A 57,671-nucleotide genomic window follows, 5' to 3' on the forward strand; every position below is an offset into this window, starting at 1 on the left:
ACCGGCCTCGATCGACATGTTGCAGATGGTCATGCGGCCCTCCATCGAGAGCGCCCGGATCGCCGACCCGCGGTACTCGAGCACGTAGCCCTGCCCGCCGCCGGTGCCGATCTTCGCGATGACCGCCAGGATGATGTCCTTCGCCGTGACCCCGGGACGCAGGGTGCCCTCGACCGTGATCGCCATCGTCTTGAAGGGCTTGAGCGGCAGGGTCTGCGTGGCGAGGACGTGCTCGACCTCGGAGGTGCCGATGCCGAACGCCATCGCGCCGAACGCGCCGTGGGTGCTCGTGTGCGAGTCGCCGCAGACGACCGTGATGCCGGGCATGGTCAGGCCGAGCTGCGGGCCGACCACGTGGACGATGCCCTGCTCCTCGTCGCCCAGCGAGTGCAGGCGGACCCCGAACTCCGCGCAGTTGCGGCGCAGGGTCTCGATCTGGGTGCGGCTCGTCGGGTCGGCGATCGGGCGGTCGATCGCGAGGGTCGGCGTGTTGTGGTCCTCGGTCGCGATCGTCAGGTCGAGGCGTCGGACCGGGCGGCCGGCCTGGCGCAGCCCGTCGAAGGCCTGCGGACTCGTGACCTCGTGCACGAGGTGGAGGTCGATGTAGAGGAGGTCCGGGTTCCCGTCCTCGCCCTTGACCACGACGTGGTCGTCCCACACCTTCTCGGCGAGCGTCTTTCCCATCGGCCCGGCCCTTCCTCGTCGACGTCCGTCGCGGCGTCCGCCGCTCGGTGGGGCGAGTGTAGCAGCTTGGTATACCAACGCGCGTCGGGCGGGAGGCGCGGTGTCGGGCCGCCACGCGCGCCGGGCCGGTGGGTGGCGGACGGGAGGCGCGGGTCGGCCGCGCCGCGCGCCTCCCGGCCCGGTGGGTGGCGGACGGGAGGCGTGGGTCGGCCCCGCCGCGCGCCTCCGGGCCCGGCCCACTGGGCCGTCCGTCGCGTCGCGCGGTTGCTCCCGCGCAGCGGGGAGCACGTCGCACCACGTCGTTGCGTGGCGCGACGTGCTCCCGGTGGTGCGAGAGCCCGTCGGGCGACACCTGTCGCGGTGGGATGATGGACGCGACATGACGACGCCTGCGCACTCGACCCGGACCACCAACCTCGAGGGCGCAGCCCGTGCCGCGATCGCCGGCGGCGTGCCCCTCGCACTGCTCATCGCGCTCGGGATGCCCGGGTACGCGGCCTTCGCGATGTTCGCCGGGTTCACCGCGATCTTCGGGGCGACCGAGCCCTACCGGCAGCGCATGGTGACGACGGGTGTCGCGGGTGCCCTGCAGGCGGCGTGCATGGCGGCGGGCTTGGCGGTGTCGCTGTCGGGCGGCGCGCTCTGGCTGCAGGCGGTCGGACTCGTGGTCGTCCTCGTGGTCGCGATCGGCACCCTGAGCACGCTGCAGACGATCCCCGCGCAGCCGATCTTCCCGGTGTTCGCGTTCTGCGTCTCGGCGCTCGTGCCGGTCCGCCCCGCCGACCTGCCGCTCGTCGCGACGATCATCGTCTGCTCGGTCGCCTGGGCGTGGCTCGTCGCGATGTCGGGCGCGGTGGTCCGGCTCGTGCTGCACCCTCGCGCGCCGCACGTGTTCCGGCCGATCGCGCCGCGCAAGCACCGGACCACCGCCGTGCTGCGGACGGCGGCGCTGTGGGAGACCGTCGCGCTCAACGTCGTCGGGGCGCTCGTCGCCGGGGCGCTCGCCGAGGCGGTCGCCGGCCTCGGGCACCCCTACTGGGCGGTGATCGCGGTGGTGTCGACCCTCCCGGCGATCCGGCAGCGGCACACCGTCGCGCGCGCGGCCCAGCGTGTCGTCAGCACGGTCGGCGGGACCGTGGTGGCCGTCGGCATCCTGCTGCTCGAGCCCTCGGCCTGGTGGATCGTCGTGATCGCGGTCGTCGGGCAGTTCTTCGCGGAGATCTTCGTCGCGCGGCACTACGCCGTGACGCTGCTGTTCCTCACGCCGCTCGCGCTCGCGGTGTCGTGGCTGAGCCTGCCGGAGGCGCCGGAGCTGCTCGCGCTCGACCGGATCGCGCAGACGACGCTCGGTGCGGTCGTGAGCGTGGCGCTGCTCGTCGTCGGGCGTGCGGTGGAGCGGCGGCGGGGCCGGGCGCTCGGTGCGACGAGCGCGATCCGCACGGTCTGACGCGGCGCGCCGCGTCGGGACACGGTCTGACGGGGTGCGGCGGCGGCGGTGCGGCGGTGGTGCGGCGCGCCGCACCACCGCGAGCACGTCGCGCCGCGGGATCACGTGGCGCGACGTGACCCGCGTTGTGCGGGCGCACGTCGCACCAGCGGGTGTCAGTCGCGCGGGGCGATGTTCCAGGAGTCGATCACCGGGCGGCCGTGCTCGTAGCCGAGCGAGCTGATCGTCGCGGTGCCGAGCTTGAGCACGGCGCCGTCCTGCGGGGCGAGCCGGATCCAGGCGGCACCGAGTGCGCGGAGCACGTGCCCGTGGGCGACCACGATCGCGTCGTCGCCCTCGGCGAGCACCGGACGGACGCGGTTCAGGACCCGCTCGACGCGGACGCGGACCTCGGCGGCGTTCTCCCCCGGGGTGTCACCGGCGGGCACGCCGTCGGTCCAGAGGTCCCACGGCCCGTGCCGCTGCACCTTGATCTGCGGGGTGGTGAGGCCCTCGTACGCGCCGTAGTCCCACTCGTACAGGTCCTCGTCGAGCTCGGGGTCGACGCCGACGAGCCGTGCGGTCTCGCGGGCGCGCTGCAGCGGGCTGGACAGGGCGAGCGCGAACTCCCGGTCGGCGAGGTACCGGCCCGCGCGTTCCGCCTGCTCGACGCCGTGGTCGGTGAGCGGGATGTCGGTGCGGCCGGTGTGCTGACCGCTCTTCGACCACTCCGTCTCTCCGTGGCGGACGAGGACGAGTTCGCCGGGGCGTTCCGAGGTCATGTGTTCCTTCCGAGGGTGAGGCCGAGCGCGGCGGCGCCGACCGAGACGACGAGCATCCCGAGGCCGTACAGCACGGCGGCACCGGTCCTCCCGGACCGGAACAGCTGGACGGTCTCGGTGCTCGCCGTCGAGAACGTCGTGTAGCCCCCCATCATGCCCGTCCCGAGGACGGCGACCGCGGAGGGGCCGAGCGTCCCGGCCTCGCCGAGCCCGGTGACGACGCCGAGGACGAACGACCCGGTCACGTTGATGACGAGGGTGCCGAGCGGGAACCAGGCGGCGGCGGTCCGGGCGGTGCGGCCCTTCACGGCGCCGTCGAGCCAGAACCGCAGCGCGGCCCCGACCCCACCGCCGAGGGAGACCAGCAGGAGGGCGAGCGGGGTCATCGCGGCCCCGCCGTCCGGGCACGCGCCGCCCCGCGGCGGCCGGCGAGCCAGGCACCGAGGGCAGCGGCGAGGAGCCCGGCGACCACCGAGAGGAGCGCGTACCCGCTGCCCGCACCCCACCGGCCGACGTCGAGCAGTCGCGCGGTGTCGTCCGCGAGCGTGGAGTAGGTCGTGAAGCCCCCGAGGACGCCGGTGCCGACGAACAGGCGCACGGTCCGGCGCCGTCCCTCGTCGGGCCCGCGCAGTGCGAGCGTCCCGAGCAGCACGCCCAGGCAGAACGCCCCGACGACGTTGATCGCGAAGACCGTCCAGCTGATGCCGTCGACCGCGGGGAACGCCGCGGCGAGCGCCGCCCGGACGCCGGTGCCGATCGCGCCGCCGAGTGCGACGAGGCCGAGGAACCGCCAGCTGCGGTGCGGTGGGCGGAGGGTGTCGGTGGTCACCCCGCCAGCCTGACACAGCGGGTCCGCCGGGTCGGCTGCCACCGCCCGGCGGGCCCGCTCGGTGTACGGACCCTCAGCGTGCGATCGGGTTCGGCATCCGCCCGACGCGCACGAGCGACTCGGTCTGCGCGGACAGGTCGACCATCTGCAGGGTGTTCCGGAGCTGGAGCCGGTTCAGGCAGGAGTGCTCGAAGTCCGGCGCGCGCAGGTCGATCGCACGCGTGCGTCCCGCCGCCGCGTCGTCCACGCACGCCCCGACGAGCCGCCAGAACGCCGCCGCCGGCAGCACCCCGTCCTCGTCGAGGATCGCCGCGAGGTAGCGGAGCACGCCGTCGAACACGTCGGTGTGGACGCCGAGTGCGGCCTCGGCGTCGTCGACCGGGTGCACGATCCGCTCGGTGCCGGCCGGGACGGGGACGTCGCCGACGACCACGACCTCCTCGCCGATGTCCTTCACGAACGCGCGGGAGACCACGCCGCCGCGCAGCACGAGCACGAGGTTCTCGCCGTGCGGCATGAACAGCAGCTCGTGCTCGGTGAGGCAGTGCACGACGGGGCGGAGGTAGGCGTCGAGGTACCGCCGCACCCAGGTCGCGGCGTCGAGCCCGGACCGCGCGACGAGTGCGGCGGCGACCGACCGTCCCCGCGCGTCGCGGTGCAGGAGGGCGGCCATGGTGATCGGCCGCTCCCCCGGCGTCAGGCGCGGCACGGGGCTCTCGCGCCAGAGCGCGGCGAGCATCTTCCGCTGCGGGGACGCGACGTCCACCCGGTGGTACGCGTCGCCGGTGTACCCGACGGCGGCGTGCTCGCGGAGCACCCCGAACCCGGCGGCGACGAGCACCGGGTCCGTCGCGACCAGGCCTGCCACCCAGTCGTTCACCGCCGGGGTGCTCCGCATGTACGCGGGCGACATCCCGCGCAGGAAGCCCATGTTCTGCACGGCGAGCGCCGTCTTCACGTACGAGCGGTCCGGGTGGGTGCGGTTGAACGCGGTGCGGATCGACTGCTGCGGCTGGTGCTCGTCCGGGCCCTCGCCGAGGTCGACGAGGTCCTGCCGCCCGAGGTCCGGCGCGAACGTCACGGCGATCCGGTGCTGCCACTGCCACGGGTGCACCGGGATCCAGGTGTACGCGTCGGGGTCGAGACCGCGGCGCTCCAGGGTCGCGCGGAACCCGGCCACGGTGGCGGGGTCGAGCTCGGCGGCCCAGTGCTCCGGTTCCGTCCGGTCCGCGGCGAGCGCCAGGTGCGTGTGCTCCCGTCGGGCAGCGAGCCACCGGTAGCGGAACCGGCCGCCGGACTCCGGCGCGTACGCCCGGTACTCGTCGAGGCCGAAGCCGATCCGCCCGTTCGCGGCGACGAAGGCCGGGTGTCCCTCGGTCATCGCGGCCTCGGCGTCCTGGAACGCGGCGACGACGTCGCCGTCGGACCGCCCCCGCGCGAGCTGCGCGGCGGAGGGGCCGCCCCGCCGGTGCTTGGCTGCGGCGCTCGCGAGCGTCGACGCGACCTCCTCGAGGTACGTGCCGAGCAGCTCGTCGGGGATGCCGAGCACCTCGTGCAGGGCGAGCACGAAGGCCTGCGCGTCGAGCGGCAGCGTCTCGGCCGCGGCACCCGCCCCCGCTCGGGTCCGGGTGAGGGACGCCTCGTCGAGCACCCAGTGCTCGAGGGCGTGCACCCGCGCCCGGAACCGGTACGTCGAGTCCCCCGCGTCGAGCAACCACGCGTCGCCGTCGGCCCGCGGGGTGACGAGCCGCTCGTGCGTGAACTCCGCGATCGCCTTCGCGACGAGGTGCCGCTCGGCGGGCTCGAGGTGCTCCGGCCGGAGGTGCGCGGCGGGCCCGTCGTCGTCCGGGGTGCCGATCCGGTCGGTGTCGAGCACCGAGAGCAGCGCGCGTTTCCCGTCGACGTCGACCACGCGGAGCGCACGGAACCCGACCTCGGCGTTCTTGCGCTGCACCGCCGTGTTCCGCACGTCCGGTTCCACGACGACCCGGCGGGCGCCGAGGGCGTCACGGCAGTGCTCGACGACCGCCCGCATCACCCGGCTCGTGAGCCCGTGCACGCGCCCGTCGACGGGTGGTGGGGCGACGAGCAGGTGCATGCCGACGTCCCCCGGCTCGGCGTCCCACACGTCGGTCAGCAGCACGGCCGACGGGTCGTAGGTCTCCGCGTAGGCGATCGGTGCGTCGTCCGACCGGACGATCCACCCGGCCTGCGCCGGGTCCTCCTGCACGGCGCGGAGGGACGCGCGGACCGCGTCGACGTCGCGGTCGGTCATCCCCCACCAGGAGGACGCCGGGTCCGCGAGCCACGCGTGCACGAGTGCGGCGTCCCGTCCCGGGTCCACCGGCACGACGGACGGGAGGCCCGTGGCCGCGTCCGCCGGTGCGGCCGTCGTCCCCGGGGCGCTCACGCTGACACCCCCGTGTGCTGCCCGGCGCGGGCACCGGCGGCGCTCGCCGCCGTCGGTTCGTCCGCCGTCGGGTCGTCCGTGGCCGGGCCGGCCGCCGTCGGGTCGTCCGTGGCCGGGCCGGCCGCCGTCGCGGGCGGTGCGTCCGGGGCCGGCCCCGTCGGGTCGGGAGCCGGCCGCCCACCGGGCAGGCCGAACTCCTGGAAGGCGATCCGTTCCTCCAGGCCGTACACGGCGCGCCCCGTGACGGACCGGATGATCGACGCGTTCCGCCACGCGCCCATCCCGAGATCGGGTGCGGTCAGGCCGTGCGTGTGCTCCTCCGCGTTCTGCACCCAGATGCGGCCGCCGAGGGTGTCGACGTGCAGGTCGCGGGCCACCGCGAGCCGACCGCGCTCGTCCCGGGCGACGAGGTGCTCGACGGGGGCGAGGAAGTCGGGCGTGCGCGGCCGGTACCCGGTCGCGAGGACGAGGCGAGCGACCTCGTGCTCGGCCTCGGTGCCGAGCTGCGCGTGCCGGAGCGTCAGGCGGAACCGGTCGCGGTCGGGCATCCAGGTGGCGGCGACGACGCTCGTGTCGGTGCGGAGCGTCGTGGGGACGGGACCGGTCGCGCTGGTGCGGTAGAGCGTGTCGTAGATCGTGTCGACGAGGTCGGCGCTGATGCCCTTGTACAGGCCGCGCTGCTCGCGACCGAGACGGTCCCGGACGGGTCCGGGCAGCCCGTGGAAGTGGTCGGTGTACTCCGGGCTCGTCATCTCGAGCGTGAGCTTGGTGTCCTCCATCGGGAAGAACCGCGGCGAGCGGGTGATCCAGTCGAGGCGGTACCCGCCGTCGCGGATGCCCTCGAGGAGGTCGCGGTACACCTCGGCGGCGGACTGCCCGCTGCCGACGACGGCGATCGAGTCGGCGCGACGGAGGTCCTCGCGCGCGGGGAGGTAGCCCGCGGAGTGCACCACCGGGCCGTCCAGACCGCGGAGGGCCTCGGGGACGGCGGGCTCGGTGCCGATGCCGGTGACGACGTGCCGGGCACGGTAGGTCTCGGGTCCGTCCGGGGTCTCGGCGTGCACCGTGAACAGGTCGGTGTCCGGGTCGTGCTCGACCGCCACGACCCGGCGGCCCCAGCGGAGGGTGTCGAGCTGCTCGGCGGCCCACCGGCAGTAGGCGTCGTACTCGCGGCGCAGGGGGTGGAAGTCCTCGCGGATGTAGAACGGGTAGAGCCTCCCGGTGGCCTTGAGCCAGGCGAGGAACGACCAGCGCGAGGTCGGGTCGGCCATCGTCACGAGGTCCGCCAGGAAGGGCACCTGGATCGTGGCGTCGTCGAGCATCATGCCGTGGTGCCAGGCGAAGCCGTCGGCTTGGTCGAGGAACACCGCGTCGAGGTCGTCGATCGGGTCGGTCAGGCACGCGAGCCCGAGGTTGAACGGGCCGATGCCGACGCCGACGAGGTCGTGGACGGGTGTGCCGGTCGTCGTACGGCTGGTGGTGCTGGTGCTGGTGCTGGTGCTGGTGCTGGTGCTTGTGCTTGTGCTTGTGCTGGAGGTCATCGGGTCGCTCCCGTCGTCTCGGTGGTGTGCGCGGCGCGCTCGCCGCGGTCGGCGTGCGTCCGCCCGGCGTGCAGTCGCGCGGCGTGCAGTCGCTCGGCGGTCGCCACGACGTGGTCGAGTGCCGCGACGACCTGCTCGACGCTCGTGGCGGGGTTGAGCAGCGTGAGCTTGTCGCACGGTCGGCCGTCGACGACGGTCTTCGCGACGAGCGCCCGCCCCTCGGCGAGCAGCGCGGCGCGGAGCGGAGCGACGAGGGCGTCCGCCTCGGCGTCGGACACGCCCTCCGGCTGCCACCGGAACAGCACCGTGCTGAGCTGCGTCGGTGCGACGAGCACCAGGTCCGGGTGCCGTCGCACGTGCTCGTGCACCTGCTCGGCGACGTCGATCACGGTGTCGAACGCCCGCCCGATCGCCGCGGCGCCGCTCGCCCGGAGCGTCGCCCAGAGCTTCAGCGCGTCGAAGCGCCGCGTGGTCTGCAGCGACTTGTCGACCTGGTTCGGCTCGTCGGCGTCCTCGGGGTTGAGGTAGTCGGCGTGCCAGGCCGCGCGACGGAGGTCCGCCGGGTCCCGCACGAGCAACGCGCTCGAGGACACCGGTTGGAAGAACGACTTGTGGAAGTCGGCGGTCACGCTCCGTGCGCGCTCGATACCGTCGAGCAGGTGTCGGCGCGTCGGGGACACGAGCAGGCCGCACCCGTAGGCGGCGTCGACGTGCAGCCAGACGTCCTCGAGGTCGCAGACGTCGGCGATCGGCCCGAGCGGGTCGATGCAGCCGCGGTCGGTGGTGCCGGCGGTGGCGACGACCGCCGTCGGCACCCGACCCTCGCGTCGGACGGCGGCGATCGCGTGTGCCAGGGCGTCGGGCTGCATCCGTCCCGCGCCGTCGGTGGCGACGTCGACGACGGCCCGTTCGGGCAGGCCGAGCACCATCGCGGACTTGCGGACGCTGAAGTGGCTCGAGGCGGTGGCGAACACGACGAGGTCGTCGAGCGCCGGTCCGCCCTGCGGTGCGGTCGCGGTCGCCGCCTGCCTGGCCAGCAGCAGCGCGTGCAGGTTCGACTGCGACCCTCCGGAGGTGAAGACGCCGTCCCCGGCGGGGAACCCGATCGTCTCGGTCGCCCACCGGACGACGCGCCGCTCGATCTCGGTGCCGATGCGCGACTGGTCCCAGGTGTCGACGGAGGGGTTCACGGCGGCGAGCACGGCCTCGGCGGCGACCGCGGGCAGGGCCACCGGACAGTTGAGGTGGGCGAGGTACCCCGGTTGGTGGAACCAGACGGCCTCGGCGCTGAAGAGTCGGTCGACCTCCGCGACGGCGGCGTCGGCGGTCCCGAGCGGGACGTCCAGGTCGACGGCGTCGACACGGTCCCGCAGCGTCGCCGCCGGGGTGTCGGTCGTGGGGGTCCCGACGGTGGCGAAGCGCTCGGCGGTGCGGGTGACGGCGTCGACGACGACCTCCCGGTAGCGCTCGGCGGTGCCGGCGTCGAGGATCTCGAGCAGTGATGACGTGGTGCTGTTCACATTAGGTGAGGCTAACCTAACTGCCCTGCTCGCGGTACCTCGGACGGGGGGGAAGAACGATCGGTCCACGCGGGATGTCCCCCGGCGCGGCTACGCTCGGGGTCGTGTCCAGCGCCCCGCACTCCGCGACCGTGGCGGTCATCGGGGCCGGTCAGGCGGGGTTGTCGGCCGCGCACCACCTGCTCCAGCGCGGGTTCACGCCGGTCACCGGCGAGGGTGAGGACGAGGGCGACCCGACCGGCTCCGGCCGCACCGTGGTCGTGCTCGACGCCGACCGGCAGCCCGGCGGAGCCTGGCAGCACCGCTGGGCGTCCCTGCGGATGCGCACCGTGAACGGGATCTTCGACCTGCCGGGCATGCCGCTGCCCCCGATCGACCCCGAGGAGCCGAGCCGCACCGCCGTGCCGCGCTACTTCGCCGCGTACGAACAGCACGAGCACCTGCCCGTGCTCCGCCCCGTCCGGGTGACGGCCGTGCGCTCGCTCGAGGGGGACGAGGAGCGGACCCACACCGGCACGCCGACCGATCCCGGGGAGCCGACCAGCCCCGACGCCGCGGTCGTCCGCGCCGACCCGGGCGCCACGCCCCCGATGCCCCCACTCCTGGTCGAGACCGACCACGGCGACTGGAGGGTGCGCGCGGTCGTCAACGCCACCGGCACCTGGAACACCCCGATCGTGCCGCGGGTCCCCGGTGCCGAGGACTTCCTCGGCGAGCAGCTGCACAGCCGCGACTACGTCGACGCCGAGCGCTTCCGCGGCCGTCGCGTCGCGGTCGTCGGTGGCGGCATCTCGGCGGTGCAGCTCCTCGAGGAGATCAGCCGCGTCACCGACACGGTCTGGTACACCCGCCGCGAGCCGGTGTTCCTGTCCGGGGCGTTCGTGCACGAGACCGACGGCGTCGACGTCGAGCGCCGGGTCGCCGCGGACGTCGCTGCCGGGCGGCCCCCGGGCAGCATCGTGTCGTACACCGGGCTGCTCTGGACCGAGTACGCCCGAGCCGCCCGTGACCGCGGCGTCCTCGAGCGCCGACCGATGTTCACCGCGATGCGCCCGCACGGGGTCGTCGAGGAGGACGGCTCGTCCACCTCTGTCGACGTCGTCCTGTGGGCGACCGGGTACCGCGCCGACCTCGACCACCTCGCGCCGCTCGGCCTGCGCGGGCCGCTCGGCGGCATCCCGATGGTCGGCACCCGGGTCGCCGCCGACCCCCGCGTGCACCTGATCGGGTACGGGCCGTCGCAGTCGACGATCGGCGCGAACCGCGCGGGACGCGCGGCCGCCCGCGAGGTCGCGCGGTTCCTCGGGGAGGCGCCCGTCCCGTCGTCGACGTGACCACGGCCGGACGGGAGGCGCGGGGCGGGCCCGCCCCGCGCCTCCCGTCCGGCGTCCGCGCGCCGCGCGCCGCGCGTCAGACCGTCATCGTGAGCGGCGGCAGCGGTCCGTCGGTGTCCGCCACCTGCGTCATGCGCGCCGCGAGCCTGCGGAGCGGCGTCGACAGCAGGACCGCGTCCGCGACCCACCGGGCGGCCAGGCCGACCCGGCTGCGCGGGTAGGCGAACCGGACCGAGCCGTCCGGGATGCCCTGGACCGCGTCGACGAGCGGGCGCATCCAGTCGTCGAACGCCGCGAGGGCCCGGTCGAGCGCTGCGCGGTCGAGGTGTCCCGGTCCGTCCGGAGCGGCGCCCTCCACGGCGTCGGCGAGCGAGGCCGCGAGCACGTACCCGCTCGTCAGCGCGAGCGAGGCTCCCCCGCCGCCCATCGGCGTGACGCACCACGCGGGTCCCCGATCACCGCGACACGTCCGCGGCGCCAGGACGGCATCCGGATCTGCGTGAGCTGGTCGACGTACAGGTCCTCGGTGTCGGCGAAGGCGTCGAGCACGCGCGCGGTCTCCCAGCCGACGCCCTCGTACCGGCGGGTGAGCGCCGCGACGACGTCCAGACGGTCCTTGCCGACCAGGTCGTCGCGTCCGGCGTAGGCGAGGACGGCCCGGGTCGTTCCGTACGGGTCCGGGCGGAGGTGCACCTGACGCCCGCCGACGGCCGTGTACCAGCGCCAGCGGTCGTCGTCGGAGGCAGTGCGTGGGATCGTGCCGAACGCCATGGTCGCGCCGAGGTCGCGCGGGTCCACGTCATCCGGGCTCGTCGACCGCCTCGAGGCGGCCGGGCACGTCACACGACATCGTGAGAGCACCGACCGACGCCGGGTCACGCTCCGCACGACCGAGGCCGCCCAGCGGGCGAACGCGGCGTTCCTCGGGTTCGCCGGGCGGGAGATCGCCGGGTCGCTCCGTGCGGCACCGTCGGAGGAGACCCGGGCAGCGCTGGCCTTCCTCGACCGGATGACCGCGGCGGCGACCACGGCGCGCGGCTGGCCCGGCGCGCGCGGACGGGCGGCTGAGCGCAGCGCGCCCGGGCGCCCTTCGCGCGCCGGGCCCCTGGATAGAGCAGGAACTGTCGGGTCGCGCCCGGCCATCCGACGTCGACTGCTCCATCCGCCGAGCCACGGCCGGGTGCGGGCGCTGAGCGGAGAGCGACGCCCGCCCCTGGATGGAGCAGGAACTGTCGGGTCGGGCCCGGCCATCCGACGTCGACTGCTCCATCCGCGGGGCGGCGGCCGCGCGCGGGTACGGGTGTGCGTGCGTGCGGGCCCGGGCCCGGGCCCGGGCCCGGAACGACGAAACCCCCGGCGAGCGGGAGCTCGTCGGGGGTGTCGGTGTGGTGACCCCAGCGGGATTCGAACCCGCGTTACCGCCGTGAGAGGGCGACGTACTAGGCCGCTGTACGATGGGGCCGTGGTTCCGTCGAGACGGAGCACACGTGTTGTCGGACTCGGAGGAAAGCCACCGTGGTGACCCCAGCGGGATTCGAACCCGCGTTACCGCCGTGAGAGGGCGACGTACTAGGCCGCTGTACGATGGGGCCGTTCCGACAACCCGATAAGTATGGCACAGCAGCAGCAGACTGCCAAAACGGGGCGTGTCGCCCGGGTGTGCCGCGCTCGAGGTGCGCCGCGGGGCGGACGCGGGGCGTGCCTCCAGGCCGTCCCGACGTCAGATCGTGAGCGACTCGCCGGGCCGGAGCACCACGAGGTCCCCGCCGTCGCCGAGGGCCTCGCGCTGGCGGTCGACGTGCATGCCGAAGCCGACCTCGGAGAGGGTCGCCTCGTGCACCGGGTAGGCCCGGCGCGGTGCGACGGCGGCGATCCAGTCCATCATCTCGGCGACCTTGAGCCACGGTGCACCGACGGGCGCGGCGAGCACCTCGACCGGGACCCCCGGCACCGTGTACGCGTCGCCGGGGTGGAAGAGCCGACCGCCGACGAGGACGCCGGTGTTGTCGACGACCGGCACCGAGGCGTGGATGACGTTGTGCCGCGCGCCGTGGAAGTCGAGCGTGAACGGGCCGACCGTGCGGTGGTCGCCGTCCGTGACGACCTCGACCGGGAGGCCCGCGTCGGCGAGCGCCGCGGCGACCCCGGCCGGGCCGAGGACGAGCGCGCCCGGGTTCGCGCGGAGGATGCGGTGGAGCTGCTCGGGCGTGACGTGGTCGGGGTGCTCGTGGGTGACGACGACGGCGACCACGCCGGTGGCGTCGACCGGGCGCGTGAGTCCGCCGGGGTCGAGGACGAGCCGGGCCTCGCCGTCGGTGACGACCTGGCAGGCGTGTTCGAGCTTGGTGACCTCCATGCGGGCGACCCTACGCGCGGGGGCCGGCGGGCGGGGTCGCCGGACGCGCCCGGTGCGGGCCGCGGGCCGGCCGGCCGGACGCGCCCGGCGGCGGCCGCGGGCGGGCCGGCCGGACGCGCCCGGTGGCGGCCGCGGGCCGGCCGGTCGGACGCGCCCGGTGCGGGCCGGTCGGACGCGCCCGGTGTGCGCCGCACAACGGGGAGCACGCCGCACCACGGATTCCCGTGGCGCGACGTGCTCTCCCTTGTTCGCGAGCACGCCGCACCGCGACGCGCCACCCGGGCGGCCGCGCCACCCGGGCGGCCGCGCCACCCGGGGCGGCCACGCCGCCCCGGGGCGGCCGCCCCGCCCCACCCCGCCCCGAACCCGGCGCCCCTACGCCCGCGGCGCCCCCGTCGACGTCCGCACCACCAACTCCGCCGGCGCCGCGGGCAACGGCCCCGCCGACGCCCCGTCGACCTCGGCGAGCACGGCCCGCGCGGCCGCCCGTCCCTGGGCCTCGGGGTCCTGCGCGACCGTCGTCAGCCCGACGACCGCGCCGTACTCGTGCCCGTCGATCCCCATCACCGAGACGTCCCCGGGGACCGACAGCCCTGCGCGGGAGGCCGCGAGCAGCACCCCGAGCGCCATCTCGTCCGAGGCGCAGAACACCGCGGTCGGCCGGTCCCCCGGTGTCCGACCGAGCAGGTGCTCCCCCGCGGCGGCCCCGCCGGCGAACGAGAACCGGCCGTCGAGCAGCCGGTCCGCACGGACGTCGAGCCCCCGCCTGCGCATGGCGTCCGCGAAGCCGTCCCGCCGCAGGTACGGCACGGCGACGTTCATGCCGTCCTCGTCCTGCCCGCCCAGGTAGGCGATCTCCCGGTGCCCGAGCCCAGCCAGGTGCGCGACCGCGGTGTCGGTCACCGCGAGGTCGTCCACCCCGACGTTCCGCAGACCCGGTGCCGGCCCGCCGATCACGACGATCGGGTGGTCGCTGAGCTCGAGCTCGGCCCGCTCGGTCTCGTCGAGCACGAGCGACAGGAGCACGAGCCCGTCCACCCGGTGCCGGAGCATCGACCGTCGGAACGCCCGGTCGCGGTCACCGCCGGGCCCGCCGAGGTTGTAGAGCACCAGGTCGTACCCGGCCTGCCGCAGCTCGGCGTCGACCCCGCGGAGCGCGCGGACGTAGAACCACCGGTCGATCACCGGGACGACGACGCCGACCGCCCGCTGGCGTCCGGTCGCGAGCCCCGCCGCCGCCGAGCTCGGCACGTAGCCGAGCTCGTCGGCGACCCGTCGGACCTCGCCGATGGTCGCGTCCGCCACGGTCGGCAACCCGCGCAGTGCGCGGGACACCGTCGACTTCGACAGTCCGGTCCGGCTCGCGATCTCCTGGATCCCGCTGGGCATCGGTCGGGAGGCCCGTCAGCCGTCGCCGCCGTGCGTCGCCTCCGCGACGTGGCCGGTCCCGGGACCGCCGTGCGTCGCGTCCGCGACGTGGCCGGTCCCGGCACCGCCGTGCGTCGCCTCCGCGACGTGGCCGGTCCCGGCACCGCGGCGGAGCACCGTCCGCCGCCACCGGTCGAGCCCGACCACCGCGAGGACGCACACGAGCAGCACCATCGCCCACCCGAGCGCCGGGCGTCCGGTCACCTCGCAGAACACCGTCACGCCGAGGAACAGCACGCCGAACGCACCGACGAAGCCGATCGCCTCCTCGATCCGGGCGGTGGGCCGCTGCGGCCCGCGCTGTGCCACCGGCCTCAGCCCTTCACGCCGCCGGCGGTGAGGCCGGCCACGATCCGCCGCTGGAACACGAGCACCAGGACGACGAGCGGGATCGTGACGATCGTACCCGCCGCCATCACGGCGGTGTACGGCTCCTGGTGCGGCTGCGACCCGGCGAACGACGCGATCGCGACCGTGACCGGCTGGGTGGCGTCGCTCGAGAGCTGGGACGAGATGAGGTACTCGTTCCAGGACGAGATGAACGCCAGGATCGCGGTGGTGAACACGGCGGGTGCGGCCAGCGGCAGGATGATCCGCCGGAACGCCTGCACCCGGGTGCACCCGTCGATGCGTGCCGCCTCCTCGAGGTCCCACGGCATCTCGCGGAAGAAGCTCGCGAGTGTGTAGACGGTGAGGGGCAGCACGAACGAGATGCTCGGCAGGATGAGCGCCTGGTACGTGCCCATCCAGCCGATGTCCGTGAAGAGCTGGAACAGCGGCGAGATGAGCGCGACACCGGGGAACATCGACGCGGCCAGGATCGCGCCGGCGATCACCGACTTGCCCTGGAACTCGAGGCGGGCCAGGGCGTAGGCGGCGCTCGTGCCGACGAGCAGCGCGATGACCGTCACGACGCCGCCGATGAGCAGGCTGTTCGCCAGGGCACGGCCGAGGTGGTTGCCGAGCGCGGTCGAGAACGCCGTCGTGTAGTTGTCGAGCGTGACGTGGGTCGGCCAGGGCGTCGCGTCGAAGGTGAAGCCGACGTCCCGGAAGCTCGTGACGACCATCCAGTAGAACGGCAGCAGGCACCACACCGCGATGACGACGGCCTGGATGCCGGTGCGGAGCCGCTGCCCGGTGTGCCGCTGGACGCGGACCCGGGGGCGGTCGGTCGCACGGTCGCGCGAACGCGCCGTCGACCGGGGTCGGTCTGCTGCGAGCGTCACTTGAGCTCACCCTTCTGCTGGGCGGCCTGCGTCTGCACCACGTTGGCGCCGAGGAACCGCACGAAGACGAACGCGACGACGAAGATCACCAGGAACGTGATCGTGGAGAGGGCCGACGCGGAGTTGAAGCCCTGCCGGATCTGGTCGACGACCAGGATCGACAGCGTGGTGGTCGCGTTGCCGGACCCACCGCCGCCGCCGGTGAGGATCGCGGGCAGGTCGTACATGCGCAGGGCATCGAGCACGCGGAACAGCACGGCGACCATGAGCGCGGGCTTGATGAGCGGGAGCGTGATGTTCACGAAGCGCTGCACGGTCGACGCGCCGTCCATCTTGCCGGCCTCGTAGACCTCCTCCGGGATGAGCTGCAGCCCGGCGAGGATGAGCAGCGCCATGAACGGCGTCGTCTTCCAGGTGTCCGCGATGATGATCGCCCACCGGGACGCCCACTCGCTCGAGGTCCAGAGGACCTGCTGCCCGATCACGTGGTTGAGCACGCCGTTCGCGTCGAAGATGAAGTACCAGAGCTTCGCGGTGACGGCGGTCGGGATGGCCCACGGCACGAGGATCGCGGCGCGGACGAGGGCGCGTCCCCGGAAGTTGCGGTTCATGATGATCGCCATCCACACGCCGATGACGGTCTCCAGGGCGACGGTCACGACCGTGAAGAAGAACGTGTTCCCCATCGACACCCAGAACTGGGCGCCGAGGTTGCCGGGCGGGCAGGCGGTCTCACCGCACCGCTGGCCGAGCCAGTGCACGTAGTTCGCGACGCCCGCGAAGCCGCCCTGGACGAAAAGACCGGTGGCCTTGTCGAGCCCGGCGTCGAGCTGGAACGACTGGATCACGGCGCTGACGACCGGGTAGCCGATGACGATCGCGAGGAGCGCGATCGTCGGCCCGATCAGGTACACGGCCCAGCGGCCGTGCTCGGCGTTGAGCCCGCCCTTCCGCCGCCGCGGCGGCTCGGTCCCCCGTGGGTTCGGGATCGCTGCGGGGATCTCGGTTGCTGCTGACACTTCGACGGCCTCCTTGCCGGATGTCTGGACGCAGGTGGTGGCGGACGGGAGGCACGGTGCACGCTGGCACCGTGCCTCCCGTCCGACGCGGCGACAGCCGCGTCCCGGCGCTAGTTGCTGCCGTCGGTGGCGGTCTTCAGTGCCGCCTGCATGTCCTTGACCGCTTCGTCGACGCTCTTCGATCCCTTGAGCGCGGCGTAGCTGTTGTCCTGGATCGCCTTGGTGACGGCCGGGTAGAACGGCGTCACCGGGCGCGGCTCGGCCGACTCGATCGACTTGAGCAGCGTCGGCAGGTAGGGCAGCTTGCTGGTCAGCTCCTCGTCGGTGTACAGGTCACCGACGACCGGGGCGAGCGAGCCCTGCGTCGCGAAGAACTTCTGCGTCTCGTCCGACTCCAGGAACTCGAGGAAGTCGTGCGCGGTCGCCTTGTGCTTCGAGTACACGCTGATCGCCGCGTTGTGCCCGCCGAGCGTCGAGGCGCCCGTGCCGTCCTTGCCCGGGATCGGGGCGACGCCGAAGGTGTCCTTCACCGTGCTCGACCCGTCGGTCTTGGCGAGGTTGTAGACGTACGGCCAGTTGCGCAGGAACAGCAGCTTGCCGTCCTCGAACGCCTGGCGGCCCTGCTCCTCCTGGTAGGTGATCGCCTCGGCCGGGATGTTGCCGTCCTTGAACGCGTCGACGAGGTTCTGCAGGCCGGCCTTCGCGTCGCTGGTGTCGACGTCGGGCTTGCCGCTCTTGTCGAGCACCGAGCCGCCCGAGCCGTTGATCGCCTCGGAGGCGTTCACGGTCAGGCCCTCGTACTTCGCGAACTGGCCGGCGTAGCAGCCGATGCCCTTCTCCTTCGCGATCGAGCAGTCCTGCATCATCTCGGCCCAGGTGGTCGGGGGCGTCGGCACGAGGTCCTTGCGGTAGTACAGGAGCGCGCCGTCGGAGGTCTGCGGGGCGGCGTAGAGCGTGTCGTTGTACGTCGCGGTCTTCACCGTCGACGGCAGGAGCTTCGACGTGTCGATCTTCATCTTGCCGGTGAGCGGCGTGAGCCAGCCCTTCGCGGCGAACTCGGCGGTCCAGACGACGTCGACGTCGACCACGTCGTAGTTCTCGTCCTTGGCCTGGAAGTGCTGCACGAGGTCGTCGTGCTGCTGGTCGGCCTGGTCGGACTGCTCCTTGAAGGTCACCTTCTCGTCCGGGTGGGCGGCGTTCCACTTCTCGATCAGCGGGCGCACGACGTTCGAGTTGTCCTTGCCCTGCACGTACGTGATCGGTCCGCGGCTGTCCTGACCGTTCGAGGCGTCGCCCGATCCGGACGATCCGCCCGCCGAGCAGCCGGTGAGCACGAGGCCGACGGCGGCGAGCCCGGCGACGGAGGCCAGGCGCACCCTGGCGCGAGTGTTGGTCACAGCGTTGTCTCCTCATCGAGATCACCAGACGGCGCCGATCGGGGACCCGACGACGCTGCCTGGAGCAGGCCACGCTGCCTGCTGGTGGAGGAAGCTACGCCCGTCGTCGGGCGGAGCGCAACCGGTTGCATCGGATTCGTGACCGGGCCGTGACCTCCGCCCGCCGGTCGGTTTCCCCTGGTGAGCGCTCACTTCGGCCGGTCGTCCGGTCGCGGGACCCGGTCGCCGGTCCGGTCCGCCGGTCCGGTTCGCCGGGCCCGGTCGCCGGGCCCGGTCGCCGGGCCCGGTCGCCGGTCCCGGTCGCCGGGCCCGGTCGCCGGTCCCGCTGCGGGGGTCTGCGGGGTTCCGCACGATCCCCGCCACGGGAGCACACGGGCGTTGTCCGCGGTGCACCGTGCTCGTAGCGTCCGTGCCATGGCCCTGCTCACCCCTGTGTCCGTCCCCGGCCCGCGCCGTGTCGTCAGCGTCGACCTCGACGCTCCGCTCCCGGAGCTCGTCGCGGGTGCGGACGGTTCCTCGGCGCTCGTCGTCGGGTACCGCGACGGGCACCCGGTGACCACGCTCGAGGTCCTGCTCACCGACGACCCGGCCGACGCCGAGCGTGCCCTCGCGCCGCTCCGCGCCGTGGGCAGCCCCGTGGGTGCCGACGACGCCCCCGTCCCGGACGACCAGCTGCCGATGATCTCGATCGTGGTGTCGACCGTCGTCGCCCGCGTCGAGGACCTCGGCAAGCTGCTCGACGTGCTCGAGCACCTCGACTACCCGCGGCACGAGGTCGTCCTCGTCGACAACCGCGTGCGGCTGCCCGAGGTCGACGAGCTCCCCGGGCTGCTCGCCGGGCGGGACGTCCGACTCGTCGTCGAGCGCCGCCCCGGCTGCTCGGCCGGTCGCAACGCCGGCGTCGCGGCCGCGCGTGGCGAGGTCATCGCGTTCACCGACGACGACGTCCGGGTCGACCCGCAGTGGCTCCGGATGATCGGGTCGCGGTACGTCCGCGAGCCCGAGCTCGACGCGGTGACCGGCATGATCCTCCCGGTCGAGCTCGAGACCCCCGCGCAGATCTGGTACGAGGCGTACTACGGCGGCTTCAGCGGCGAGCGCACCTTCGAGCCCGTGACGATCGTCCCCGACGACGTCCCCGGTGCGATGCGCAACGCCCGGGTCTCCGCGGTGGCCCCCGACGGCACGGTGCGCAAGCACTTCGCGGTGTACGGCATCGGCGGGTACGGGGCCGGTGCGAACTGGTCGGTCCGGCGCTCGTCGTTCGACGCGGTCGGCGGCTTCGACAACACGCTCGGCGCCGGGGTCCCGGCCCGCGGCGGCGAGGACCTGGCGATCTTCATCGACCTGCTGTGGGGCGGCGGGCGCATCGGCTTCGAGCCGAAGGCCGTCGTGCACCACCGCCACCGTCGTGACCTCGACGGGCTGCACCACCAGCTGCACTCGAACGGCGTCGGCTTCACCGCGCTCATGTGCGCGCTCGTGGCGAAGGACCGCCGGCACCTCGTCGCGCTGGCCCGCCTGATGCCCGTCGCCGTGAAGATCAAGGGCAAGCAGCTCGTGTCCCGGCTGGCGGGGAAGCGCGACGCGGCGCCGGAGACGCTCACCGAGGCGTCGACGACGCGCATCCCGCGCTCCCTGGCGTTCCACGAGTTCCGTGGCTTCCCGGCCGGGCCCGCGGCGTACCTGCGCAGCCGGCGCTTCTGGCGCGACGTCGAGCAGGGTCGCTTCCGCCCGTAGTCGGCGGGGTCGCTCGGGCCGGGACTGGTCCGCGCGGTCCGGGGCGACGCGTGTGCGACACCCCCGCTGTCGCACGACGGCCACGATGTCGCACGCGCGGGCACGGCCCGGCCGCGCCGCCCGCGAGCGACACCCCCGCTGTCGGACGACGACCACGATGTCGCACGCGCGGGCACGGCCCGGCCGCGCCGCCCGCGAGCGACACCCCCGCTGTCGGACGACGACCGCGATGTCGCACGCGCGGGTACGGCCCGGCGGTGCCGCCCGCGAGCGACACCCCCGCTGTCGGACGACGACCACGATGTCGCACGGCCCCGTGCCGGCCCGACCCGGACCCCGAGCCACCGCGCCCGGGCCGCGCCCCTCAGCGCCGCGCGCGAGCCCGCGACACGAGGTACCGCCACGGCCCACCGAGCGCCGCGACGAGCTCGACCCGCTGCAGCCCCGCGGCCGCGGCGCGGAAGTCGTCGTCCACCGGCCACGCCTCGATCGCCGCGACCGCCGCCGTCACCTGGTCCGCACCGGCACCACCGGCACTGCCGGAACCACCGGCACCACCGCCACCACCGCCACCACCGCCACCACCGGCACCACCGCCACGGTTCCCCTGCCCGAGCGCCCCGAGCTGCCGCAGCGCCCCGACCGCCCGCCGGAGCACCGCCACCGCGGTCCGCGGCCGGAGCACGAGCTTCGCGACCCAGGCACCGAGCCCGGTCCCGTACCCGAGCGCCTGCGCACGCAGGGCCTCGCGGTCGGAACGGTGCCGGTGCCAGACGACGGCGGACGGCTCGACGGCGAGCGCCCCGCCCGAGAACAGCACGCGGGTGAACAGGTCCGGGTCCTCCCCCGCGCGGGTCGGGGTACCGGGGCCGAGCGCGACGTCGAACCCGCCGAGGGCGAGCCCGGCGTCCCGGCGGAGCGACATGTTCGCGCCGGTGCCGAACGCCCCGACCGAGAACGGGAACAGCGGCAGGTCGGCCGGCGGGCTCGCGGTGCGGAACACCCGGCGGTCGGTGTTGCGCGCCCAGGTGACGCGCTCGTCGAAGTAGCGCTGCGTCGGCGTCCGGAGCTCGCCGCTCGGCACGAGGCCCGTCACGCAGACGACGTCGGCGTCGCGGGCGTAGGCCGCGGCGAGCGCCGACGCCCAGTCGCGGTCGACGACCACGTCGTCGTCGACGAAGGCGACCACCTCGCCGGTGGCGAGGGCGAGACCGGCGTTCCGTGCGCGCGAGACGCCGGGTCGGGCCTCCAGGACGTACCGGACCCGAGGATCACCGACGGCCGCCACGACGTCGCGGGTCGCGGTCGAGCTGGGCGCGTTGTCGACGACGAGGACCTCGAGGTCGTCGTACGCCGAGGCGAGGACCGAGCGCACGCACCGGCGGACGTCCTCCGGACGGTCGCGGGTGCCGATGACGACCGACACGCGTCCGACGGGCGTGCCCGTCGGGGCGGCCGGGAGGCCCGTGGCACGCACCGCGCGCAGGGCCGGTCCCAGCTCGGCCGGGTCCAGGTCCCCGTCCGCGTCGACCGCGACGTCGACGAAGCCGGCGACCTCGAGCCCGTCGCGCACGAGGAGGCGCGCACGACGGAACCCCGCCGCACCGGCGAGCGCGACGGCGTCGGCGGCGAGCGCCTCGGCCCGGTCGACCGCACCCACCCAGGCGGCCCCCGACCAGGTCGGTCGGTCCGGCGACGGCATCGCGGGCGCGAGCGTGAGCACGCGGGTGGAGGTCGCACTGGTGTCGGTCATGGTCCGATGCTCCGATCGGCGCCGGCGGGGGTCAACGCGGCCTCCGGGTGGTTGCGGCGACGGCCGCGCGTCTTGCGGTTTGCCGCCAGTGCGCGGCGTGTCGACCAGTAGGCTCGGCGTCGATGACCCGACGACCGCGCGTCGGGCACGAGGAGGACGCATGTCGGACGCCCCCTGGACCGGGAACGAGTCCGCTGCGACCAGTGACGGAGCCCCCTCGTCCGGACTCGAAGCCCCCGTGCTGACCGACCGCGGGGGCGACCGCTGGGCCGACCTCGCGACCGACGGGACGGTGCTCGTCCTCGACGCGTCGACGTGCGTCTGCGGCCACGCCGAGGACGCCCACGAGCACTACCGCCCCGGCACCGACTGCGCGCTCTGCGACTGCCCGAAGTTCCGCCGGGCACGCTGAGCCGGCGCTGTCCGGTCGCGCCGGTCCGCGGCGACGCCCCGCACCGCGCGGGCACCACGGGAACCGCCGGTCAGACGCCCGACTGCGGGAAACCGCCGCTTCCCCGCAGTCGGTCCGGCACGGGGCTGTGGGCCACCAGGGCCCCGGGTTAGCGTCCCGCCATGGCCATCTCCCCCGCGGTCCCCGCGTGCATCGTCCTCGCCCACGAGGACCCGGAGCACGTGCGTCGCCTCGTCGAGACGCTCGACCCGTTCCCGGTGTTCCTGCACGTCGACGCACGCACCCCGGAGTCGGTGCACCGCGCGATGGTCGACGGCCTGCCGGAACGCGTCCGGCTGCTGCCGCGGATCCGCACCGGGTGGGCGCGTTGGGAGAACGTCGCCGCCGAGGTCGCCGGCTACCGTGCTGCCCTCGCCACCACCGACGCCACGCACGTCGCGGTCCTCACCGGCAGCGACTACCCGCTCGCACACCCGAGCGAGATCAGCGCGCACCTCGGGGCACACCGCGAGGAGTCCTTCGTCGCGTCGTTCCCGCTCCCGTACGACCGCTGGGGTCGCGACGGCGGCTTCGCCCGGCTGCGGTACCCGCACTGGGCCTGGCGGAAGCACATGCTCCGCGTCCCGCTCCCCCGTCGCCTGCCCCGAGGCGTCACCCTCACCGGCGGCTCGCAGCTCAAGGTCCTCGCCCGTCGCCACGCGGCCGCCGTGGTCGACACGGTGGACCGCCGCCCCGACCTCGTCCGGTTCTGGCGACGGAGCTGGATCGCCGACGAGACCTTCGTGCCGTCGGTCCTGCACACCCCGTCGTTGACGCCCGGCTTCGCCGAGGAGCACGTGCCGGAGTCGCTCTGGTGGATCGGCTGGGACGGTGCGGCACGCAAGAGCCCGCCGTGGCTGACGCTGCCCGACGCCGGCCGCCTGTTCGAGCGCCGCGCGACCCCGGACGCCACGACGCCGGACCTGTTCGCGCGCAAGTTCTCGACCGAGCGGAGCGGTGAGCTGCTCGACCTGATCGACGGCGCCTTCGGGTTGCGGGAGCCGCGTGCGGCACCGCACGCCGTGGCCGCTGCCGGCACGCCGGTCGCCGGGTCCGTCGCGGCGGACGGGGCCGCCTCGTGACGCTGCCCCAGACCCGACGCGAGGCCCGCGCGGCCGAGGGACGGGTCCGCCCGTCCTCGTCCGGTCCGCTCGCCCCCGCCACGGGCGGCACGGACGACGGCCGGGAGGCGCTGGTCACCCCCGCCACGGCCGTCGCCACCGATCCCGCCGACGGCCGGGAGGCGTCGGTCACCCCCGCCACGTCGGCCGCGTCCGACGCGGCGCCCGGCACGGGCAGCAGCGCGGTCGCGAAGGGGTCGAACGCACTGTTCGGCCGCGGCCTGCTGTACGTCGTCGTGTGGTCGATGCAGCTCGTCGTTTCGTCGCTCATCTCGCCCGTGCTGGCGCACCTCATGCCGCCCGCCGAGTTCGGCCTGCTCGCCTCGGCCATCGCGCTGTTCCAGGCCTTCGTCGTGCTGTCCGTGGCCGGTCTCGACCAGGCGGCGGTCCTGCAACGTGCGGAGGACGGCGGCGACGACCGTCGTGCCCGCGGGCTGCTCGTCGTCGGCATCACGACCGCGGTGGTCGTCACCGGGACCGCCCTCGTCACGATCCCGTCGTGGGCCGACGCCGCCGGGTTCGTCGGCGCCCACCCGCTGCTCCTCGTCGCGGTCCTGTGGGTCGCCCCGGCCGCGATCGTCCAGCTCTCGCTGTCCCTGCTCGTCGCGCAGGACCGGATCCGGGTCTTCGCCGTCACGAGCCTGCTGTCCTCCGTCGGCGGTTCGATCATCGGTCTCGGCCTGCTCGTCTGGGTCAGCGCCGACGCGACCACCTACGCGTGGGGCGGCGTCGTCGCGCAGGGCGTCGCGATGGTGATCGGCATCGCGGCGACGCGGCCGCGCATCGCCGGGCTGTTCGACCGCCGCACCACCGCGCGCGCGTTCCGACTCGGGATCCCGGTCGCCCTCGGCAACCTGTCGTACTTCGTGCTCAACGCCGGGGACCGGGTCGTCGTGCAGCGGCTGCTCGGCCCGGACGAGGTCGCCCGCTACCAGATCGCCTACGTCGTCGGCTCCGCGGTGATCCTCCTCCTGACCTTCACGAACCAGGCCTGGGCACCGCACTTCGCCGCCCTCCGCGACCGCGCCGCACGCCGACGCCTCGCGGTGCACGCCCGTGACGAGCTCTACGCGATGCTCGCACCGGTGCTGCTCGCGGTGACGCTCGTGTCGCCGGTCGCCCTGCCGGTCCTGGCACCGGCGTCGTACCGGGTGCAGGACCTCAGCGTCGTCGTCTTCGTCGTCGCGTTGACCGCGCTCCCGGTCGTCGCCAGTGGAGCGACCGGTCGGCTGCTCCTCGTCGAGCGCAAGGGCGTCGCGGTCGGCGTGATCGCGGCCGGCGCGGGCGTGCTGAACATCGGCGCGAACCTCGTCCTCGTGCCGCTGCTCGGCATCGTCGGGGCCGGGCTCGCGACCGTCGTCGCCTACACGCTCCTGGCGGTCGCGCAGCTGCTCGTGCTGCCGGACCGCCGCGAGTGGGTCGGTCCGCGCGCGCGGGTGGTGCTGCCGCTGGTCGGTGCACTCGCCGTCGCCGGGGCCTCCCTGCTGCTCCCCCAGGACACCCTGTGGAACGTCGTCCGCGTGGTCGGTGTCGTCGCGTGCCTGCCGTGGTTCCTCCGTCGCCTCACGACCGCACGTGGAGGTGCATCGTGACCCACCGCCCGTCCCCGGCGCGCTCCGCCTCCCCGGGCTCGTCCCCGGCGGCCTCCGCCTCCCCGGGCTCGTCCCCAGCGGCCTCCGCCGCCCCGGGTCCGTCCCCGGCGGCACCGGGACGGGCGCTGCGCATCGGCGGGCTCGTCAGCGGGCTCGCGCTCACCGGCGGCCTCGAACGGTGCGTGCTCGAGGACACCCGTGCGCTCGTCGCCGCGGGCCACACGGTCGAGCTCTGGCACCGCGACAGCACCGCGGCCCGCGCCGGTGAGGGCCGCGCGGCCTACGACGGCCTCGGGGTCCGGCTCCTGGAGGCGACCGACCCGCGCTTCGGCATCAGGACGGCGCTGCGCGACACGCTGCGCTTCGCCCGCGAGGGGCTCCGGCTCCGTCGCGCCGGGTACGACGTGCTGTGGCTGAACCGGCCCGAGTACCTGCCCTACGGCCGTGTCGTGTCCGCCGTGTCCGGGATCCCCCTCGCGGTGCACCTGCACCACGCCCCGAACTACGGACGGCTCGGTCCGATCGCCGGCGGCCGGTCGCGGTTCCTCGCGGTCTCGCACGCGATGGCGCGGGCGTGGGCCGCCGCCGGGACGCCCGTCGACAAGATCACGGTGGTCCCGAACGGCGTCGACACCGACGCCTTCCCACCCGCGACCGCCGAGCAGGCGGCTGCCGCCCGACGCACGCTCGGCATCGACACCGACCGACCCGTCGTCCTGTACTACGGGCGGCTCAGCCGGTCGAAGGGTGTCGTCGCACTGCTCGAAGCCTGGCAGCTCGTGCTCGCCGACGCCGCACGGCGGTCGGCGGCGGCCCCGGTGGCCGCGGGCTCCGGTCCGGCGGCGCACGACGCCGCCGTCCCCGCGTCGTCGGTGCCCCTGCTCGTCCTCGCCGGGGCGCTCTACCCCGAGGAGCGCGGTCCGGTCGGCCGCGCCGTCGACGCCCTGCCCGCGGGCAGCGTGCTCGTCCTCCCCGAGCGGGACGACGTCCTGCCGCTCCTGCACGCAGCCGACCTCGTCGTCGCGCCGTCGATCGAGCCCGAGGGGTTCGGCCGCACGGTCGTCGAGGCGATGTCCGCCGGCGTCCCCGCGGTCGCCGCGGCATCCGGTGGCACGGCGGAGGTCCTCGCCGACGAGTGGGAGCGGTTCACGGTCGACCCGACCGACACGGCCGCCCTCGCCCGGACCGTCACCGCGGCCCTCGACGAGGCCACCACCGACCCGACCCTGCCGGCACGGTGCCGGGCGTGGGTCCGGGAACGGTACGACCGGGCGCCGCACGAGCGCGCACTGCTCGACGCCCTCGTGACGCACGCGCGCTGAGGCCCACGGCCGAGTCGCGGCTCGGCCGCCGACGGCTCGGCCGCCGACGGCTCGGCCGCCGACGGCTCAGTCGCCGACGGCGCCCGCACCCGGCATGGTCGCCCGCGGCGTCCGCCCCGGGGCCGGCACGTCGATCGTCATCCAGTCGACCAGCAGCGACCCCGCGGCCTCGCGCGGCGGCACCCCGCCGTTCGACCCGGCCTGCACGACGAGGTGCATGCGTGCGGTGGGGATGTCCTCCGTGGTGCTGCCCACGACGCGCCCGTCCACCAGGAACGACATCCGCTCGGGGGTCCACTCGATCGTGTAGGTGTGCCAGTCCGCGAGCGACGCCTCGGTCTGGTGGTGGATGCACTTCTCCGCGGGGTCGGCGAGGCAGTGCACGTTGAGGAACGCGGGCGTCCCGAGGTCGCCCTCGGGGAAGTCGATCTCGCCGTCGGCCCAGACGTTCTCGTCACTCCAGAGCAGCACCGCGACCCCGTAGCCGTCGACGTGGTCGCTCCGCATCCGGATGCTGTACCGTCCGGCGGTCTGGCCGCCCCACCGACCGTCGACGAGCGGGACGATGCCGCCGGCCAGGGGCGTGCCGGCCGCGGTGGTCCGCAGCCGGACGTCGAGCACGCCGTCTCGCGCGGTGAGCGCCGAGGCGGAGTACCGGCCCGTCCCCGCGGTGTCCGCGAAGCCGTGGTACACCGAGAACCGCTCGCCGTACCGGGACTCGAACGCGCCGGTCGCGGTGGGTGTGGCGAAGTCCTCGGAGAACACCCGCCGCCAGTCTCCGCCGTCGGCCGCGGGCATCGCCTCGCCGCTCGGGTCGGCCGCGGTCCCGCCGCCGGTCGTCGCCGCGACGACCGATCCGGCGGCGACGACGAGCGCCCCCGCGGCGAGCGCCAGCCGTCGTGCGCCGCGTCGGCGTCCGCGTCCGTGCCGGGTCGACCCCGCTCCGTGGGCGACGGGAGCACGGTCGCCGTCGACGCGTGCCCCGGCCGGTCCTGGTGTCGGGGGCGGCGGGAGTTCGACGTCGCCCGTCGCGGCCCCGGTGTCGGTCCGGTCGCTCACGACGCCGCCCAGGCGCGGAACTCGGCGAGCCCGGCGTTCTCCGTGCCGGCGGCGACCCGGTCCACCGTGAACCGCACCCACGTCACCGACCGCGGGGTGAACTCGACGGTGGCGGGCGCCCCGTCGTCCGGCAGTGCGTCGACCGCGACGCTCGTGCCGTCCGAGAACGTCAGGGTGCCGCCGGTCACCCGGTCGACGGTGTTCGGACGGTCGTGCAGCACGATCCGTCGCAGGGTGACCGGGCTGGTCCAGTCGAGGCGCAGCCACGTGCCGGTCCCGCCGCCCGGCGCGACCCACTCCGCGTCGGCGCGGTCCGGCCACCCGGACACGACGCCGTCGACCGCCTTCGCGACGGTCTGGCCGTCGGCCGGGTTGTCGGACGACGCGGTCGGCGCGGCGGCCGCCGTGACGTCACGCGGTGTCGAGGACGGCGGTGTCGACCCCGTCCCGGTGCCGGTGCCGGTGCCGGTGCCGGTGGGGACGGTCCAGGCTCGGAGCTCGGCGAGGCCGGTGTTCTTCGTGGTGCCGCTCACGCCCGTGACCGTGAAGCGCATCCAGGTGACCTGGCGCGCGGCGAACGCGACGCTCGTCACGGTGCCGTCGTCCGGCAGGGCGGGGACCGCGACGCTCGAGCCGTCCGAGAACGTGAGGGTCCCGCCGGTGACACGGTCGTCGGTGTTCGGACGGTCCGCCAGGTCGACGGACTGCAGGGCGACGCCGGACGGCCAGTCGTCCTGCACCCAGGTGCCGACGCCACCGCCCGGTGCCGCCCACTCGGCGGAGGGGTCGGCGGGCCACCCGGACACGACGCCGTCGGCCGTCTTCGCGGCGGTCTGTCGGTCGGCCGGGTTGTCGGCGCTCGCGGTCACGACGGCCGTGCGGGCGGCGTTCACCGACGGGGTCGACGGCGTCGGCTCGGTGGCGGTGGTGGTCGCGGCGAGGGCTCGGAGCTCGGCCAGGCCGGTGTTCTTCGTGGTCGCGCTCACCGCGGTGATCGTGAAGCGCACCCAGGTCACCTGGCGGGAGGTGAAGCTGACGCGCTGCACCGTGCCGCCGTTCGGCAGGGACGGGACCGCCACGCTCGACCCGTCGGAGAACGTCAGCGTCCCGGCGGTGACCTGGTCGTCGGTGTTCGGACGGTCCGCGAGCTCGACCGCCTGCAGGGCGACGCCCGCGGCAGCTGTGCCACCCGTGCCACCGGCAGCGGTCCCCGCGGCCCCGGCACCGCCAGCGGTCCCCGCGGCTCCGGCAGCGCCAGCCGCCCCCGCGGGCCAGTCGAGCTGGATCCACGTCCCCGCTCCCCCGCCCGGCGCCACCCACTCGGCGGTGGGGGCCTCCGGGTACCCGCTCACGACGCCGTCGACGGCCTTCCGTGCCGTCTGTCCGTCGGCCGGGTTCTCGGCGCTCGCGGTGACGACTGCACTGCCGGCGACGTTCGTGGTCGTCGGCTCCGTCCCCGGGGTGCCCGTCCCGGTCCCGGGCGTGGACCCGGAACCGGGGTCGGGCGTCGTGCCCGGGTCGGTCGCCGGCGTGCCGACGGTGTACTGGCGACTGAACCAGGCGTCCTCCCAGCGGTCCGCGCAGGCGGCACGCGACGTGCAGGTCTGGTCGTCGTGGGCCGCGTAGGTGAAGAACGCACCGGCCTTGGCGTCCGTCTGCGCGGCGGTCAGGTTGGCCGGCCGGTCGGCGATGGGGTAGCCCATGAACCCGGTGAACCCGTGCGAGGTGCCGGACGCCCGCTGCACCTCGTCGGTCAGGTACGCGACGGTGTGGTGGTCGCTGTGGTCGCCGTCGCCGTAGGACCCCTCGTGGTCGAGCGTGTGGATCGACGACGGCGCGGTCCACCGCACGAGCGCGAGCAGGGTCGCCCGCAGGTCGGACAGCGTGTACGACGTCGGGTGGGTCGCGTCGGCGACCGAGTCGATCGCGTCGAGCGACCCCTCGTACAGGTGCTCGAGGCTCTGGTAGCCGTCGGCCCAGAACCCGTTGCCCTCGATGTTGCCGTCCGGCAGCTCGAGGAACACCAGGCTGATCCGCGGCGCCGCCGTGAGCGTCTCGGTGTGCACGGTGTGTCCGGCCACGACCGTCGACCCGGTCGTCCAGTCGGACGGCACACCGGCGATGCCGGCGTACGCCGCCATCAGGCCGGTCTGCCGCTCGCCCCAGTACCAGCGCGGGTACCCGGCGTCCCCCGCCGTGACCACGACGGAGCGGACGCACCGGCCCGCCTCGATGTCAGAGCGGAGCTGGGTGCCCTGGAAGAGCAGGTCGTCGTCGGGGTGGGCGACGACGTTCAGCACCGAGCCGGCGGCGCAGCTCGCACCGGCGGCTGCGTCGGCCCGCTGGGCGGCTCCGGGCACGCCCACGACCAGGGCCGTGACGAGCGCGGTCGCCGCGAGGACCGCGCCGAGCAGGGACGCGAGCCCTGCCCGACGGCGGCCGTGCGGTCCCGCGACCGACGCACGCGACGGCACTCCGACCGACGCACTCGCCGACACGGCGACCGACGCACTCGCCGGCGCGCCGGCCGACGCACTCGCCGACACGGCGGCCGACTCACTCGGCGGCATGCCGCATCCCGGCCGGGGTGAGCTCGTACATCGCGGTCGAACCGGACGACCAGACCCGCTCCCAGTACGGCGACGAGGCCATCGCGTCGGCCAGCTCGCGGTAGTCGGCCTCGGACTGGTAGCCGTAGCGCTCGTCGTACGCGCCGAAGGGCTGGGCGACCAGGGCGTAGTACTTCGTCGCGGTCCAGTCGGTGACGAGCCGCCGGGTCAGGTCCGAGACGTCCTGCTGCGCGTCGTAGTCGGTGTCCGACGGGTACGGCCCGAGCGCCTCGCGGGACAGGTAGCCGACGTCGAAGTACCGGGCGCCGGTGTTGCTCGGCACGGCGTTCGCCGAACCGGTGAGCAGCATCACCGAGCCCTTCGGCGCGGTCCGGTCGTACAGCTGCGTCGCCTCGGACTGGCTGCGGGTCATCACCCGGTTCCAGTCGAGGGCGGTCTGCCCGAAGGCGCCCACGGCGACCAGCAGCGCGACCGCGGCGCCGACCGCGGCGAAGCGGACACCGACCGGCCGTGCCGCACGGCGCAGGACGCGGTCGACCCCGGCGAAGCGGCCGGACGGGCCCGGCAGCGCGGCGGCGAGCACCGCGATCCACGGCGTGGCGAACAGGACGACCCGGAAGATGCCCTCCTGCCCGTAGTTCGTGGCGACGAGCAGCGAGATCGGGCTCGCAGCAGCCGCGAGCATGCCCCAGTGCAGGCGGTCACGCCGGACGAGCACCGTGACGACCGCGGCGATCCCGAGCAGCACGAGCGCCGCGGCGGGCACGTCGAACGCCAACCGGGTCACGAGCGGCTTCGGCAGGACCGTCATGTCGTGCGACGGCGGCTGCACGTTGTCGAGCACGCGCCCGACGGCGGCGAGTGACAGGAAGCGGTCGAGGACGCTGCCGTTCAGCACCGCGAAGACCACCGCAGGCACGAGCACGACGACCGGCAGCCACCACGGCTTCGTGAGCTTGAACACGAGCAGGGTCACGAGTGCCGCGACGGTGAGGTACGGCGAGATCTGGTGCGTGACCGCGAGGACGACGCTGATCAGGGCGATGCCGACGACGCGCGAGGCCGTCACCGCGCGGGGTCGGAGTGCACGCACGGGCGTCCCGTCGCGGCCGGTCACCGTCACGCGGCGCAGGGGGCAGGTGGCGAGCACGAGCACGACGACGGAGAGCAGGATGCCGGTCGACTGCGGCGAGAAGTAGGTCGTGTTGAGCGACCCGGTCATCGCGGTGAGCAGGGCGGCCACCCACGGGCGACGGGTGCCGGGCAGCCAGTTCGCCGCGAGCACGCCGATGCCGAGCGTGGTGGCGAACGCCAGGAGCACGGGCACCCAGGCGGCGATCGTCATCGCGTTGACGATGCCGCCGACGTCGGCCACACACGCGCCGCCGGCGAACAGGCCGGACCACGTCTGGAAGATGTCGGCGGCGGGGTTCGTGCGCCCGAACTGCCGGATGTACTCGAGGACACCGATGTGTCGCGCGGCCGCGGTGACCGTCGGCATGCCGTAGGTGATCGCCTGCGCCAGCTGCACGACCCCGCCCAGCGCGACCACGGGCACGGCGGCGCCGCGGCCACGGACGAGCGCCACGACCGCGGCGGCCACGAGGACCGCCAGGCCGACGGGCAGACCGATGCCGAGCGAACCGAACAGGCCGGCGGGCACCGGGTCCCCGACGTGCGTGAGCGCGGCGACGACGACGATCCCGACGCCGACCACCGAGGCGACGGTGACCGAGCGGGTCGTCGTCCACGTCCCCCACCACGACCGGACCGTCCTGCCCGCGCGGCCGGCGACGGAACGCGCGAGGAGCACCCGGTGCAGGTCCTGCGCGTCGCGGAGCACGGTGCCGGCGACGATCGCCGCCGTCAGGACGACCACCACCGCGAAGGGCACCGCGGGCACCCACACGCCCACGGTCGCCATCGTGTAGCCGATCGCGATCGTGGCGACGATCGACGTCGTGACCGAGAACAACGCGAAGCGGGCGAGCGGCATCGGACGCAGCAGGAGCACCGGCGCGACCCCGACCACGGCGAACAGGAACGTGCCGATCGCGGCGCCCCGGAGGGTCGGCATCTCCAGGGCCGCGCCGGCGGCCGCGGCGACGAGGGTCAGCACGACGACCGCGGCGGCGACGAGCCGGGCGAGCGGCCCCATGGTCCCGGCGGCGCGCGGCAGCTCGGCTCCGGCCTCGGCCAGCCCGTGGCGACCGTGTGCGGTGCGGGTGAGGGTCCCTCCGCCGCGCAGGCGCTCGGCCAGCGCGCGCACCGGGCCGGTGACCACCGAGCGCTGCTCGACGCGGCGCAGGCGACGGCTCGTCGCGGCGTACTCGGCCTCGACCCCGTCGTCGCCGACGGCTCGACCGCCGACCACGTCCGTGGTCCCGGCGGGCGTGCCGGCGGGTGCGAGCCCGAGGCGTGCGAAGGCGCTCAGCGCGTCGGGGGCGGCGTCGACCGTGGCGACGAGGGTGTCGCGGTCGAGGGCGTTCTTGGTCATCCAGGCTCCGAGTCCGTGGCCGTGCGCCGCGGCGGTCCGCCGGAGCGACGCGACGTCGTCCGGGGTCCGCTGCCAGGCGACGGCGGCGGGTTCGACGGCGATCGCGTGTCCCGCGACGAGCAGTCGTGTGAAGAGGTCGAGGTCGTCACCGGCACCGACGTGGGTGCCGGGACCGAAGGCGGTGTCGAACCCGCCGATCCCGAGGGCGGCGAGACGGCGGACCGCGAGGTTCGCGCCGGTCCCGTAGTCGGCCGCGGCGAACGGGTGCCGGGCACCGGTGCCGCGTTCGTCGTCGGCGCGGAACACCCGGCGCGCGACGGTCCGGCCGCCGCCGTGGTGCTCGTCGTGCCAGCGCTGTGCGGGCGTGCGGAGCTCGGCGCTCGGCGCGGGGCCGGTGACGCAGGCGACGTCCGGGTCCGCGGCGAAGGCGGTGGCGAGGGCGGACGCCCACGCGGGGTCCATCAGCGCGCCCTCGGCGACGAACGCGACGACGTCTCCCTCCGCGAGCAGCAGGCCGGCGTTGCGGGCGGCCGCGAGACCGCCGGCCGGCGCCGGCACGGTGGTGACCCGGCGCCCGTCGATCGTCGTCGTCCCGGGGCCGTCGGCTCGTGCGGACACGACCACGACGTCCAGGTGGACGCCCGTGCTCGCGAGCACCGACCGCATGGTGTCCGCGGCGGCCCCGTCGGTGCACAGCACCGCGGTGACGGACGGCAACGCCTGATCAGCGGCCGGCCGTCGGGCGGGGACGGGCAGGTGCCGTGCCGCGCGCTCGAGGCTGCGGGCGTCGAGGGACGCCCCGGTGCGACGTCGTGCGACGACGTCGGTCTCGACGAAGCCGACCGGCTCGCCGTGGTCACGGACCAGCAGGCGCGCCCGACGGTAGCCGGCGGCGCCCTCCAGCGCGATGGCGTCCCGCGGCCCGGCGGCCCGCAGGACCGCACGGTCCACCTCGCCGACCCACAGCGCACCGTCCCAGGTCGGGACGAGCGCGCTGTGGACGACGGGACGGAGCTCCCGGGTGACGGTCGAGCGGGTCACGGTGTGCCGATCGGCTGACGCACCGGCTGCGGGGCCGGTGCGGCGACCACGACACCGCCGAGGACGCGACCGACCGCGTAGCCCGCGATCGTCGTGACGACGGAGGCGACGACCGCGCCGGCCCGACCCAGCCCGCCGCGCCCCACGTGCCGGAGCTCGCGGAGCACGGCACGCGGGATGACCCGCGTCAGGTAGGTGGACTCGCTCGAGAGCGCGTCCCCGGTCCCGACCCGGCGACTGAGGACAGCCTTCGAGATGCCCTCGTAGTAGCTGCGGCGCAGCAGGTAGCGCATGGTGACGCGGTCGGGCGAGACCCGGTGCGACACGTTCGACCGCGGCTCGTGCCGGATCCGGGCACCGGGCTGGATCGCGGCGATGCGGATGCAGAGCTCCGTCTCCTCGCAGCCGAGCGGCTGGTTGCCGACCCGGCCGATGCCCGACCGGAAGCCGCCCGCGCGCAGGATCGACTCGCGTCGGAACGCCATGCTCGCGCCGATCACGTTGCGGACGTCCCCGGCCACCTCGGGCAGCCCGGTGTAGCTGCAGCCGACGATCCAGAGGAGCTCGCCGACGTACGGCCCGGAGCCGGTGGTGGTCGGCCAGGACGGCGTCGCGTGTCCGCCGACCCCGACGACCTGCGGGTCCTCGAGCGCGGCGAGCATGTGACCGAGCCAGTCGGCGTCGGCCGTGGCGTCGTCGTCGAGGAACGCCACGACGTCGGCCTCGGTGCTCGCGACGCCCGTGTTCCGCGCGCCGGACAGGCCGCGGTCCTCGGCGTTCTCGACGACGAGCAGCTCGGGCCAGCGTGCGCGCGCCCGGGCGAACAGCTCGGGCTCGTGGTCGATGACCACGACGACCTCGGGGGCCTCCGGCTGGCGTCGGGCGGACTCCACGCTGTCCTGCAGGTCGCCCCAGCGCAGCTGCGTGTAGGCGCAGATCACGACCGCGACGGACGTCATACGACGTCGCCCTCGAGCGCGCGGGCGCGCGCGGCGTCCACGCGGACCGGCTCGGCCGACGCACCGAGACCGAGGATCGGCGCGGTCGGCGCGTCCACCGGCGAGACCGGTGCGGCACCGCCCACGAACACGGCCGCCGCGCGGGTCTTCGCCGTCGCGGCGCGGCGACGCTCGTGCATGATCGACTTCAGCACGCGGATGCCGTCGGTCACGGCGTTGAGGTTGCTCGTGCCGTGCACGCGGAGCTTCTCGTGGCTCGGCACCTCGCTGATGCGCAGGTCGGCCGCCGACCACCGGCAGGTCAGCACGGTCTCGATCTCGAAGCCGTCGCCCCAGAGCATCCCGCCGTCGGCCGGCTTCGGCAGCGTCGAGGACAGCAGGCCGATCTTCGGCAGCGTGTCGGCCCAGAAGGCGTTGTAGCCGTAGCAGAGGTCGCTGTAGCGCGTGCCGAGGATGATGTTGCACAGCACGTTCAGGCCGCGGTTGCCGAGGTTCCGGATCACCGTGATGTCGTCGCTGCCGCCGCCGAGCGAGTACCGGGTGCCCTTCGCCACGTCGGCTCCGTCGGTGAGGGCCTGCACGAAGCGCGGGATCTCGTCGGGGTCGGCCGAGCAGTCGGCGTCGAACATCACGACGACGTCGCCGGTGACCGCCTCGAACCCGCACGCGAGGGCGTTGCCCTTGCCCTTGCGGGTCTGGTGCACGACGCGGATGTCGGGCATGATCCGCTGCGCCGTGGCGACGGTGTCGTCGACGGAGTTGCCGTCGACCAGGATCACCTCGTACACCGGCGGGAGCTTGGGGAGGATGATCTCGAGGTTGCGGGCCTCGTTGCGCGCCGGGATCACGACGGAGACGCGCGGGTCTGCGGGTCGGACGGTGCTGACGGACATGGGAGGTGCTCCTGTCGGGTTCAGGTTGCGGGTCGGGACGGCCGCGCAGCGCGCTGGTCCCCGGAGGCCGGTCGACCGCGAGCGCGGCGCCGGTGCCCGGCAGGAGGCGCGGGTACGACGCCGCCGGGAGACCGGACGAGGGGGTACGCCTCGTCCGTGCTCCCCACCCTCGCGGGGGCGCGCAGGACGGTCAATCTGCGGGCGACCGCCTTGCGGCACCCCGGTGCCCGATACGGAAACCCGCAACCGGGTGCGGGTCCGCACCCGGCCGGGAGGCGCGTGGCGGCACCGACACGGGGCACCGGTGCGCAGCGCCCACCGTCAGGAGGAGCGCACCCAGCCCGCCACGCGCCTCCCGACCGCACCCCACGCCGGACAGGAGGCGCAGCACCAGCCCGCCACGCGCCTCCCGACCGCACCCCACGCCGGACAGGAGGCGCAGCACCAGCCCGCCACGCGCCTCCCGACCGCACCACCGACCGTCAGGAGGCGCACCGCCGGCGTGCGATCTGCGGTCGGCGGGCAGGTCGGGCGTGTCCCCGCGGCGGGACGCGCGCGCACGCGTCGGCGGCCGTGCGGTTCCGCACCCGGAACGCAGAAGGCCCCCGGGAACGCAGAAGGCCCCCGGGAACGCAGAAGGCCCCCGGGAACGCAGAAGGCCCCCGGGACATCCCGGGGGCCTTCTCGAATCTGCTGGGGTACCTGGACTCGAACCAAGAACGACGGTACCAGAAACCGCTGTGTTGCCAATTACACCATACCCCAAAGGCCTCGCGGCCTTCGTTCCCCGTTGTCCGGGGCACGATCAACTACTGTACAGCATCCCGGAGGTCCTCGAGACCACCGACGAGATCTCGGTGCACCGCAGCCGCCGTCGAGGCACCGTGACCGGCCGCGACGATGAGCTGCTCCGGCCCCGGCGGCGTCACGTCGCCGACCGCGTACAGGCCGGGGACCCCGGTCCGGCCGAGCCGGTCGACGACCACGAGCCCGTCCTGGTCGCGCGACACCGGGGCCTCGAGCCAGTCGAGGTCCGCGTGCCAGACCGGCCGCACGAACGCACCCGTGTGCGCGGTGACCGAGCCGTCGGCGAGCCGGACGCCCGTGAGCCCGTCCCGACCGCCCTCGAGGTCGGCCACGGGACGTTCGTCCACCCGGACGCCGGCCGCCGCGAGCCGCGCACGACCGCGGTCGTCGAGCGGCGCCACACCGTTCGTGTACACGACGAGGTCGTCGCTCCACGAGGCCAGGAGCAGCGCCCGGTCCACCACGTCCGGTGTCTCGCACACGAGGGCGAGGGGCTCCCCCGCCTCCTCGTAGCCGTCGCACTCGACGCAGCTGTGCACCGAGGTGCCGTAGAACGCGCGGAGGGACGGGAGCGCCGGGAACTCCTCACGGAGCCCCGTCGCCACGACCACCGCCCGGACCCCGGCGTCGAGCTCGGTGCCGCGCCAGGTCCCGTGGACGGCCCAGCCGTCGCCGTCGGGTCGCACGCTGTCCACCACCGACTGCACGACGGTCGCCTCCGGGTACCCCTCGACCTCGGTCCTGCCGAGGCGTCGGAGCTCGAGCGGCGAGATGCCGTCGCGGGTGATGAACCCGTGCGACAGCAGGGTCGCTGCGTTCCGGGGCCGGTTCGCGTCGACGAGCAGCACGGTGCGGCGCGCACGCACGAGGTTGAGCGCGGCGCTCAACCCGGCCGGCCCGGCGCCGATCACCGCGACGTCGGCCGTGCGCACGGCGTCCGGAGCGGCCTCGTCGGGTCGCCGACCGTCCTGGCCCGGGGTCGTCACCGTCGGGTCACCGTGCCGCGAGGCTGCGCAGGCGCGCGAGGACGGAGCCCTTGCCCAGGATCTCCATCGACTCGAAGAGCGGCGGGCTGATCCGACGACCGGAGACGGCGACGCGCAGCGGCCCGAAGGCGACACGGGGCTTGAGCCCCATCCCGTCGATCAGTGCGGCGCGGAGCGCTCCCTCGATCGCCGGGGTCGTCCAGTCGTCGAGCGGCTCGAGCGCAGCGATGCCGGCCTCGAGCACGGCCGACGAGTCGCCCTTGAGGCTCGCGAGCGCGTCCTCGTCGACCACGAGCGCGTCGTCGTCGGTGAACAGGAAGCCGAGCAGCCCGGGGGCCTCCCCCAGCAGCTGCATGCGCTCCTGCACGAGCGGGGCCGCCGCCTCGAGCACGCGCTCCTGCTCGGCCGTGGGCGGGTCGGACACCAGGTCCGTCAGGTACGGCAGGAGACGCGCGCGGAAGTCCTCGGCACCGAGCATCCGGATGTGGTCCCCGTTGATCGCCTCGGCCTTCTTGTGGTCGAACCGGGCGGGGTTCGGGTTGACGTCCCGGACGTCGAACGCGGCGACCATCTCGTCGGACGAGAACACGTCGCGGTCGGGCCCGATCGACCAGCCGAGCAGCGCCAGGTAGTTGAGGAGCCCCTCGGGCACCATGCCGGCGGCGCGGTGGTGGAACAGGTTCGACTCCGGGTCGCGCTTCGAGAGCTTCTTGTTGCCCTCGCCCATCACGTACGGCAGGTGCCCGAACAGCGGGACGAACGAGGTGATGCCGACCTCGACGAGCGCCTCGTACAGCGCGATCTGCCGTGGTGTCGACGACAGCAGGTCCTCACCGCGGAGCACGTGCGTGATCCCCATCAGGGCGTCGTCGACCGGGTTCGTGAAGGTGTACAGCGGCTTGCCGTTGGGCCGGACGACCACGAAGTCGGGGAAGGTCCCCTGCTTGAACGTGATCTCGCCGCGCACGAGGTCGTCGAAGCTCAGGTCGCGGTCCGGCACCCGGAGGCGCAGCGCAGGGCTCCGGCCCTCGTCGCGGAACGCCTGGCGCTCGGCATCGGTCAGGTCACGCTCGTGGTTGTCGTAGCCCTGCTTCGGGTCACGGCCGGCCGCGATGTTCCGCGCCTCCATCTCCTCCGGCGTGACGTACGACTCGTACACGTGCCCCGAGGCCCGCAGCGTCGCGATCACCTCGTCGTAGACGTCCGACCGCTCGGACTGCCGGTACGGACCGTGCGGGCCGCCCGCCTCGACACCCTCGTCCCAGTCCAGCCGCAGCCACCGGAGCGCGTCGAGGATCTGCTGGTACGACTCCTCGCTGTCGCGCGCGGCGTCGGTGTCCTCGATGCGGAAGACGAGCTTGCCGCCGGTGTGGCGTGCGTACGCCCAGTTGAAGAGCGCCGTCCGGATGAGCCCCACGTGCGGGGTCCCGGTCGGGCTCGGGCAGAAGCGGACTCGGACGTCGGAGCCGGTGGCAGTGGTGAATGGCGCAGTCATGACGCCCTCGATCCTACCGGGGCCACCGAGCCCCACGACGGTTCTCCACAGCTCGGTGCGCGGACCGAGATCGCCCCGGGAATGCAGAAAACCCCTGACCATGAATGGTCAGGGGTTCCCTGGTCGTACGTGAAGATGAGTCCGGCGGCGTCCTACTCTCCCACAAGGTCCCCCTTGCAGTACCATCGGCGCTGAGAGGCTTAGCTTCCGGGTTCGGAATGTGACCGGGCGTTTCCCTCTCGCTATGACCACCGGAACACTGTCGACCCGAAACGGATCAAACACTGTTCCTTCATGCTGGTTCAGCTGAAGTATTCAGTTTGATTCCCGATCGTCTGTCGGGAACCACAAAGTGGACGCGAGCCCCCACCACAAGGGTAGGGAAATAATTGTGTTGTCAAGTCTTCGGCTTATTAGTACCGGTCAGCTCCACGGGTCGTTAGTCCCCGCTTCCACATCCGGCCTATCAACCCAGTAGTCTGCTGGGAGCCTCTCACACTCAAGGTGCATGGAAATCTCATCTCGAAGACGGCTTCCCGCTTAGATGCTTTCAGCGGTTATCCGGTCCGAACGTAGCTAATCAGCGGTGCCCTTGGCAGAACAACTGACACACCAGAGGTTCGTCCATCCCGGTCCTCTCGTACTAGGGATAGATCTTCTCAAATTTCCAACGCGCGCAGCGGATAGGGACCGAACTGTCTCACGACGTTCTAAACCCAGCTCGCGTACCGCTTTAATGGGCGAACAGCCCAACCCTTGGGACCTACTCCAGCCCCAGGATGCGACGAGCCGACATCGAGGTGCCAAACCATGCCGTCGATATGGACTCTTGGGCAAGATCAGCCTGTTATCCCCGAGGTACCTTTTATCCGTTGAGCGACAGCGCTTCCACAAGCCACTGCCGGATCACTAGTCCCGACTTTCGTCCCTGCTCGACCTGTCAGTCTCACAGTCAAGCTCCCTTGTGCACTTACACTCGCCACCTGATTGCCAACCAGGTTGAGGGAACCTTTGGGCGCCTCCGTTACTCTTTGGGAGGCAACCGCCCCAGTTAAACTACCCATCAGGCACTGTCCATGAACCCGATCAGGGTCCTACGTTAGACATCCAAAGTGACCAGAGTGGTATTTCAACAATGACTCCACGAACACTAGCGTGCCCGCTTCACAGTCTCCCACCTATCCTACACAAGCCACTCCGAACACCAATACCAAACTGTAGTAAAGGTCACGGGGTCTTTCCGTCCTGCTGCGCGTAACGAGCATCTTTACTCGTAGTGCAATTTCGCCGAGTTCGCGGTTGAGACAGCTGGGAAGTCGTTACGCCATTCGTGCAGGTCGGAACTTACCCGACAAGGAATTTCGCTACCTTAGGATGGTTATAGTTACCACCGCCGTTTACTGGGGCTTAAATTCAGAGCTTCGCCCGAGGGCTAACCCTTCCTCTTAACCTTCCAGCACCGGGCAGGCGTCAGTCCGTATACATCGTCTTGCGACTTCGCACGGACCTGTGTTTTTAGTAAACAGTCGCTTCCCACTGGTCTCTGCGGCCTTCAACGCTCACGGAGCAAGTCCGGTCACGTGTCCGGCCCCCCTTCTCCCGAAGTTACGGGGGCATTTTGCCGAGTTCCTTAACCACGATTATCTCGATCTCCTTGGTATTCTCTACCTGACCACCTGAGTCGGTTTCGGGTACGGGCGGCTGCAACCTCGCGTCGATGCTTTTCTCGGCAGCATAGGATCACTGATTTCCCCTTACGGGTACGCGTCGGATCTCAGGCGTACAGACGACGGATTTGCCTATCGTCAGCCCTACATCCTTACACCAGGTTCACCTTACGGATACCATCGCCTGGCTCAGCTACCTTCCTGCGTCACACCTGTTCATACGCTAGCCGCACCAGCATGGGGTCGAGCGTTAGACCGGACACCATCACCCCGAAGGGATCCGACGAACCGGGTTAGGACTCTTAGCACCACTGGATTAGCTTGGGCGGTTGTTCGCCGGTACGGGAATATCAACCCGTTGTCCATCGACTACGCCTGTCGGCCTCGCCTTAGGTCCCGACTTACCCAGGGCGGATTAACCTGGCCCTGGAACCCTTGGTCTTTCGGAGGACGGGTTTCTCACCCGTCTTTCGCTACTCATGCCTGCATTCTCACTCGTGTGGCGTCCACGGCTGGATTACTCCGCCGCTTCACTCGCCACACGACGCTCTCCTACCACTCCGCACGACTGAACCACGAAGGCTTGTCTGTGTGCGAAATCTACAACTTCGGCGGTGTGCTTGAGCCCCGTTACATTGTCGGCGCGGAATCACTTGACCAGTGAGCTATTACGCACTCTTTCAAGGGTGGCTGCTTCTAAGCCAACCTCCTGGTTGTCTGTGCAACTCCACATCCTTTCCCACTTAGCACACGCTTAGGGGCCTTAGTTGGTAGTCTGGGTTGTTTCCCTCTCGACGATGAAGCTTATCCCCCACCGTCTCACTGCTGCGCTCTCACTCACCGGCATTCGGAGTTTGGCTGACGTCAGTAACCTGTTGAGGCCCATCGGCCATCCAGTAGCTCTACCTCCGGCGAGAAACACGCAACGCTGCACCTAAATGCATTTCGGAGAGAACCAGCTATCACGAAGTTTGATTGGCCTTTCACCCCTATCCACAGCTCATCCCCTCCATTTTCAACTGAAGTGGGTTCGGTCCTCCACGACGTCTTACCGTCGCTTCAACCTGGCCATGGATAGATCACTTCGCTTCGGGTCTAGGACATGCGACTGAACCGCCCTATTCAGACTCGCTTTCGCTACGGCTGCCCCACACGGGTTAACCTCGCCACATATCACTAACTCGCAGGCTCATTCTTCAAAAGGCACGCCGTCACCCCTACTAAGGAGGCTCCGACGGTTTGTAAGCAAACGGTTTCAGGTACTATTTCACTCCCCTCCCGGGGTACTTTTCACCTTTCCCTCACGGTACTTGTCCGCTATCGGTCATCTGGGAGTATTTAGGCTTATCAGGTGGTCCTGACAGATTCACACGGGATTTCTCGGGCCCCGTGCTACTTGGGATACACATCCGGCCATAACACCATTTCGTCTACGGGGCTGGCACCCACTACGGCCCGGCTTTCAAACCGGTTCGACTATGATGCGCTGTAACCGCCCCAGTCCGGCAGAACTGAGTGACGTGTCCCACAACCCCGACCATGCAACGCCCGCCGGCTATCACACATGATCGGTTTAGCCTCATCCGCTTTCGCTCGCCACTACTCACGGAATCACATGTTGTTTTCTCTTCCTGTGGGTACTGAGATGTTTCACTTCCCCACGTTCCCTCTACCCGCCCTATATATTCAGGCGGGAGTCACCAGGTCACAAAAGCGCCTGGCGGGGTTTCCCCATTCGGAAATCCTCGGCTCACAGCTCGATTATCAGCTCCCCGAGGCTTATCGCAGATTTCTACGTCCTTCTTCGGCTCCAGATGCCAAGGCATCCACCGTTTGCTCTTAGAAACTTGACCACAAAGATTAAAATTGCGATCCAACGCCAACCACAACCACCAACCGAAGCCGGTGATCATGCGATGACGCGAATCTAAAGATGCTCGCGTCCACTGTGTAGTTCTCAACATACGATCGGCACCATCCTCCACCAACGCAACCGCGCCGGCATCACATGGCCCACTCGAAGAACCGCGTCCCCAGCACCACCCACACAGGGCAGCACCAGACGGCTCAACCCCCAACCACAACGGGCCGGGAAGCCTGGTCCCTCAGGACCCAACAACGTGCACCAGATGCTCACCACACCCCGACCCCTTCCAACCAACCGCGAACGATCGATGTACTGACGCCGAGAGCATGACTCCCACCTGCACTGTCAATGTTCCACCCATGAGCTACCCGTCGGACACGTTCGGTCCGAACCGGGCGCCTGGACCCACCCCACACCTGCATCTGCAGACACGAGACGAGCCAGATGCTCCTTAGAAAGGAGGTGATCCAGCCGCACCTTCCGGTACGGCTACCTTGTTACGACTTAGTCCTAATCACCGATCCCACCTTCGACGGCTCCTTCCACAAGGGTTAGGCCACCGGCTTCGGGTGTTACCGACTTTCATGACTTGACGGGCGGTGTGTACAAGGCCCGGGAACGTATTCACCGCAGCGTTGCTGATCTGCGATTACTAGCGACTCCGACTTCATGAGGTCGAGTTGCAGACCTCAATCCGAACTGAGACCGGCTTTTTGGGATTCGCTCCACCTTACGGTATCGCAGCCCTTTGTACCGGCCATTGTAGCATGCGTGAAGCCCAAGACATAAGGGGCATGATGATTTGACGTCATCCCCACCTTCCTCCGAGTTGACCCCGGCAGTCTCCTATGAGTCCCCGCCATAACGCGCTGGCAACATAGAACGAGGGTTGCGCTCGTTGCGGGACTTAACCCAACATCTCACGACACGAGCTGACGACAACCATGCACCACCTGTACACCGACCACAAGGGGGCGACCATCTCTGGCCGTTTCCGGTGTATGTCAAGCCTTGGTAAGGTTCTTCGCGTTGCATCGAATTAATCCGCATGCTCCGCCGCTTGTGCGGGCCCCCGTCAATTCCTTTGAGTTTTAGCCTTGCGGCCGTACTCCCCAGGCGGGGCGCTTAATGCGTTAGCTACGACACAGAAACCGTGGAAAGGTCCCTACATCTAGCGCCCAACGTTTACGGCATGGACTACCAGGGTATCTAATCCTGTTCGCTCCCCATGCTTTCGCTCCTCAGCGTCAGTTACGGCCCAGAGATCTGCCTTCGCCATCGGTGTTCCTCCTGATATCTGCGCATTCCACCGCTACACCAGGAATTCCAATCTCCCCTACCGCACTCTAGTCTGCCCGTACCCACTGCAAGCCCGAGGTTGAGCCTCGGGATTTCACAGCAGACGCGACAAACCGCCTACGAGCTCTTTACGCCCAATAATTCCGGACAACGCTTGCACCCTACGTATTACCGCGGCTGCTGGCACGTAGTTAGCCGGTGCTTTTTCTGCAGGTACCGTCACTTTCGCTTCTTCCCTACTAAAAGAGGTTTACAACCCGAAGGCCGTCATCCCTCACGCGGCGTTGCTGCATCAGGCTTTCGCCCATTGTGCAATATTCCCCACTGCTGCCTCCCGTAGGAGTCTGGGCCGTGTCTCAGTCCCAGTGTGGCCGGTCACCCTCTCAGGCCGGCTACCCGTCGTCGCCTTGGTGAGCCATTACCTCACCAACAAGCTGATAGGCCGCGAGTCCATCCCCAACCAAAAAATCTTTCCACCACCAGACCATGCGGCCAGTAGTCCTATCCAGTATTAGACGTCGTTTCCAACGCTTATCCCAGAGTCAGGGGCAGGTTACTCACGTGTTACTCACCCGTTCGCCACTAATCACAGAAGCAAGCTCCTGATCATCGTTCGACTTGCATGTGTTAAGCACGCCGCCAGCGTTCGTCCTGAGCCAGGATCAAACTCTCCGTAAAAAAATTACAACCAACACCGAAGTGTCAGCGAGTTGAAACTGACTGTCGACTGTCCACTGGACAATCTTCAATCCAAAAGGAATTGTCTCCGACCCGACCAACCAAAAGGCCAGCCAGGCACGGGGTCAATAAATTGGCATTGACAATGTGCACGCTGTTGAGTTCTCAAGGACCAGACGCACCCACCGCTCGACCCGGTCGAACCGGATTCCGCCAGAGGGGCTTGTGTCTATGAACCTCGGGACCACCACTGACGTGGTGACCAGATGAGGCTCGTTGCCGAGCGGGACCCCGTCCGGACTGCATCTCCGGATCGATGACCCGGTGACCGTCTCGGCCGTTCCGTTCTCCGCCTCAGCGGCAACGAGTGATGACTCTACGCAGGACTCCGGGGCACCGCCAACAGCGCTCGCATCCCGGGCGTGTCGCCCTGGCCGGCGGTCTGCGATGGCCCCGCACGGGCGGGTCCAGCCGGGATGCACGACGGCCCGCTCCCCCGCGCGAGGGGAACGGGCCGTGTGGTGTCCGACGGGCTCAGTGCCGTGCGATGACCGGGTTCTTCAGGGAGCCGATGCCCTCGATGAGGACCTCGACCACCTGACCGTCGCGGATCTGCCCGACCCCGGCCGGGGTCCCGGTCAGGATGACGTCGCCGGGCAGGAGCGTCCAGATCGACGAGACGAACTCGACGAGCGACGGGATGTCGTGCACCATCTCGCTCGTCGACGCGGCCTGCCGGAGCTCGCCGTCGACACGGGTCTCGAGGCGGATGTCCGACGGGTCGATCTCGGTCTCGATGACCGGACCGAGCGGGCAGAAGGTGTCGAAGCCCTTGGCCCGGGTCCACTGGCCGTCGCGTGCCTGCAGGTCGCGGGCGGTCACGTCGTTCGCGATCGTGTAGCCGAGGACGACGCTCGCGAAGTCCTCACGCCGCACGTTCTTGGCGAGGGACCCGATCACGATGGCGAGCTCGCCCTCGTGGTCGACCCGGCCGACGTCGGCGGGCAGGCGGATCGGGTCGTCCGGACCGATGACGGCGGTGTTCGGCTTGAGGAACACCACCGGGTCGTCACCGGCACGCTCGTCCATCTCCGACGCGTGCTCGCTGTAGTTGAGCCCGACGCCGATGACCTTCGACCGGGGGATCACCGGCGCGAGGAGCTTCGCGTCCGCGAGCGCGACCCGCTCCCCCGTCGTCTCGAACCCCTGGTACATCGGGTCCCCCGCGAGGACGACCAGGTGGCGCTCGTCGAGGATGCCGTACCGCGGGTCTTCACCCGTGCTGCTGAACCGTGCGATCTTCACCGTTCGACCCTACCGATCCCCGGCTCAGGCCGGGTCCGTCAGCTGCGTCATCCACCCGTGCGGGTCGGGACGACGGCCGTACTGGATGTCGGTCAGCTCCTCGCGCAGGGACATGGTGAGCTCCCCGGCGCCGACCGTGGGCGAGCCGATCGTGAAGCCCTCGCCGCGCAGTTCGGCGATCGGGGTGACGACCGCCGCGGTGCCGCACGCGAACGCCTCGGTGATCGACCCGTCGGCGACCCCGTCGCGCCACTCGTCGAGCGACACCCGGCGACGCTCGACCCGGAGGCCGCGGTCCTCCGCGAGCTGCAGGATCGAGTCGCGGGTGATCCCCTCGAGGATCGACGCCGAGTCCGGCGTGACCAGGGTCCCGTCGGCCTTGACGAGCACGACGTTCATGCCGCCGAGTTCCTCGAGCCAGACGCCTTCCTCGGAGTCGAGGAACATCACCTGCTGGCAGCCCTGCTCGTACGCCTCCTGCTGCGGCAGCAGCGAGGCCGCGTAGTTGCCACCGGTCTTCGCGGCACCGGTACCGCCCCGTGCCGCACGGGCGTACTGCGTCGACAGCCAGATCGACACCGGCTTCGGCCCGGAGGTGAAGTACGCGCCGGCCGGGCTCGCGATGCAGTGGTAGGCGACCGCGTGCGCCGCGCGGACGCCGAGGAACGCCTCGGTCGCGATCATGAACGGCCGCAGGTACAGGCTCGTCTCGGGCGCCGAGGGCACCCAGTCGACGTCGGCCTGCACGAGCCGACGGATCGACTCGACGAAGGTCTCGACGGGCAGCTCGGGCAGCGCCAGCCGCCGGGCCGACCGAGCGAACCGGTGGGCGTTCGCCTCGGGGCGGAAGGACCAGACGGAGCCGTCCGCGTGGCGGTACGCCTTCATGCCCTCGAAGATCTCCTGCGCGTAGTGCAGCACGCTCGCGCTCGGGTCGAGGGACAGCGGACCGTACGGGTGGATCGACGCGTCGTGCCAGCCGTCCTCGAGGGTCCACTGCACGGTGGCCATGTGGTCGGTGAAGTGCTTGCCGAAGCCCGGGTCGGCGAGGATCTCCTCGCGCTCGGCCGCGGCGCGGCGCGCGGACGACGGGACGTCGGCGAACTCGGGGCCGAAGGACTCGGTCGTCCCGCCGTCGGTGCTCGTGTCGCTGGTCATCGGCGGGACTCCTGTCGGTCGGTGGTGGTGCGGACGGCGGCGGCGATCGCGTCGCCGACCTCCGCCGTGCGTCGCGGTGCGGTGCCCCGGCTCGCGAGGTCGGCCTCGACCGCCTGCGTCACGGTGGCGGCCAGGTCGGCCCGGCCGAGGTGCTCGAGCAGCAGTGCGACCGAGAGGATCGCGGCCGTCGGGTCGGCCTTCTGCTGCCCGGCGATGTCGGGTGCGGAGCCGTGCACGGGCTCGAACATGCTCGGGAAGGTGCCGTCCGGGTTGACGTTCCCGGACGCCGCGAGCCCGATGCCGCCGCTGATCGCGCCGGCCAGGTCGGTGATGATGTCGCCGAACAGGTTGTCGGTGACGATCACGTCGAACCGTCCCGGGTCCTGGACCATGTGGATCGTGACGGCGTCGATGTGCTGGTAGTCGACCGTGACGTCCGGGTACTCCGCACCGACCTCGGCCACGAGGCGCTGCCAGAGTGCTCCGGCGTGCACGAGCACGTTCGTCTTGTGCACGAGCGTCAGGTGCTTCCGGGCACGCCGGGCGGCCAGGGCGAACGCGTGCCGGACCACCCGCTCGACACCGTGTGCGGTGTTGAGCGAGACCTCGGTGGCGATCTCGTGCGGGGTACCCACGCGGATCGCGCCGCCGTTGCCGACGTACGGCCCCTCGGTGCCCTCGCGGACCACGACGAAGTCGACCGCGCCGGGGTCGGCGAGCGGCGTCGACACGCTGTCGTACACCCGGGTCGGGCGGAGGTTCACGTAGTGGTCGAACGCGAACCGCAGCTTCAGCAGCAGGCCACGCTCGATGATCCCGCCGGCGAGCCGCGGGTCCCGCGGGTCCCCGCCGACCGCACCGAGCAGGATCGCGTCGTGCGACGCGACGGCGGCCATGTCCTCGTCGGTCAGGACGTCGCCCGTCTCGAGGTACCGCGTCGCACCGAGCGAGAACGCGGTCTCCTCGACCACGAGGTCGTCGGGCAGGACCGCGTGCAGCACCTTGAGCGCCTCGTCGACCACCTCGGGGCCGATGCCGTCCCCGCGGATGACCGCGAGCTTCACCGTCGTCGTCACGTCTGCCGCTCCCCTAGAGGGTGATGTCGATCTCGCGGAGCGAGGTCGCGTCGATCGCGGACCGCACGTGCTCGAGGATCTCGGCGGGCACGGGCGAGTCGACGGTCAGGACGCTGAGCGCCTGGCCGCCGGCCTCGCGACGGGCGATCTGCATGGCCGCGATGTTGATGCCGGCCTCGCCGAACTCCTTGCCGTACACGGCGACGATGCCCGGACGGTCCGTGTAGACCATCACCACGTGGTGCGCCTCGAGGGCGACCTCGACGTCGTGCCCGTTGACCTCGACGAGCTTCTCGACCTGCTTCGGACCGGTGAGCGTGCCCGAGACGCTGATCGCGGGCCCGTCGGACTGTGCGCCGCGGATCGTGAGCAGGTTGCGGTACTCGGGGCTGTCGGCGTCGGTGATGAGCCGGACGGTGACGCCGCGCTGCTCCGCGATGAGCGGGGCGTTGACGTACGAGACCTGGTCGCTGACGACGTCGGTGAAGACGCCCTTGAGCGCCGCGAGCTTCAGCACGCTGACGTCGTACTGCGCCAGCTCGCCGTGCACCTCGACGTCGATGCTCGTGACGGGCGAGGTCGCGAGGCCCGTGAAGACCTGGCCGAGCTTCTCCATCAACGGGATGCCGGGACGGACATACGGGTCGATGACGCCGCCGGCGACGTTGACCGCGTCGGGGACGAGCTCGCCGCCGAGTGCGAGCCGGACCGACTTCGCGACCGAGACGCCCGCCTTCTCCTGGGCCTCGTCGGTCGACGCACCCAGGTGCGGGGTGACCACGACGTTCGGCAGCGCGAGGAGCGGCGAGTCCTTCGGCGGCTCGGAGACGAAGACGTCGAGCCCGGCGCCGGCGATCGTGCCCGACGTGAGCGCACGGTGCAGCGCGTCCTCGTCGATCAGGCCGCCGCGGGCGACGTTGACGACGAAGGCCGTCGGCTTCATGAGCGCGAACTGCTCGTCCGAGATCATGCCGACCGTCTCGGGCGTCTTCGGCATGTGGATGGTGGTGAAGTCCGCGCGACGCAGGAGGTCCTGGAGCGACACGAGCTCGACCCCGAGCTGCTGCGCGCGGGCCGACGTCACGTAGGGGTCGTAGGCGATGACCGAGACGCCGAACGCCTGCAGCCGCTGGGTGATCAGCGCGCCGATGCGGCCGAGGCCGATGATCCCGACGGTCTTCTCGTAGAGCTCGACGCCGGTGTACGACGACCGCTTCCACGCACCGGCCGCGAGGGACGCGTGCGCCGCCGGGATGTGCCGGGCGAGCGACAGGATGTGACCGACCGTGAGCTCGGCGGCGGAGATGATGTTCGACGTCGGTGCGTTGACGACCATCACACCGGCCGTGGTCGCGGCCTTGATGTCGACGTTGTCGAGGCCGACGCCGGCACGGGCGACGACCTTGAGCTGCGGCGCCGCGGCGATGGCCTCGGCGTCGATCTTCGTGGCGGACCGGACGAGCACGGCGTGCGCGTCGGCGAGGGCCTCCAGGAGCGCCGGGCGGTCGGTGCCGTCCACCTCCCGGATCTCGAAGTCGGGCCCGAGGGCGTCGACGGTGGCGGGCGAGAGTTCTTCGGCGATCAGGACGACCGGCTTCGGCACAGCTGCAGTTCCTCACACGAGACGGGCGGTGTCCGACCATCGTACTGACGCGCGACCGGTCGTTACGACCGGTCCGACGCGGTGGTCGCGACCACGGTCGACGACCGGTCCGACGCGGTGGTCGCGACCACGGTCGACGACCGGTCCGACGCGGTGGTCGCGACCGCGTTCGGACGGGAGGCGCGGTGCGGGCCCGCACCGCGCCTCCCGTCCGCCGGTCCCCCACCCGGGCGCGGGGCGCACCGCCGGGCCGGTGACGCGACGGGGCCGCGCGACCGCGTCAGAAGTCGAGCAGGCGCGGCACGAAGAGCTGCAGGTCCAACCAGAGCGCGCCGGCTGCGGCGAACGCGAGCAGGAACACCCCGACGGTCACGGCGAGGCGCGTGCGCCGCGTGATCCACAGCGCGACCGCGAACGCGAGGGGCGCGATGAGGATGTCGAGCACCAGCCAGACCCAGGGCGTGCTCCGCGCGAGCGAGTCACCCCCGGACGTCGAACCGAGGAAGGCGTTGAAGGCGCGGACCGACTGCGACACCGTCAGCAGGTTGCCGACGCTCTGCACCGTCATGTAGGCGAACAGCGCGCCGAACACGATCCACACGACGAGCCGACCGGCCAGCGGGGCCGGGCTGCGGCGGGTCGTCGGCGTGGCGGCGGTCACCCGAAGCTCCGCGTCATGAGGAACGGCCACGGGAACAGCACCGCGGCACCGAGGAGCATCCACAGCAGGCGCGTGCGGGTGCGACGTCCGCGTGCTGCCCAGAGCACGACCGTGAACCAGAGCGCGGGGGCGACGATCGACAGGAAGCGCAGCACGTCGACGAACACCGTCAGCACGGTGTCGACGTCGGCGACGTACGCGGTCGACGCCGTGAGCAGCCACGCCACGGTGTAGAGCAGGTAGAGACCGCCGAAGACACCGAACCCGACGAGGGAGCCGGACGTCTCGGGGGTCTCCGGGTCACGGGCGCCGCGGTCGGCGACGGCGACCGGGTTGTGGGCCGCGTCGACGTGGGTCGCGTCGTCGGCGTCACCCCAGCTGAGGGCGGCGTCGTCGTCGTGGTCGACCGAGCCGTCGGGCGGGGATGCTGCCGTCGTCATGGTCCGATCCTACGAGCCGTGGACACCGGACGCCGAACCGAGGGCGTCACGGCCGAGCGACGGACACCCGCGGCACCGCGTACCGGTGCGGGGTGGGACCGGCCGTCAGACGTCGGCGGGCTGGGTCTCGAGCACCTCGGCGACGACCTCGCGCACGGCCGGGAACAGCGGGTGGCTCTCGACCAGGCCCGTGAGGATCTCGGTGAGCGCGTGCGCGGTCGCACCGGAGCGCAGCAGGGCGTGCAGCTCGATCGACTCGGGGTCGGCCTCGTCGTCGAACGCGAGGGCGACCCGCACGGCGCCGAGCAGGTGGTCGACGGGCAGGCCGCGCTCGGCGAGCTGCGACGCGGGGCCGACGAAGCGCTCGCGACGGCCGAGCTTGCGCAGCGGGTTCCGTCCGACGCGCGCCGTGGTGTCCGGCAGGTGCGGGTTCGCGATGCGGGACAGGTTCGCCGCGACGTACCGGGCGTGGTCCGCCGGGTCGAAGCCGTGCTTCGCGATGAGCAGCGCGGTGGTCTCGGCGAGGACGCCGTCGACCTCCGCGCGGACCTCGCGGTCCTCGAGTGCCTCGCGGATGAGGCGGATCCCGCGCACGAAGCCGTGGTAGGCCGCGGTCGCGTGGGCGGTGTTGACCGTGTAGAGCTTGCGCTCGACGAAGGGCTGCAGGTCGTCGACCCAGGTCACGCCGTCGATCACCGGGTGGTCGACGGAGGACTCGGCGAACGGCGTGCGCTCGATGACCCACTCGTAGAAGGGCTCGAGGACGACGTCGAGGCCGCCGGACTGGCCGAGCACCCCGGACTGGTCCGGCACGATGCGGTCGATCGCGCAGTTCGCGAAGACCGCTGCGACGTCCCGGTCCTCGAGGATCGGGGCGCGGCGGATGCTCGCGTGCAGCGAGTCGGTGGCGTTGAACGCGTTCTCGCACGCCACGACCGTCACCTCGCCGAGGTCGGCCGGACGGGCGGCCAGGCCCTCGGCGATGATCGGCGCGACGAGCGGCAGCGTGCGCGCTCCGACCGCGGTGGTGACGACGTCGGCGTGGGCGATGGCCTGCACGACGCGCTCACGGTCGGTCTTGCTGCTCAGCGCGTGGAAGCCGTGCACGAGGTGCTCGACGGGCATCTCGCCGACCTCGTGGACGACGAAGCGCCGGGACTCCTCGAGGGCCCGCACGACGCGGTCGTCGACGTCGACGAAGGTGAGCTCGTAGCCGCTCGCGACCAGGAACTGGCCCACGAATCCCCGCCCGATCTTGCCGGCGCCGATGTGGACCGCTCGCTTCGTCACCGCCATCCGACGATCCTCGCACGTCGGAGCACCCGGTCGTGACCACTCCTCGTCATGACCGCGGACGGCGACTGGGTGGGTGCGGAGCGGCGTGCGGACGGTCGTCCGGCTCCACCGACGGGGCGGGTCGCGGCTCGTCCGGGTTCACCGGAGGGACGCCGGTCGCGGGCGCTGGGACTGGGTGCGTACTGGTGCATGGGGTTCGGGTCACATCGCGAGGCGGCGGTGCGATCGCACCGCCGCCTCGTCGTCGAGTGGTCTCCGCAGACTACCGCGCGGCCGAGCCGTCCACGTAGTCGGCGTCGGCCGACTTCCAGGCGAACAGCGACCGCAGCTCGCGACCCGTCGCCTCGATCGGGTGGTTCTCGCCCTTCTCGCGCAGCGCGGTGAACTCCGGCGCACCGGCGTCCTGGTCGGCGATGAAGCGCTTCGCGAAGGTGCCGTCCTGGATGTCCGCGAGGACGGCCTTCATGTTCTCCTTGACCTCGGGCGAGATCACGCGCGGGCCGGAGACGTAGTCACCGAACTCGGCCGTGTCGGAGATCGACCAGCGCTGCTTGGTGAGGCCACCCTCCCAGATGAGGTCGACGATGAGCTTGAGCTCGTGCAGGACCTCGAAGTACGCGATCTGCGGCTGGTAGCCCGCCTCGGTCAGGGTCTCGAAGCCGTACTGGATGAGCTGCGAGGTGCCACCGCACAGGACGGCCTGCTCGCCGAACAGGTCGGTCTCGGTCTCCTCGGTGAAGGTCGTCTTGATGCCGCCGGCGCGGAGACCGCCGATGGCCTTGGAGTACGACCACGCGAGGTCCCAGGCGGAACCGGACGCGTCGACCTCCACCGCGACGATCACGGGGACGCCACGGCCGGCCTCGTACTCGCGGCGCACGGTGTGACCAGGGCCCTTCGGCGCGACGAGCGACACGTCGACGCCCTCGGGCGCCTCGATGTAGCCGTAGCGGATGTTGAAGCCGTGGCCGAAGACGAGCGTGGCGCCCGGCTTCAGGTTGGGCTCGATGTCCTCGCGGTAGACGATGCGCTGGACCTGGTCCGGAGCGAGGATGACGACGACGTCCGCCCACTTCGTGACCTCGGCCGGGGTCTGCACCTCGAAGCCGGCCTCCTCGGCCTTCTGGCGGCTCTTCGAGCCCTCCTTGAGGCCGATCTTGACCTCGACGCCCGAGTCGCGGAGGTTGAGGGCGTGGGCGTGGCCCTGCGAGCCGTAGCCGATGACGGCGACCTTCTTGCCCTGGATGAGCGTCAGGTCGGCGTCGGCGTCGTACACGATGTCAGTCACGAGGGTGTGTCTCCTTGGTTCTGGTGGTCTGGAGGGCGGGAGGCGGATCGGTGCCGGTGGTCCGGCGGACCGTCGGCGGCCTGCCGGGGGCGGGCCGCGCCTCCCGTCCGGGTGTCGGGGAGCGCGCTCAGCGCACGCGGTCGGTGATGCTCTTCGGGCCGCGGCCCATGCCGAGCAGGCCCGCCCGGGCGAGTTCCTTGATGCCGTAGGGCTCGAGCACCCGCAGGATCGCCTGGATCTTGCCGGGGTCGCCCGTCACCTCGACCACGAGCGAGTCGGTCGCCACGTCGACGACCTGCGCGCGGAAGAGCGAGACGGCCTCGAGCACGGCGGACCGCGTCTGGTTGTCGACGCGGACCTTGACGAGCATGTGCTCGCGCTGCACCGACTGGGAGTAGTCGAGCTCCACGATCTTGATGACGTTGACGAGCTTGTTGAGCTGCTTCGTCACCTGTTCGAGCGGGAGGTCCTCCACGTCGACGACCACCGTGATGCGGCTCAGGCCGGCGACCTCGGTGTTGCCCACCGCGAGCGACTCGATGTTGAAGCCGCGGCGGGCGAACAGTCCGGCGACGCGCGTCAGCAGACCCGGCTTGTCCTCGACGAGCAGGGAGAGGACGTGGCTCATGCGGGGTCTCCGGTCATGTCGGCGTCCTCGACGTCCCAGCTGGGCGCGTGGTCGCGGGCGTACTGGATCGAGGAGTTGCCGACGCCCTGCGGGACCATCGGCCACACCATCGAGTCGCGGCTGACGACGAAGTCGATGACGACCGGGCGGTCGTTCGTCTCGAGCGCCAGCCTGATCGCGTCGTCGACCTGGTCGGCCGACTCGACGCGGATGCCGAGCGCACCGTAGGCGTCGGCGAGCTTCACGAAGTCCGGGACCCGGCGCGACTGGTGGCCGGTCTCGAGGTCGGTGAACGAGTGGCGGCCGTCGTAGAACAGCGTCTGCCACTGCCGCACCATGCCGAGCGACGAGTTGTTGATGATCGCGACCTTGATCGGGATGTCGTTGATGACGCAGGTCGCGAGCTCCTGGTTCGTCATCTGGAAGCAGCCGTCGCCGTCGATCGCCCACACCACGCGGTCGGGTTGGGCGACCTTCGCACCCATCGCCGCCGGGACGGAGTAGCCCATCGTGCCCGCGCCGCCCGAGTTGAGCCACGCGTTCGGCCGCTCGTACTTGATGAACTGCGCGGACCACATCTGGTGCTGCCCGACGCCCGAGGCGTACACGGCCTCGGGTCCGGTCAGCTCGCCGATGCGACGGATGATCGCCTGCGGGGCGAGCAGCCCGTCGGTCGGCTCGACGTAGCCGAGCGGGAAGTCCTGCTTGAGCCGGTCGAGCTTCGCCCACCACGCGCTCGTGTCGGCACGGTCCGCGGCGACCTCGTTCCAGGCCTCGAGCAGGTCGACGAGGACCTCGCGGGCGTCGCCGACGATCGGGACGTCGGCGAACCGGATCTTCGAGATCTCCGCCGGGTCGATGTCGACGTGCACGACCTTGGCGTCCGGCGCGAACTCGTCCGCCTTGCCGGTGACGCGGTCGTCGAAGCGGGCGCCGAGGGCGATGAGCAGGTCGCTGTCCTGCAGGCCGAGCACCGCGGGCACGGTGCCGTGCATGCCGGGCATGCCGAGGTGCTGCGGGTGCGAGTCAGGGAACGCCCCGCGGGCCATCAGCGTCGTCACCACGGGGGTGTTCGTCGCCTCGGCGAAGCGCAGCAGCTCGGCGGTCGCACCGGAGCGGATCACACCGCCGCCGACGTACAGCACCGGGCGTTCGGCCGCGGCGAGGAGCTGGGCGGCCGCCGTGATCTGCTTGCCGTGCGCCTTCGTGACCGGGCGGTACCCGGGCAGGTCGACCTTGGGCGGCCAGACGTACGGCGCGGACTTCTGCTGCGCGTCCTTCGTGATGTCGACGAGCACCGGGCCCGGGCGTCCGGTCGTCGCGATCTGGTGCGCGGCGGCCAGGGTCGCCGGGATGTCGGCGGGGTCGGTCACGAGGAACGAGTGCTTCGTGATCGGCATCGTGATGCCCACGATGTCGGCCTCCTGGAAGGCGTCCGTGCCCATCAGGGTCGAGAACACCTGCCCGGTGATCGCGATGAACGGCACCGAGTCCATGTAGGCGTCGGCGATCGCGGTGACGAGGTTCGTCGCCCCGGGACCGGAGGTGGCGATGGCGACGCCGACCTTGCCGGACGCCGACGCGTAGCCCTCGGCCGCGTGGCCGGCGCCCTGCTCGTGCCGGACGAGGATGTGCCGGATCGTGGTCGACGCCATGAGCTCGTCGTAGAACGGGATGATCGCGCCGCCGGGCAGGCCGAAGACGTCGGTGATCCCGAGGTGCTCGAGCGTCCGGAGGACGGCTCCCGAACCGGTCAGGGTCTCGGGCGACCGGCGGGTGCCGGCGGCCGCGGACAACGGTGTTGCTTCCGTGGGCATGAGGTGGTCCTTGCCTGGAGGGATGGCGGTTCGAACGTGTCGACGCTAGCCCGTGACCGCGCCCTTGGCGGCGGACTGGACGAGCTTCGCGAACTTCGCGAGGACTCCGCGGGTGTAGCGCGGGGGCAGCGGGGCCCAGCCTGCTCGGCGGGCCTCCAGCTCGGCGTCGTCGACCAGTAGGTCGAGCGAGCGAGCCGCGATGTCGACACGGATGCGGTCGCCATCGCGCACGAACGCCACTGGACCTGCGTCCACGGCCTCCGGTGCGATGTGGCCGATGCACAGGCCGGTTGTGCCGCCTGAGAATCGTCCGTCCGTCAACAGTAGTACATCCTTGCCGAGCCCAGCGCCCTTGATGGCGGCGGTGATCGCGAGCATCTCGCGCATGCCCGGGCCGCCCTTGGGGCCCTCGTAGCGGATGACCACCACGTCGCCCTTCTGGATGCGGCCCTCCGTCAGGGCGTCCATCGCGGCACGCTCGCGGTCGAACACGCGTGCGGGTCCCTCGAACACCGAGGCATCGAAGCCCGCGGTCTTCACGACGGCACCCTCGGGCGCGAACGACCCCTTGAGGATGGTCAGACCACCGGTGGCGTGGATCGGGTTGTCGATCTTGCGGAACACCTCGCCGTCGAGCTCCGGCGGGTCGATCTCGGCGAGGTTCTCGGCGAGGGTCTTGCCGGTGACGGTCATCACGTCGCCGTGCAGCAGGCCGGCCTCGAGCAGCGCCTTCATGATCACGGGGATGCCGCCGTTGCGGTCGACGTCGACCATGACGTACTTGCCGAACGGCTTCATGTCGGCCAGGTGCGGGACCTTCGAGCCGATGCGGTTGAAGTCGTCGAGGGACAGCTCGACCTCGGCCTCGTGCGCGATCGCGAGGAGGTGCAGCACGACGTTGGTCGAGCCTCCCAGTGCCATGGCGACAGCGATGGCGTTCTCGAACGCCTCCTTCGTCAGGATCTGCCGGGCGGTGAGACCGAGGCGGAGCATGTTCACGACGGCCTCGCCCGAGCGGCGCGCGTAGTAGTCGCGGCGACGGTCGGCGCTCGGCGGGGCAGCCGACCCCGGGAGCGACATGCCGAGGGCCTCGGCCACGCTCGCCATGGTGTTCGCGGTGTACATCCCGCCGCAGGCGCCCTCGCCCGGGACGATCGCGCACTCGATCTCCTTGAGCTCGGCCTCGCTCATGGTGCCGGCCTTGCAGGCACCGACGCCTTCGAAGGAGTCGATGATCGTGACCTCCTTGAACGAGCCGTCGGCCTGCTTCACGTAGCCCGGCATGACCGAGCCCGCGTAGAGGAAGACGCTCGCGAGGTCGAGGCGCGCCGCGGCCATGAGCATCCCGGGGAGCGACTTGTCGCAGCCGGCGAGCAGGACGGTGCCGTCCAGGCGCTCCGCGTTGACGACCGTCTCGACGCTGTCGGCGATGACCTCGCGCGAGACGAGCGAGAAGTGCATGCCCTCGTGGCCCATCGAGATGCCGTCCGAGACGGAGATGGTGCCGAACTGCAGCGGGTACCCGCCGCCGGAGTGCACGCCCTCCTTCGCGCCCTGGGCGAGGCGGTCGAGGGAGAGGTTGCAGGGGGTGATCTCGTTCCAGGAGGACGCGATCCCGATCTGCGGCTTGTCCCAGTCGGCGTCGCCCATCCCCACGGCCCGGAGCATGCCACGCGAGGTGGTCGCTTCGATCCCGTCGGTGACGACCCGGCTGCGCGGCTTCACGTCGATGTCAGGCATGCAGTGAGTCTAGGACCGTTTGGGATACCAGCGGGACACCACACCCCACGGACGGGAGGCGCGGCTCGCCGCCGTCAGCGCGTCGCGCGCAGGCGGGCGAGCTGCTTCAGGACGTCGGTCAGCGCGGCCGGGTCGGCCACGCGGTGGCCGGCGACCGAGTCGCCCTCCCCCACCTTGACGCCGACGTCGCCGTCGCGGAGCACCCGGAAGGCGTCCTCGTCGGTCACGTCGTCGCCCGCGAAGAACACGGCGTCGGCGCCACGGAGCTCGCGGAGCCGCTCGATCGCGTCGCCCTTCGTGACGTGCCGCACGGCGAACTCGACGATGTCCTTGCCGCCGCGCTCGAGCACGTCCGGGTCGGCCTCGTGCGCCGCGCGGCTCGCGGCGGCGTTCGCCTCGGCCGCGACGTCGGCCCCCACGCGCCGGGTGTGCACGCCGTGGCCGGCGGGCTTGTGCTCGACGACGACCCCGGGGAAGCGCTCTCCCACCGCGTCGAGCGCGGCGCCGACCCGGGCGACCCGGGCCTGCTCGTCCTCGGTGAGCGCGGCCTCGGCGTGGCCGTCGACCCGCCACTCGACGCCGTGCGAGCCGACGAGCGCCATCTCCTCCGGGGCGTGCGACACGCGTTCGAGCCCCTCGAGCGGGCGGCCCGAGACGAGCACGACCTCGGTGTCCCGGGCGCGCTGCAGGGTGAGCACGGCCGCCCACGAACCGGGCAGCGCCCCGACCTGGGCGGGGTCGTCGGCGAACGGTGCGAGGGTGCCGTCGAAGTCGAGCGCGACGAGGAGGCGCGGCGCGGCCGCGAGCGTCCCGAGGGCCGACGACAGGGCGGACGGGTCGGTGGAGGGGCCGCTCGACTGCTTGCCGTCGGTCTGCTGGCCGTCGGCCTGCTGACCGCTGGTGGTCTGCT

43 protein-coding genes, 3 tRNA genes and 3 rRNA genes (3 of these 49 only partly in view) are annotated in these 57,671 nt (G+C 72.0%); 7 read left to right on the forward strand and 42 right to left on the reverse strand.

Annotated features, from left to right (window positions below; all coding sequences use genetic code 11):
- Window positions 1-684: the 5' portion of a 3-isopropylmalate dehydratase large subunit gene (gene leuC / locus QOL15_RS10225; protein ID WP_065962720.1), read on the reverse strand. It extends 783 nt beyond the left edge of the window; the window shows 684 of its 1,467 coding nt (coding positions 1-684); the start codon lies at window positions 682-684; its stop codon lies off the left edge, out of view.
- A gap of 379 nt (window positions 685-1,063) precedes the next feature.
- On the opposite strand from leuC, the gene QOL15_RS10230 reads away from it, so the two are divergent.
- Window positions 1,064-2,131, forward strand: a complete 1,068-nt coding sequence (locus QOL15_RS10230) for an FUSC family protein (protein ID WP_071248873.1) — start codon at window positions 1,064-1,066, stop codon at window positions 2,129-2,131.
- Between the two features lie 155 nt (window positions 2,132-2,286).
- On the opposite strand, the gene QOL15_RS10235 is transcribed toward QOL15_RS10230, so the two are convergent.
- The 6 genes from QOL15_RS10235 to QOL15_RS10260 form a co-directional block, all read right to left on the reverse strand.
- Window positions 2,287-2,892, reverse strand: coding sequence for a histidine phosphatase family protein (locus tag QOL15_RS10235; RefSeq protein ID WP_065962715.1), 606 nt, complete (start codon window positions 2,890-2,892; stop codon window positions 2,287-2,289).
- Window positions 2,889-3,278 carry a fluoride efflux transporter CrcB gene (gene crcB, locus QOL15_RS10240; protein WP_071248876.1) on the reverse strand — a complete coding sequence of 130 codons (390 nt, stop codon included), beginning with the start codon at window positions 3,276-3,278 and terminating at the stop codon, window positions 2,889-2,891. The genes QOL15_RS10235 and crcB overlap by 4 nt, the downstream gene beginning before the upstream one ends.
- Entirely contained in the window at window positions 3,275-3,721 is a 447-nt protein-coding gene (locus tag QOL15_RS10245) for a CrcB family protein (RefSeq protein ID WP_071248879.1), read from the reverse strand. Before QOL15_RS10245 ends, crcB begins: the two co-directional genes overlap by 4 nt.
- Window positions 3,722-3,794: 73 nt before the next feature.
- Window positions 3,795-6,131 (reverse strand): GNAT family N-acetyltransferase, encoded by a 2,337-nt coding sequence (locus QOL15_RS10250; RefSeq protein WP_071248882.1) that lies wholly within the window; start codon window positions 6,129-6,131, stop codon window positions 3,795-3,797.
- Entirely contained in the window at window positions 6,128-7,672 is a 1,545-nt protein-coding gene (locus QOL15_RS10255; RefSeq protein WP_083394088.1) for a lysine N(6)-hydroxylase/L-ornithine N(5)-oxygenase family protein, read from the reverse strand. The genes QOL15_RS10250 and QOL15_RS10255 overlap by 4 nt, the downstream gene beginning before the upstream one ends.
- Window positions 7,669-9,192, reverse strand: a complete 1,524-nt coding sequence (locus tag QOL15_RS10260) for a pyridoxal-dependent decarboxylase (protein WP_254784154.1) — start codon at window positions 9,190-9,192, stop codon at window positions 7,669-7,671. Before QOL15_RS10260 ends, QOL15_RS10255 begins: the two co-directional genes overlap by 4 nt.
- A gap of 104 nt (window positions 9,193-9,296) precedes the next feature.
- Between QOL15_RS10260 and QOL15_RS10265 the strand changes: the two genes are divergently transcribed.
- Window positions 9,297-10,526 carry an NAD(P)-binding domain-containing protein gene (locus tag QOL15_RS10265; RefSeq protein WP_254784155.1) on the forward strand — a complete coding sequence of 410 codons (1,230 nt, stop codon included), beginning with the start codon at window positions 9,297-9,299 and terminating at the stop codon, window positions 10,524-10,526.
- 76 nt (window positions 10,527-10,602) lie between these two features.
- Here QOL15_RS10265 and QOL15_RS10270 read toward each other — a convergent pair whose 3' ends face one another.
- The 10 genes from QOL15_RS10270 to QOL15_RS10315 form a co-directional block, all read right to left on the reverse strand.
- Window positions 10,603-10,953: a hypothetical protein gene (locus QOL15_RS10270; RefSeq protein WP_071249548.1), complete on the reverse strand. Its 351-nt coding sequence runs from the start codon at window positions 10,951-10,953 to the stop codon at window positions 10,603-10,605.
- On the reverse strand, window positions 10,923-11,324 hold the full coding sequence (locus tag QOL15_RS10275; protein ID WP_139197617.1) for a hypothetical protein: 402 nt from the start codon (window positions 11,322-11,324) through the stop codon (window positions 10,923-10,925). Before QOL15_RS10275 ends, QOL15_RS10270 begins: the two co-directional genes overlap by 31 nt.
- Before the next feature lie 588 nt (window positions 11,325-11,912).
- A tRNA-Glu gene (locus QOL15_RS10280) sits at window positions 11,913-11,988 on the reverse strand.
- Window positions 11,989-12,042: 54 nt separating this feature from the next.
- Window positions 12,043-12,118: transfer RNA gene (locus QOL15_RS10285), tRNA-Glu, on the reverse strand.
- 128 nt (window positions 12,119-12,246) lie between these two features.
- On the reverse strand, window positions 12,247-12,882 hold the full coding sequence (locus QOL15_RS10290) for an MBL fold metallo-hydrolase (RefSeq protein ID WP_071249582.1): 636 nt from the start codon (window positions 12,880-12,882) through the stop codon (window positions 12,247-12,249).
- Window positions 12,883-13,257: 375 nt separating this feature from the next.
- Window positions 13,258-14,271, reverse strand: a complete 1,014-nt coding sequence (locus QOL15_RS10295) for a LacI family DNA-binding transcriptional regulator (protein ID WP_071248901.1) — start codon at window positions 14,269-14,271, stop codon at window positions 13,258-13,260.
- A gap of 15 nt (window positions 14,272-14,286) precedes the next feature.
- Window positions 14,287-14,619 (reverse strand): hypothetical protein, encoded by a 333-nt coding sequence (locus tag QOL15_RS10300; protein WP_071248904.1) that lies wholly within the window; start codon window positions 14,617-14,619, stop codon window positions 14,287-14,289.
- Window positions 14,620-14,624: 5 nt separating this feature from the next.
- Window positions 14,625-15,536, reverse strand: coding sequence for a carbohydrate ABC transporter permease (locus tag QOL15_RS10305; RefSeq protein WP_071248907.1), 912 nt, complete (start codon window positions 15,534-15,536; stop codon window positions 14,625-14,627).
- Window positions 15,533-16,555, reverse strand: a complete 1,023-nt coding sequence (locus QOL15_RS10310) for a carbohydrate ABC transporter permease (RefSeq protein ID WP_065964336.1) — start codon at window positions 16,553-16,555, stop codon at window positions 15,533-15,535. The genes QOL15_RS10305 and QOL15_RS10310 overlap by 4 nt, the downstream gene beginning before the upstream one ends.
- Before the next feature lie 110 nt (window positions 16,556-16,665).
- Window positions 16,666-17,952: an ABC transporter substrate-binding protein gene (locus QOL15_RS10315; RefSeq protein ID WP_370692365.1), complete on the reverse strand. Its 1,287-nt coding sequence runs from the start codon at window positions 17,950-17,952 to the stop codon at window positions 16,666-16,668.
- Between the two features lie 414 nt (window positions 17,953-18,366).
- On the opposite strand from QOL15_RS10315, the gene QOL15_RS10320 reads away from it, so the two are divergent.
- A complete protein-coding gene (locus QOL15_RS10320; RefSeq protein WP_065964333.1) occupies window positions 18,367-19,692 on the forward strand; it encodes a glycosyltransferase in 1,326 nt (441 codons plus the stop codon).
- 364 nt (window positions 19,693-20,056) lie between these two features.
- Here QOL15_RS10320 and QOL15_RS10325 read toward each other — a convergent pair whose 3' ends face one another.
- Window positions 20,057-21,445, reverse strand: coding sequence for a glycosyltransferase family 2 protein (locus tag QOL15_RS10325; protein ID WP_071248910.1), 1,389 nt, complete (start codon window positions 21,443-21,445; stop codon window positions 20,057-20,059).
- 160 nt (window positions 21,446-21,605) lie between these two features.
- Here QOL15_RS10325 and QOL15_RS10330 point away from each other — a divergent pair, with 160 nt between their 5' ends.
- The 4 genes from QOL15_RS10330 (at window position 21,606) to QOL15_RS10345 (ending at window position 25,931) form a co-directional block, all read left to right on the forward strand.
- Window positions 21,606-21,857 carry a hypothetical protein gene (locus QOL15_RS10330; protein ID WP_071248913.1) on the forward strand — a complete coding sequence of 84 codons (252 nt, stop codon included), beginning with the start codon at window positions 21,606-21,608 and terminating at the stop codon, window positions 21,855-21,857.
- Window positions 21,858-22,018: 161 nt separating this feature from the next.
- A complete protein-coding gene (locus tag QOL15_RS10335; protein WP_071248917.1) occupies window positions 22,019-22,978 on the forward strand; it encodes a beta-1,6-N-acetylglucosaminyltransferase in 960 nt (319 codons plus the stop codon).
- On the forward strand, window positions 22,975-24,609 hold the full coding sequence (locus QOL15_RS10340) for a lipopolysaccharide biosynthesis protein (RefSeq protein ID WP_083230373.1): 1,635 nt from the start codon (window positions 22,975-22,977) through the stop codon (window positions 24,607-24,609). The genes QOL15_RS10335 and QOL15_RS10340 overlap by 4 nt, the downstream gene beginning before the upstream one ends.
- Window positions 24,606-25,931: a glycosyltransferase family 4 protein gene (locus QOL15_RS10345; RefSeq protein WP_071248920.1), complete on the forward strand. Its 1,326-nt coding sequence runs from the start codon at window positions 24,606-24,608 to the stop codon at window positions 25,929-25,931. Before QOL15_RS10340 ends, QOL15_RS10345 begins: the two co-directional genes overlap by 4 nt.
- 66 nt (window positions 25,932-25,997) lie before the next feature.
- Here the strand turns inward: QOL15_RS10345 and QOL15_RS10350 are convergent, their stop codons facing one another.
- Window positions 25,998-26,990, reverse strand: a complete 993-nt coding sequence (locus QOL15_RS10350; protein ID WP_065964321.1) for a glycoside hydrolase family 16 protein — start codon at window positions 26,988-26,990, stop codon at window positions 25,998-26,000.
- On the reverse strand, window positions 26,987-29,560 hold the full coding sequence (locus tag QOL15_RS10355; protein ID WP_071248923.1) for a PIG-L family deacetylase: 2,574 nt from the start codon (window positions 29,558-29,560) through the stop codon (window positions 26,987-26,989). Before QOL15_RS10355 ends, QOL15_RS10350 begins: the two co-directional genes overlap by 4 nt.
- Complete coding sequence (locus QOL15_RS10360) at window positions 29,547-33,098, reverse strand: glycosyltransferase (RefSeq protein ID WP_071248926.1); 3,552 nt, start codon at window positions 33,096-33,098, stop codon at window positions 29,547-29,549. The genes QOL15_RS10355 and QOL15_RS10360 overlap by 14 nt, the downstream gene beginning before the upstream one ends.
- Window positions 33,095-34,057 carry a glycosyltransferase family 2 protein gene (locus tag QOL15_RS10365; RefSeq protein ID WP_071248929.1) on the reverse strand — a complete coding sequence of 321 codons (963 nt, stop codon included), beginning with the start codon at window positions 34,055-34,057 and terminating at the stop codon, window positions 33,095-33,097. Before QOL15_RS10365 ends, QOL15_RS10360 begins: the two co-directional genes overlap by 4 nt.
- On the reverse strand, window positions 34,054-34,950 hold the full coding sequence (locus QOL15_RS10370) for a glycosyltransferase family 2 protein (protein ID WP_083230405.1): 897 nt from the start codon (window positions 34,948-34,950) through the stop codon (window positions 34,054-34,056). The genes QOL15_RS10365 and QOL15_RS10370 overlap by 4 nt, the downstream gene beginning before the upstream one ends.
- A 693-nt stretch (window positions 34,951-35,643) precedes the next feature.
- Window positions 35,644-35,715, reverse strand: a tRNA-Gln gene (locus QOL15_RS10375).
- A 44-nt stretch (window positions 35,716-35,759) separates the two neighbouring features.
- Window positions 35,760-36,743 carry an NAD(P)/FAD-dependent oxidoreductase gene (locus tag QOL15_RS10380; RefSeq protein ID WP_065964696.1) on the reverse strand — a complete coding sequence of 328 codons (984 nt, stop codon included), beginning with the start codon at window positions 36,741-36,743 and terminating at the stop codon, window positions 35,760-35,762.
- A 7-nt stretch (window positions 36,744-36,750) separates the two neighbouring features.
- Window positions 36,751-38,238: a glutamate--tRNA ligase gene (gene gltX, locus QOL15_RS10385; protein ID WP_065964695.1), complete on the reverse strand. Its 1,488-nt coding sequence runs from the start codon at window positions 38,236-38,238 to the stop codon at window positions 36,751-36,753.
- A gap of 139 nt (window positions 38,239-38,377) precedes the next feature.
- Window positions 38,378-38,494 (reverse strand): 5S ribosomal RNA (gene rrf, locus QOL15_RS10390).
- Window positions 38,495-38,631: 137 nt separating this feature from the next.
- Window positions 38,632-41,758: ribosomal RNA gene (locus QOL15_RS10395) — 23S ribosomal RNA — on the reverse strand.
- A gap of 469 nt (window positions 41,759-42,227) precedes the next feature.
- Window positions 42,228-43,749: ribosomal RNA gene (locus QOL15_RS10400) — 16S ribosomal RNA — on the reverse strand.
- Together the 16S, 23S and 5S rRNA genes form the textbook arrangement of a ribosomal RNA operon.
- A gap of 534 nt (window positions 43,750-44,283) precedes the next feature.
- Window positions 44,284-45,054 (reverse strand): fumarylacetoacetate hydrolase family protein, encoded by a 771-nt coding sequence (locus QOL15_RS10405; RefSeq protein WP_065963362.1) that lies wholly within the window; start codon window positions 45,052-45,054, stop codon window positions 44,284-44,286.
- A gap of 24 nt (window positions 45,055-45,078) precedes the next feature.
- Window positions 45,079-46,212: a branched-chain amino acid aminotransferase gene (locus QOL15_RS10410; RefSeq protein WP_065963360.1), complete on the reverse strand. Its 1,134-nt coding sequence runs from the start codon at window positions 46,210-46,212 to the stop codon at window positions 45,079-45,081.
- Window positions 46,209-47,288 (reverse strand): 3-isopropylmalate dehydrogenase, encoded by a 1,080-nt coding sequence (locus tag QOL15_RS10415; RefSeq protein WP_065963358.1) that lies wholly within the window; start codon window positions 47,286-47,288, stop codon window positions 46,209-46,211. The genes QOL15_RS10410 and QOL15_RS10415 overlap by 4 nt, the downstream gene beginning before the upstream one ends.
- Window positions 47,289-47,301: 13 nt before the next feature.
- Window positions 47,302-48,891 carry a phosphoglycerate dehydrogenase gene (serA, locus tag QOL15_RS10420; protein WP_071247023.1) on the reverse strand — a complete coding sequence of 530 codons (1,590 nt, stop codon included), beginning with the start codon at window positions 48,889-48,891 and terminating at the stop codon, window positions 47,302-47,304.
- 280 nt (window positions 48,892-49,171) lie between these two features.
- Entirely contained in the window at window positions 49,172-49,552 is a 381-nt protein-coding gene (locus tag QOL15_RS10425) for a hypothetical protein (RefSeq protein ID WP_065963354.1), read from the reverse strand.
- Window positions 49,549-49,992: a hypothetical protein gene (locus tag QOL15_RS10430; protein WP_065963349.1), complete on the reverse strand. Its 444-nt coding sequence runs from the start codon at window positions 49,990-49,992 to the stop codon at window positions 49,549-49,551. The genes QOL15_RS10425 and QOL15_RS10430 overlap by 4 nt, the downstream gene beginning before the upstream one ends.
- A gap of 105 nt (window positions 49,993-50,097) precedes the next feature.
- Window positions 50,098-51,288 (reverse strand): mannitol-1-phosphate 5-dehydrogenase, encoded by a 1,191-nt coding sequence (locus tag QOL15_RS10435; RefSeq protein ID WP_065963346.1) that lies wholly within the window; start codon window positions 51,286-51,288, stop codon window positions 50,098-50,100.
- A gap of 262 nt (window positions 51,289-51,550) precedes the next feature.
- Window positions 51,551-52,576: a ketol-acid reductoisomerase gene (gene ilvC / locus QOL15_RS10440; protein WP_065963344.1), complete on the reverse strand. Its 1,026-nt coding sequence runs from the start codon at window positions 52,574-52,576 to the stop codon at window positions 51,551-51,553.
- Window positions 52,577-52,703: 127 nt separating this feature from the next.
- Window positions 52,704-53,204, reverse strand: coding sequence for an acetolactate synthase small subunit (gene ilvN / locus QOL15_RS10445; RefSeq protein ID WP_065963342.1), 501 nt, complete (start codon window positions 53,202-53,204; stop codon window positions 52,704-52,706).
- Window positions 53,201-55,021 carry an acetolactate synthase large subunit gene (locus tag QOL15_RS10450; protein ID WP_065963338.1) on the reverse strand — a complete coding sequence of 607 codons (1,821 nt, stop codon included), beginning with the start codon at window positions 55,019-55,021 and terminating at the stop codon, window positions 53,201-53,203. The genes ilvN and QOL15_RS10450 overlap by 4 nt, the downstream gene beginning before the upstream one ends.
- A gap of 45 nt (window positions 55,022-55,066) precedes the next feature.
- Window positions 55,067-56,761 carry a dihydroxy-acid dehydratase gene (gene ilvD / locus QOL15_RS10455; protein ID WP_071247021.1) on the reverse strand — a complete coding sequence of 565 codons (1,695 nt, stop codon included), beginning with the start codon at window positions 56,759-56,761 and terminating at the stop codon, window positions 55,067-55,069.
- A gap of 74 nt (window positions 56,762-56,835) precedes the next feature.
- A protein-coding gene (gene otsB / locus QOL15_RS10460; RefSeq protein WP_083393967.1) for a trehalose-phosphatase crosses the window boundary here: on the reverse strand, window positions 56,836-57,671 show its 3' portion. 7 nt of this gene lie beyond the right edge of the window; 836 of the gene's 843 nt are visible here — the last part of the coding sequence; its start codon lies beyond the right edge, outside the window; it ends in the stop codon at window positions 56,836-56,838.
- On the reverse strand, window position 57,671 holds a 1-nt sliver of the coding sequence (otsA, locus tag QOL15_RS10465; RefSeq protein WP_065963332.1) for an alpha,alpha-trehalose-phosphate synthase (UDP-forming). Its footprint extends 1,586 nt past the window's final position; just 1 of its 1,587 coding nucleotides falls inside the window; its start codon lies beyond the right edge, outside the window — the gene reads right to left on this strand; its stop codon straddles the right edge of the window (only 1 of its three bases is visible, at window position 57,671). Before otsA ends, otsB begins: the two co-directional genes overlap by 8 nt.

The sequence above is a fragment of the Curtobacterium sp. MCBA15_012 genome, from assembly GCF_001864935.2.
GTDB lineage: Bacteria > Actinomycetota > Actinomycetes > Actinomycetales > Microbacteriaceae > Curtobacterium.

What these genes read in the sequence shown, in the direction of transcription:
- QOL15_RS10270 (WP_071249548.1), bottom strand. Translation starts at nt 10,953, where the DNA reads ATGGGCGGCGGGGGAGCCTCGCTCGCGCTGACGAGCGGGTACGTGCTC.
- QOL15_RS10320 (WP_065964333.1), top strand. Translation starts at nt 18,367, where the DNA reads ATGGCCCTGCTCACCCCTGTGTCCGTCCCCGGCCCGCGCCGTGTCGTC.
- ilvN (WP_065963342.1), bottom strand. Translation starts at nt 53,204, where the DNA reads ATGAGCCACGTCCTCTCCCTGCTCGTCGAGGACAAGCCGGGTCTGCTG.
- QOL15_RS10230 (WP_071248873.1), top strand. Translation starts at nt 1,064, where the DNA reads ATGACGACGCCTGCGCACTCGACCCGGACCACCAACCTCGAGGGCGCA.
- QOL15_RS10330 (WP_071248913.1), top strand. Translation starts at nt 21,606, where the DNA reads ATGTCGGACGCCCCCTGGACCGGGAACGAGTCCGCTGCGACCAGTGAC.
- QOL15_RS10410 (WP_065963360.1), bottom strand. Translation starts at nt 46,212, where the DNA reads ATGACCAGCGACACGAGCACCGACGGCGGGACGACCGAGTCCTTCGGC.
- QOL15_RS10335 (WP_071248917.1), top strand. Translation starts at nt 22,019, where the DNA reads ATGGCCATCTCCCCCGCGGTCCCCGCGTGCATCGTCCTCGCCCACGAG.
- QOL15_RS10370 (WP_083230405.1), bottom strand. Translation starts at nt 34,950, where the DNA reads ATGTCCGTCAGCACCGTCCGACCCGCAGACCCGCGCGTCTCCGTCGTG.
- QOL15_RS10295 (WP_071248901.1), bottom strand. Translation starts at nt 14,271, where the DNA reads ATGCCCAGCGGGATCCAGGAGATCGCGAGCCGGACCGGACTGTCGAAG.
- QOL15_RS10435 (WP_065963346.1), bottom strand. Translation starts at nt 51,288, where the DNA reads ATGGCGGTGACGAAGCGAGCGGTCCACATCGGCGCCGGCAAGATCGGG.
- QOL15_RS10325 (WP_071248910.1), bottom strand. Translation starts at nt 21,445, where the DNA reads ATGACCGACACCAGTGCGACCTCCACCCGCGTGCTCACGCTCGCGCCC.
- QOL15_RS10255 (WP_083394088.1), bottom strand. Translation starts at nt 7,672, where the DNA reads ATGACCTCCAGCACAAGCACAAGCACAAGCACCAGCACCAGCACCAGC.
- QOL15_RS10235 (WP_065962715.1), bottom strand. Translation starts at nt 2,892, where the DNA reads ATGACCTCGGAACGCCCCGGCGAACTCGTCCTCGTCCGCCACGGAGAG.
- QOL15_RS10430 (WP_065963349.1), bottom strand. Translation starts at nt 49,992, where the DNA reads ATGACGACGGCAGCATCCCCGCCCGACGGCTCGGTCGACCACGACGAC.
- QOL15_RS10450 (WP_065963338.1), bottom strand. Translation starts at nt 55,021, where the DNA reads ATGCCCACGGAAGCAACACCGTTGTCCGCGGCCGCCGGCACCCGCCGG.
- QOL15_RS10290 (WP_071249582.1), bottom strand. Translation starts at nt 12,882, where the DNA reads ATGGAGGTCACCAAGCTCGAACACGCCTGCCAGGTCGTCACCGACGGC.
- crcB (WP_071248876.1), bottom strand. Translation starts at nt 3,278, where the DNA reads ATGACCCCGCTCGCCCTCCTGCTGGTCTCCCTCGGCGGTGGGGTCGGG.
- QOL15_RS10355 (WP_071248923.1), bottom strand. Translation starts at nt 29,560, where the DNA reads ATGCCGCCGAGTGAGTCGGCCGCCGTGTCGGCGAGTGCGTCGGCCGGC.
- QOL15_RS10365 (WP_071248929.1), bottom strand. Translation starts at nt 34,057, where the DNA reads ATGACGTCCGTCGCGGTCGTGATCTGCGCCTACACGCAGCTGCGCTGG.
- ilvD (WP_071247021.1), bottom strand. Translation starts at nt 56,761, where the DNA reads ATGCCTGACATCGACGTGAAGCCGCGCAGCCGGGTCGTCACCGACGGG.
- gltX (WP_065964695.1), bottom strand. Translation starts at nt 38,238, where the DNA reads ATGACTGCGCCATTCACCACTGCCACCGGCTCCGACGTCCGAGTCCGC.